The organism is Massilia luteola (assembly GCF_034420155.1).
GTDB lineage: Bacteria > Pseudomonadota > Gammaproteobacteria > Burkholderiales > Burkholderiaceae_D > Telluria > Telluria luteola.
Window position 1 is genome coordinate 1 of the sequence record NZ_JAXOFN010000015.1, and the last position, 57,671, is coordinate 57,671.

46 protein-coding genes and 2 tRNA genes (1 of these 48 running past the window's edge) are annotated in these 57,671 nt (G+C 67.3%); 25 read left to right on the plus strand and 23 right to left on the minus strand.

The features are described 5' to 3' along the window. Nucleotides 1-54 precede the first annotated feature (54 nt). The 7 genes from U9J41_RS15955 to U9J41_RS15985 all read right to left on the minus strand — a co-directional run bounded on the left by U9J41_RS15955 (nt 55) and on the right by U9J41_RS15985 (nt 8,544). Nucleotides 55-144 (minus strand) — tRNA-Ser (locus U9J41_RS15955). A 78-nt stretch (nt 145-222) separates the two neighbouring features. Then, complete coding sequence (locus U9J41_RS15960) at nt 223-1,503, minus strand: glycoside hydrolase family 5 protein (RefSeq protein WP_322403175.1); 1,281 nt, start codon at nt 1,501-1,503, stop codon at nt 223-225. Nucleotides 1,504-1,975: 472 nt separating this feature from the next. After that, nucleotides 1,976-2,065: transfer RNA gene (locus tag U9J41_RS15965), tRNA-Ser, on the minus strand. 81 nt (nt 2,066-2,146) lie between these two features. Further along, nucleotides 2,147-3,442 carry a serine--tRNA ligase gene (gene serS / locus U9J41_RS15970; RefSeq protein WP_322403176.1) on the minus strand — a complete coding sequence of 432 codons (1,296 nt, stop codon included), beginning with the start codon at nt 3,440-3,442 and terminating at the stop codon, nt 2,147-2,149. 241 nt (nt 3,443-3,683) lie between these two features. Beyond that, entirely contained in the window at nt 3,684-5,000 is a 1,317-nt protein-coding gene (locus U9J41_RS15975; RefSeq protein WP_322403177.1) for a replication-associated recombination protein A, read from the minus strand. 80 nt (nt 5,001-5,080) lie between these two features. Beyond that, a complete protein-coding gene (gene lolA / locus U9J41_RS15980) occupies nt 5,081-5,701 on the minus strand; it encodes an outer membrane lipoprotein chaperone LolA (RefSeq protein ID WP_322403178.1) in 621 nt (206 codons plus the stop codon). 185 nt (nt 5,702-5,886) lie between these two features. Beyond that, entirely contained in the window at nt 5,887-8,544 is a 2,658-nt protein-coding gene (locus U9J41_RS15985) for a DNA translocase FtsK (protein WP_322403179.1), read from the minus strand. A 187-nt stretch (nt 8,545-8,731) separates the two neighbouring features. Here U9J41_RS15985 and trxB point away from each other — a divergent pair, with 187 nt between their 5' ends. The 3 genes from trxB to U9J41_RS16000 all read left to right on the plus strand — a co-directional run bounded on the left by trxB (nt 8,732) and on the right by U9J41_RS16000 (nt 12,748). Next, on the plus strand, nt 8,732-9,685 hold the full coding sequence (trxB, locus tag U9J41_RS15990; RefSeq protein WP_322403180.1) for a thioredoxin-disulfide reductase: 954 nt from the start codon (nt 8,732-8,734) through the stop codon (nt 9,683-9,685). A 102-nt stretch (nt 9,686-9,787) separates the two neighbouring features. Next, the gene (locus tag U9J41_RS15995; RefSeq protein WP_322403181.1) at nt 9,788-10,429 is read left to right on the plus strand and encodes a Smr/MutS family protein; all 642 of its coding nucleotides are present in this window, start codon (nt 9,788-9,790) and stop codon (nt 10,427-10,429) included. 147 nt (nt 10,430-10,576) lie between these two features. Then, nucleotides 10,577-12,748, plus strand: a complete 2,172-nt coding sequence (locus U9J41_RS16000; RefSeq protein WP_322403182.1) for an ATP-binding protein — start codon at nt 10,577-10,579, stop codon at nt 12,746-12,748. 60 nt (nt 12,749-12,808) lie between these two features. Here the strand turns inward: U9J41_RS16000 and U9J41_RS16005 are convergent, their stop codons facing one another. Further along, complete coding sequence (locus tag U9J41_RS16005; RefSeq protein WP_322403183.1) at nt 12,809-13,933, minus strand: IS481 family transposase; 1,125 nt, start codon at nt 13,931-13,933, stop codon at nt 12,809-12,811. A gap of 220 nt (nt 13,934-14,153) precedes the next feature. On the opposite strand from U9J41_RS16005, the gene U9J41_RS16010 reads away from it, so the two are divergent. Beyond that, the gene (locus U9J41_RS16010; RefSeq protein ID WP_200958299.1) at nt 14,154-14,780 is read left to right on the plus strand and encodes a trimeric intracellular cation channel family protein; all 627 of its coding nucleotides are present in this window, start codon (nt 14,154-14,156) and stop codon (nt 14,778-14,780) included. A gap of 410 nt (nt 14,781-15,190) precedes the next feature. On the opposite strand, the gene U9J41_RS16015 is transcribed toward U9J41_RS16010, so the two are convergent. Together U9J41_RS16015 and U9J41_RS16020 are read right to left on the minus strand one after the other, a co-directional pair. Next, complete coding sequence (locus tag U9J41_RS16015; RefSeq protein WP_036236923.1) at nt 15,191-15,529, minus strand: P-II family nitrogen regulator; 339 nt, start codon at nt 15,527-15,529, stop codon at nt 15,191-15,193. Between the two features lie 47 nt (nt 15,530-15,576). Beyond that, complete coding sequence (locus tag U9J41_RS16020) at nt 15,577-17,631, minus strand: NAD(+) synthase (protein WP_322403184.1); 2,055 nt, start codon at nt 17,629-17,631, stop codon at nt 15,577-15,579. 27 nt (nt 17,632-17,658) lie between these two features. Between U9J41_RS16020 and U9J41_RS16025 the strand changes: the two genes are divergently transcribed. Then, nucleotides 17,659-18,795, plus strand: a complete 1,137-nt coding sequence (locus U9J41_RS16025; protein ID WP_322403185.1) for a GNAT family N-acetyltransferase — start codon at nt 17,659-17,661, stop codon at nt 18,793-18,795. A 36-nt stretch (nt 18,796-18,831) separates the two neighbouring features. On the opposite strand, the gene U9J41_RS16030 is transcribed toward U9J41_RS16025, so the two are convergent. Together U9J41_RS16030 and U9J41_RS16035 are read right to left on the minus strand one after the other, a co-directional pair. Next, nucleotides 18,832-19,311, minus strand: coding sequence for a GNAT family N-acetyltransferase (locus U9J41_RS16030; RefSeq protein WP_322403186.1), 480 nt, complete (start codon nt 19,309-19,311; stop codon nt 18,832-18,834). Next, nucleotides 19,308-20,228: a LysR family transcriptional regulator gene (locus U9J41_RS16035; RefSeq protein ID WP_322403187.1), complete on the minus strand. Its 921-nt coding sequence runs from the start codon at nt 20,226-20,228 to the stop codon at nt 19,308-19,310. The genes U9J41_RS16030 and U9J41_RS16035 overlap by 4 nt, the downstream gene beginning before the upstream one ends. A gap of 351 nt (nt 20,229-20,579) precedes the next feature. Between U9J41_RS16035 and U9J41_RS16040 the strand changes: the two genes are divergently transcribed. From U9J41_RS16040 to U9J41_RS16085, 10 genes are all read left to right on the plus strand, one after another. Then, nucleotides 20,580-22,940, plus strand: a complete 2,361-nt coding sequence (locus U9J41_RS16040) for a TonB-dependent receptor (protein WP_322403188.1) — start codon at nt 20,580-20,582, stop codon at nt 22,938-22,940. A gap of 99 nt (nt 22,941-23,039) precedes the next feature. After that, nucleotides 23,040-23,912 carry an alpha/beta fold hydrolase gene (locus U9J41_RS16045; protein ID WP_322403189.1) on the plus strand — a complete coding sequence of 291 codons (873 nt, stop codon included), beginning with the start codon at nt 23,040-23,042 and terminating at the stop codon, nt 23,910-23,912. Nucleotides 23,913-23,947: 35 nt separating this feature from the next. After that, the gene (locus tag U9J41_RS16050; protein WP_322403190.1) at nt 23,948-25,144 is read left to right on the plus strand and encodes a substrate-binding domain-containing protein; all 1,197 of its coding nucleotides are present in this window, start codon (nt 23,948-23,950) and stop codon (nt 25,142-25,144) included. Between the two features lies 1 nt (nt 25,145). Continuing rightward, complete coding sequence (locus tag U9J41_RS16055) at nt 25,146-25,925, plus strand: ABC transporter ATP-binding protein (RefSeq protein WP_322403191.1); 780 nt, start codon at nt 25,146-25,148, stop codon at nt 25,923-25,925. 22 nt (nt 25,926-25,947) lie between these two features. Beyond that, a complete protein-coding gene (locus tag U9J41_RS16060; RefSeq protein WP_322403302.1) occupies nt 25,948-26,673 on the plus strand; it encodes an ABC transporter ATP-binding protein in 726 nt (241 codons plus the stop codon). A gap of 13 nt (nt 26,674-26,686) precedes the next feature. Then, nucleotides 26,687-27,706, plus strand: a complete 1,020-nt coding sequence (locus tag U9J41_RS16065) for a branched-chain amino acid ABC transporter permease (protein ID WP_322403192.1) — start codon at nt 26,687-26,689, stop codon at nt 27,704-27,706. After that, nucleotides 27,706-28,776 carry a branched-chain amino acid ABC transporter permease gene (locus tag U9J41_RS16070; RefSeq protein WP_322403193.1) on the plus strand — a complete coding sequence of 357 codons (1,071 nt, stop codon included), beginning with the start codon at nt 27,706-27,708 and terminating at the stop codon, nt 28,774-28,776. The genes U9J41_RS16065 and U9J41_RS16070 overlap by 1 nt, the downstream gene beginning before the upstream one ends. Nucleotides 28,777-29,019: 243 nt before the next feature. Continuing rightward, a complete protein-coding gene (locus U9J41_RS16075; RefSeq protein WP_322403194.1) occupies nt 29,020-29,688 on the plus strand; it encodes a choice-of-anchor J family PEP-CTERM protein in 669 nt (222 codons plus the stop codon). 13 nt (nt 29,689-29,701) lie between these two features. Beyond that, on the plus strand, nt 29,702-30,094 hold the full coding sequence (locus U9J41_RS16080) for a post-PEP-CTERM-1 domain-containing protein (RefSeq protein WP_322403195.1): 393 nt from the start codon (nt 29,702-29,704) through the stop codon (nt 30,092-30,094). Continuing rightward, the gene (locus U9J41_RS16085) at nt 30,081-31,538 is read left to right on the plus strand and encodes a PA domain-containing protein (protein WP_322403196.1); all 1,458 of its coding nucleotides are present in this window, start codon (nt 30,081-30,083) and stop codon (nt 31,536-31,538) included. Before U9J41_RS16080 ends, U9J41_RS16085 begins: the two co-directional genes overlap by 14 nt. 86 nt (nt 31,539-31,624) lie before the next feature. Here the strand turns inward: U9J41_RS16085 and ppa are convergent, their stop codons facing one another. The 5 genes from ppa to hemC form a co-directional block, all read right to left on the minus strand. Then, nucleotides 31,625-32,161, minus strand: a complete 537-nt coding sequence (gene ppa / locus U9J41_RS16090; protein WP_322403197.1) for an inorganic diphosphatase — start codon at nt 32,159-32,161, stop codon at nt 31,625-31,627. Between the two features lie 180 nt (nt 32,162-32,341). Continuing rightward, entirely contained in the window at nt 32,342-33,538 is a 1,197-nt protein-coding gene (locus U9J41_RS16095; protein ID WP_322403198.1) for a heme biosynthesis protein HemY, read from the minus strand. Between the two features lie 17 nt (nt 33,539-33,555). Beyond that, a complete protein-coding gene (locus tag U9J41_RS16100; RefSeq protein WP_322403199.1) occupies nt 33,556-34,740 on the minus strand; it encodes a uroporphyrinogen-III C-methyltransferase in 1,185 nt (394 codons plus the stop codon). Beyond that, nucleotides 34,737-35,507, minus strand: coding sequence for a uroporphyrinogen-III synthase (locus U9J41_RS16105; protein WP_322403200.1), 771 nt, complete (start codon nt 35,505-35,507; stop codon nt 34,737-34,739). The genes U9J41_RS16100 and U9J41_RS16105 overlap by 4 nt, the downstream gene beginning before the upstream one ends. Further along, nucleotides 35,500-36,489, minus strand: a complete 990-nt coding sequence (gene hemC / locus U9J41_RS16110) for a hydroxymethylbilane synthase (protein WP_322403201.1) — start codon at nt 36,487-36,489, stop codon at nt 35,500-35,502. The genes U9J41_RS16105 and hemC overlap by 8 nt, the downstream gene beginning before the upstream one ends. A gap of 180 nt (nt 36,490-36,669) precedes the next feature. Here hemC and ppc point away from each other — a divergent pair, with 180 nt between their 5' ends. After that, nucleotides 36,670-39,477 carry a phosphoenolpyruvate carboxylase gene (ppc, locus tag U9J41_RS16115; protein ID WP_322403202.1) on the plus strand — a complete coding sequence of 936 codons (2,808 nt, stop codon included), beginning with the start codon at nt 36,670-36,672 and terminating at the stop codon, nt 39,475-39,477. 89 nt (nt 39,478-39,566) lie between these two features. Here ppc and U9J41_RS16120 read toward each other — a convergent pair whose 3' ends face one another. Both U9J41_RS16120 and rpoD read right to left on the minus strand, forming a co-directional pair. Then, a complete protein-coding gene (locus tag U9J41_RS16120) occupies nt 39,567-40,370 on the minus strand; it encodes a transporter (protein WP_322403203.1) in 804 nt (267 codons plus the stop codon). A gap of 113 nt (nt 40,371-40,483) precedes the next feature. Then, the gene (rpoD, locus tag U9J41_RS16125) at nt 40,484-43,201 is read right to left on the minus strand and encodes an RNA polymerase sigma factor RpoD (RefSeq protein ID WP_322403204.1); all 2,718 of its coding nucleotides are present in this window, start codon (nt 43,199-43,201) and stop codon (nt 40,484-40,486) included. Between the two features lie 611 nt (nt 43,202-43,812). On the opposite strand from rpoD, the gene U9J41_RS16130 reads away from it, so the two are divergent. The 7 genes from U9J41_RS16130 (at nt 43,813) to U9J41_RS16160 (ending at nt 49,408) form a co-directional block, all read left to right on the plus strand. Beyond that, nucleotides 43,813-44,373, plus strand: a complete 561-nt coding sequence (locus U9J41_RS16130) for a ProQ/FinO family protein (protein WP_322403205.1) — start codon at nt 43,813-43,815, stop codon at nt 44,371-44,373. 12 nt (nt 44,374-44,385) lie between these two features. Continuing rightward, nucleotides 44,386-45,078 carry a 3'-5' exonuclease gene (locus U9J41_RS16135; RefSeq protein WP_322403206.1) on the plus strand — a complete coding sequence of 231 codons (693 nt, stop codon included), beginning with the start codon at nt 44,386-44,388 and terminating at the stop codon, nt 45,076-45,078. A gap of 36 nt (nt 45,079-45,114) precedes the next feature. After that, a complete protein-coding gene (locus U9J41_RS16140; protein WP_322403207.1) occupies nt 45,115-45,477 on the plus strand; it encodes a c-type cytochrome in 363 nt (120 codons plus the stop codon). A gap of 119 nt (nt 45,478-45,596) precedes the next feature. Beyond that, nucleotides 45,597-46,319 (plus strand): c-type cytochrome, encoded by a 723-nt coding sequence (locus U9J41_RS16145; protein ID WP_322403208.1) that lies wholly within the window; start codon nt 45,597-45,599, stop codon nt 46,317-46,319. Further along, nucleotides 46,316-47,593: a c-type cytochrome gene (locus U9J41_RS16150; protein ID WP_322403209.1), complete on the plus strand. Its 1,278-nt coding sequence runs from the start codon at nt 46,316-46,318 to the stop codon at nt 47,591-47,593. Before U9J41_RS16145 ends, U9J41_RS16150 begins: the two co-directional genes overlap by 4 nt. Nucleotides 47,594-48,062: 469 nt before the next feature. After that, entirely contained in the window at nt 48,063-48,722 is a 660-nt protein-coding gene (locus tag U9J41_RS16155; RefSeq protein WP_322403210.1) for a hypothetical protein, read from the plus strand. Between the two features lie 20 nt (nt 48,723-48,742). Beyond that, nucleotides 48,743-49,408 carry a hypothetical protein gene (locus tag U9J41_RS16160; RefSeq protein WP_322403211.1) on the plus strand — a complete coding sequence of 222 codons (666 nt, stop codon included), beginning with the start codon at nt 48,743-48,745 and terminating at the stop codon, nt 49,406-49,408. Nucleotides 49,409-49,427: 19 nt separating this feature from the next. On the opposite strand, the gene U9J41_RS16165 is transcribed toward U9J41_RS16160, so the two are convergent. Then, nucleotides 49,428-50,549 carry a type IV pilus twitching motility protein PilT gene (locus U9J41_RS16165; RefSeq protein WP_322403212.1) on the minus strand — a complete coding sequence of 374 codons (1,122 nt, stop codon included), beginning with the start codon at nt 50,547-50,549 and terminating at the stop codon, nt 49,428-49,430. A 208-nt stretch (nt 50,550-50,757) separates the two neighbouring features. On the opposite strand from U9J41_RS16165, the gene U9J41_RS16170 reads away from it, so the two are divergent. Next, entirely contained in the window at nt 50,758-53,364 is a 2,607-nt protein-coding gene (locus U9J41_RS16170; protein WP_322403213.1) for a glycoside hydrolase family 3 C-terminal domain-containing protein, read from the plus strand. 378 nt (nt 53,365-53,742) lie between these two features. Next, nucleotides 53,743-54,513, plus strand: coding sequence for a head GIN domain-containing protein (locus U9J41_RS16175; protein WP_322403214.1), 771 nt, complete (start codon nt 53,743-53,745; stop codon nt 54,511-54,513). Between the two features lie 156 nt (nt 54,514-54,669). On the opposite strand, the gene U9J41_RS16180 is transcribed toward U9J41_RS16175, so the two are convergent. The 3 genes in view from U9J41_RS16180 to U9J41_RS16190 are tightly spaced (at most 12 nt apart) and all read right to left on the minus strand, a layout consistent with a single transcriptional unit that may run on beyond the window. After that, nucleotides 54,670-56,961: a TonB-dependent receptor gene (locus tag U9J41_RS16180; protein ID WP_322403215.1), complete on the minus strand. Its 2,292-nt coding sequence runs from the start codon at nt 56,959-56,961 to the stop codon at nt 54,670-54,672. Nucleotides 56,962-56,968: 7 nt separating this feature from the next. After that, the gene (locus U9J41_RS16185; RefSeq protein ID WP_322403216.1) at nt 56,969-57,466 is read right to left on the minus strand and encodes a YcnI family copper-binding membrane protein; all 498 of its coding nucleotides are present in this window, start codon (nt 57,464-57,466) and stop codon (nt 56,969-56,971) included. A 12-nt stretch (nt 57,467-57,478) separates the two neighbouring features. After that, on the minus strand, nt 57,479-57,671 hold the 3' end of the coding sequence (locus U9J41_RS16190) for a copper chaperone PCu(A)C (RefSeq protein WP_322403217.1). Its footprint extends 251 nt past the window's final position; the window shows 193 of its 444 coding nt (coding positions 252-444); the start codon falls outside the window, past its right edge; the stop codon is at nt 57,479-57,481.

The following is a 57,671-nucleotide window of genomic DNA, read 5'->3' on the forward strand; positions in this document are numbered from 1 at the left end:
GGCGCCCTGCTCTCTCCGGCAAACAAAAAAGGCCCCGATGGGGCCTTGTTTGTTTGGCGGAGAGGGTGGGATTCGAACCCACGGTACGGTCACCCGTACGCCTGATTTCGAGTCAGGTACATTCGACCACTCTGCCACCTCTCCAGGTCGCGCGATCATCTTGCGGTCGTTTCGCGTGAGGCCGAATTATAGACGGTGGGTAAGATAATCGCAAGCGCCTGCTTATTTCGCCGCCAGGCCCGCCATCAGCGCATCCAGCGTCTGCTGGCCCCGCACCAGGTTCGTCGCGCGGTCGAAGATGCCGCCCGCCTGGTCGTCCGGCGCGCCCGTGTCCCAGAAGAACGGCACCACGCCATTGGCGACGGCCTGCTTGACGACGTAGGTATGGTAGTAGTTGCGCGACTTGAGGTGCAGCGCCAGGGCGTCGCCCGTCAGGTTGGTGCGCCGCATGGCGGCGAATTCGCCGAGCAGGACGGGGATTCCCTTGTCGACGAATCGCGTCTTCAGGCTGGCGAACTGCGCATCGACGTAGGCTTCCTCGCCCCACGTCGGATTGCGGATCGTGTCCGTCGTCGAGTGATTGGGAGCGCCCCAGTAATACGCCTGGTAGCCCCAGGTTTCGTCCTTGTCCATCAGCGCGAAATTGAACGGGTCGTAGAAATGGATCTCGGCCATCAGCCGGCCGGGCACCTTGTCGGCCGGCAGCGTGGGCATCAGCTTGACCGTCAGGTCGATATTGGTCTGCGGGCCCTGCACGACCAGCACCCGGTACGCGTTCCTGCCGCCGGTGGCGCGCACGGCGTCGACGAAGGTCTGGTGATAGCTCATCAGGACGGCCATGCCCGTCGCATCCTTCGTGTCCGGTTCGTTGGCGCTGGCGAACATCACGTGCTCGTCGAAATCGCGCAGCGTCGTCGCGATCTGTTCCCAGTACGCCTTCTGCTTGGCGTTCACGGCATCCTTCTTGTCGGGCGTGACGTTCTTTTCGAGCCAGCCGCCGTCCCAATGGATATTGACGAGGACGTACATATCGTTGTCGACGCAATATTGGACCACCTGCTTCACGCGGGCGAGCCACGCGGCGCTGATCCGGCCCGTCTTCTGGTCCGCGTACTGGTCCCACGACACGGGCAGGCGGATCGCATTGAAACCGGCCTTCTTGACGGCCTGGATCAGCGCGTTCGAGACCTGGGGATTGCCCCATCCCGTTTCGCCGCCCGTTGCTTCCATCGTGTTGCCGACGTTCCAGCCGATGCGGATCGATGCGGCGATTTGCTGCGCATTGTGGGACATGCCGGTCGTGTCGGGCGACACGGGGTTCGTGTTGTAGCTCGGGTAGGGGCTCGCGGTCGCCGGTGCCGGGGTGGCCGGGGCGGCCGGAGTCGCTGGGGTCGTGGCCTGGACAGGTGCCGCGGTCGACGGTGACGAACCTCCGCCGGCGCCGCCGCAACCTGTGAGCAGCACCGCGAGCAACAGCGCGTACGGCATGGACAAGACTCTCATGGATCTCCTCTTTGTATTTTTGGAAAAAAATTACAGAGTAGAAAGGTCAGATGCCTGATGGGTAGTGCTGATGAAAGAAGTGTTATCAGTGTGCGGATTGTTCAAGAGTTGTTGGCGACAGTGTTATGCAGGCGGCTTCGGCTGCGGCGCGTGTCTGGGTGCTTTGGCGCGCGCGCCACGCAGCGCACGGGACTGTCTGCGGTGCGGACGGCAGATGGAGGTTCGAGGCCCGAGCTTCGCCGGGCTTCGAACTGGAACTGCTCGTAAAGGCGATGCTGATTCTGGTGCGTGCCTTTCGGCTTTGCAGCGCGCGCCCGCGGCGCGCGGCGCCGTCCGCCTTGCGGACGGCAGATGGGCGATTCGAAGAGGGCTGGGCTTGCAAGCCCAGCCCTTCGAATCCCACCTCGCAGGGCGCGCGGGCGCCCTGCTCTCTCCGGCAAACAAAAAAGGCCCCGATGGGGCCTTGTTTGTTTGGCGGAGAGGGTGGGATTCGAACCCACGGTACGGTCACCCGTACGCCTGATTTCGAGTCAGGTACATTCGACCACTCTGCCACCTCTCCAGGTCGCGCGATCATCTTGCGGTCGTTTCGCGTGAGGCCGCATTATAGACGGCCTCCGGTAAAAACGGAAGATCTATTTACTCAAGCCGCCGGCACCAGGCGCTCGAGCCCGGCCATGTACGGGCGCAGCACGTCCGGCACGACGACGCTGCCGTCCGCCTGCTGGTAGTTCTCCAGCACGGCCACGAGCGTGCGGCCCACGGCCAGGCCCGAGCCGTTCAAGGTGTGCAGCAGTTCCGGCTTGCCCTTCGCGTTACGGAAGCGGGCCTGCATGCGGCGGGCCTGGAAGTCTTCGCAGTTCGACAGCGACGAGATCTCGCGGTACGTGTTCTGCGCCGGCAGCCACACTTCGAGGTCGTAGGTCTTCGCGGCGGAAAAGCCCATGTCGCCCGTGCACAGCTGCATCACGCGGTACGGCAGGCCCAGGTTCTTCAGGATCGTCTCGGCCTGGCCCACCATCTCTTCCAGCGCGTCGTACGACTGGTCCGGATGGGCGATCTGCACGAGCTCGACCTTGTCGAACTGGTGCTGGCGGATCATGCCGCGGGTGTCGCGGCCATAGCTGCCCGCTTCCGAGCGGAAGCACGGGGTGTGCGCCGTCATCTTGATCGGCAGCGATTCCGCCGCCACGATCTCGTCGCGCACCATGTTCGTCAGCGACACTTCCGACGTCGGGATCAGGTAGAAGTTCTCGCCCTCGCCTTCCGCGCCGCCTTTTTTCACGGCAAACAGGTCTTCCTCGAACTTCGGCAGCTGGCCCGTGCCGCGCAGCGAATCCGCGTTGACCAGGTACGGCGTGTAGCACTCCGTGTAGCCGTGCTCGCCCGTGTGCGTGTCCAGCATGTATTGCGCCAGCGCGCGGTGCAGGCGGGCGATGCCGCCCTTCATCACGGCGAAGCGCGAGCCGGTCAGCTTGGTCGCCGTGTCGAAATCCAGGCCCAGCGCGTTGCCGACGTCGACGTGGTCCTTGACCTCGAAATCGAAGACGCGCGGCGTGCCGACCTTGCGCACTTCGACGTTGCCCGACTCGTCCTGGCCCACCGGCGTGGACGGGTGCGGCAGGTTCGGGATCGCGGCCATGAACTGCGCCAGCCTGTCCTGCACCTGCGCAAGCAGCGTCTCGTTGGCCTTGAGCTCGTCGCCGATGCCGGCCACCTCGGCCATCACGGCGCTCGTGTCTTCGCCCTTGCTTTTCAGCATGCCGATCTGCTTGGACAGCGAGTTGCGCTTGCCCTGCAATTCCTCGGTGCGCGTCTGGATCGCCTTGCGCTCGCCCTCAAGGGCGTTGAATCCGGCGACGTCGAGCACGTACTTGCGGCTCGCGAGGCGTGCGGCGGCGTTGTCGATGTCTTTGCGGAGGAGTTGGATGTCTATCATTGTCGGGATTGTCGCAGGGTGGGATATCGAAAGCGCAATTGTACCAAGTCGCAGGCGGCAAACCAGTGCCGCGTGCCGATCCGGGTGTACTTGGGCTCCCGCCTGCGCGGGAGCGACGTTCATAGTGCGGAAGCCACGTTCATGGTGCGGGAGCCACGTCCATGGTGCGTGCGCCCGTTCATGGTACGTGCGCCACGTTCATGCGTTAATGGTGCGTGCGCGCCGTTCGGGCGGCGGGCGCTCAGTCCTCGCCGCCGGCGCGGGCGTCGTCGTCCAGGCTGCGCAGCCACGCCAGCTTTTCCGCGATCTTCGCCTCGATCCCGCGCGGCACCGGCTGGTACCAGCCCGGTTCGGGCATGCCGTCCGGCAGATAGGTCTCGCCGGCCGCGTACGCGTGCGGCTCGTCGTGGGCGTAGCGGTATTCGTGGCCGTAGCCCAGTTCCTTCATGAGCTTCGTCGGCGCGTTGCGCAGGTGGACCGGCACTTCGCGCGATTTATCCTTGCGTACGAAGGCCATCGCGGCATTGAACGCGTTATAGCCGGCATTGCTCTTGGCGGCGATGGCGAGGTAGACGACGGCCTGGCCCAGCGCCAGTTCGCCCTCCGGCGAACCGAGGCGCTCGAAGGTCGCGGCCGCGTCGTTGGCGAGCTGGATGGCGCGCGGGTCGGCGATGCCGATGTCTTCCCACGCCATCCGGACGATGCGCCGCGACAGGTATTTCGGGTCGGCGCCGCCGTCCAGCATGCGGCAAAGCCAGTACAGGGCGGCGTCCGGATGCGAGCCGCGCACGGACTTGTGCAACGCCGAGATCTGGTCGTAGAAATTGTCGCCGCCCTTATCGAAGCGGCGTGCGTTCAGCGTCAGCGCGTTCTCGACGAAGTCGCGCGTGACGTGCGTCGTCCTGGACGTATCGGCCGACGTCTTCGTCTGCTCCAGCAGGTTCAGGAAGCGCCGGGCGTCGCCGTCCGCGTAGCCGACCAGCGTCTGGATCGCGACGTCGTCGAACTGCAGGTGGGACAGCCCGCCGCTGCGGCGCGCGCGCTCCAGCAACTGGCGCAGCTCGTCGTCGTCCAACGCCTTGAGCACGTACACCTGCGCGCGCGACAGCAGCGCGGAGTTGACTTCGAACGACGGGTTTTCCGTCGTCGCACCGATCAGGGTGACGAGGCCGGACTCCACGAACGGCAGCAGCGCGTCCTGCTGCGATTTGTTGAAGCGGTGGATCTCGTCGATGAACAGGATCGTGTGGCGGCCGGAGGCAAGGTAGTGCTCGGCCTGCTCGATGGAGGCGCGGATGTCCTTCACGCCCGACAGCACCGCGGACAGCGCGATGAATTCGCAGTCGAACGCATGCGCCGTCAGCCGCGCCAGCGTCGTCTTGCCGACGCCCGGCGGCCCCCACAGGATCATCGAGTGCGGGCGGCCCGACTTGAACACGAGGTTCAGCGGCTTGCCCTCGCCCAGCAGGTGGCTCTGGCCGATCACCTCGGCGATGGTCTTCGGGCGCAGGCTTTCCGCCAGCGGGGCCGCGGGTTCGGTCTTGAAAAGGTCATCCACGGGCAGCTCCCATGGCGCGCGGCGCGTTGTTATCGTTCATCTTGCCTATGTATGGCCCATGCGTCGAAAGCGCAAGTGGCTTACTCGTTGACGACCTCGGCACCCTTCGGCACGTCGAACTTGAACGCCTGCGCGGCGAGCGCCGGGTTGCGCTGGAAGCTCGTGAATTTCAGCATCACGGTCTGGCCGAAATTGTCCTTCAGTTCCATCGCCTGCGGCGTACCGTCCTTGAGGCCGATGCCGATCTGCTCGAACGTCGTGTCCTTCGATTTGGGCGTCGCGTTCAGCCATTCCAGGCCGTCGTGCGTGCCCGCTTCGGACAGGGTGAAATTCTTTTCCAGGTCGTTGCTGCCGAACAGGATGGCGGCCGGCGAGCTGCCCAGCGCGCCGCCCAGCTTGCGCGTGGTGACCTGGTTCAGGTCCTTGTCGTACAGGTACAGCGTGTCGCCGTCGGCCTGCAGCAGTTGTTCGTACGGCTTCTGATAGGTCCAGATGAATTTGCCGGGGCGCGCGAACACGAAGGTGCCGCTCGACGTCTTGCCCGGCTTGCCCGAGGTGCGGATCTGGGTCTGCGTGAATTCGCCGCGGGCCGATTTGGTGCCGGCGACGAAGGATTTGAATTGGTCGAGCGCGGTGGCGTGGGCCGCGCCGGCGAACAGCATGGCGGCAGCGATCAGCGTGGTTTTCAGCATCATGGTCATATGGTGGATTTCCTTTTATTGTAAGCCGGCGATGCGGCCGTGCTCGTGCCGGCGGAACGCGTGGGCGGAGGGCCGCCCACCCTACGGACCCGTCGCCGGCGTAGGGTGGGCATTCGAGCCCGGGGGCCTCGAATGAAAGGTGCCCACGCGCACGTTTGCATACCGTCACCGCGTGCAACGCCGGTCTATTCGGCGTTCGTGACCGGCACGAGAATGTCGCGGTTGCCGTTCGACTGCATCGGCGACACGACGCCGCTCTGTTCCATCTGCTCGAGCAGGCGCGCGGCGCGGTTGTAGCCGATGCGCAGGTGGCGCTGCACGAGCGAGATCGACGCGCGGCGGTTCTTCAGCACCACCGCCACCGCCTGGTCGTACATCGCGTCGGATTCGCCGCCGCCTTCGCCGGCCGGGATGCCGTCGGCGCCGCCCTCTTCGGCCACGCCGCCTTCGAGAATGCCTTCAATGTAATTCGGCTCGCCCGTCGACTGGAGATGTTTTACAACTCGATGCACTTCGTCGTCCGAGACGAACGCGCCGTGCACGCGGACCGGCAGGCCCGTCCCCGGCGGCATGTACAGCATGTCGCCCATGCCCAGCAGCGTCTCGGCGCCCATCTGGTCGAGGATGGTGCGCGAGTCGATCTTGGACGACACCTGGAACGCGATACGCGTCGGGATGTTCGCCTTGATCAGGCCCGTGATCACGTCCACGGACGGACGCTGCGTCGCCAGGATCAGGTGGATGCCGGCCGCGCGCGCCTTTTGCGCGATACGGGCGATCAGTTCCTCGACTTTCTTGCCGACCACCATCATCAGGTCGGCCAGCTCGTCGATGATGATGACGATCGTCGGCAGCTTGTCCAGCGGCTCCGGCGCGTCCGGCGTCAGCGAGAACGGGTTCGGGATGTGTTCCTCGCGCTTCGCCGCTTCCGCGATCTTGGCGTTGTAGCCGGCCAGGTTGCGCACGCCCAGCTTCGACATCAGTTTATAGCGCCGCTCCATCTCGTTCACGGCCCAGTTCAGCGCGTGGCCGGCCTGGCGCATGTCGGTGACGACGGGCGCCAGCAGGTGCGGAATGCCTTCGTAGACCGACATCTCCAGCATCTTCGGGTCGATCAGGATCAGGCGCACGTCGGCCGGGTCGGCTTTATACAGCAGCGACAGGATGGTCGCGTTGATGCCGACCGATTTACCGGAACCGGTCGTACCCGCCACCAGCAGGTGCGGCATCTTCGCGAGGTCGGCGACGACCGGCTTGCCGGCGATGTCCTTGCCCAGCGCGACCGTCAGGCTGGACGCGCTGTCGCCATACACTTTCGAGCCGAGGATCTCGGTCAGGCGCACGATCTGGCGCTTCGGGTTCGGCAGTTCCAGCGCCATGTAGTTCTTGCCGGGGATCGTCTCGACGACGCGGATCGACGTCAGCGACAGCGAACGCGCGAGGTCGCGCGCCAGGTTGACGATCTGGCTGCCCTTCACGCCCGTCGCCGGCTCGATCTCGTAGCGCGTGACGACCGGGCCCGGATACGCGGCCACGACCTTCGCCTCGACGCCGAAGTCGGACAGTTTCTTCTCGATCAGGCGGCTGGTGAATTCGAGCGTCTCGATGGCGACGGATTCCTGCGCGGGCGGGGCGTCGTCCAGCAGCGCCAGCGGCGGCAGCGTATTGTCGCCGTGGACCTCGAACAGGTGCGACTGGCGCTCCTTCTCGGCGCGCTCGGAGCGCGGCACGGTGACCATCTGCGGTTCGATCTTGATCGGGGCCGGGTTCGGCGCACCGGCCGGCGGCAGCGGCGCCTTCGCGAGCGTGGGCGCCGGCGCGCGCGGGGCGGGCTCCGGATAGGGCTCGTCGTCGAACGACGGCTCGGCCGCGAACGGCGGCGCGGCCGGCGCGGACGATGCATGCGCGGCATCGTCGATCTGCGGCTCGGCCTTGGCCCGGGCCAGCTTCGCGTCGCCGCGCGCCTTGACCTTGGCCTTCATCTTGGCCAGGAAGCCCGGCGCGGGGCGCTCGTCGTCCCGCGACTCGTCCGCGTCGTCGTCGCGCGGGGTCTCGATCCGCACCGGCGAACCGGCATGTTTTTCCACGTACTTGGCGCGCTCGTGCACGACGACTTCGTCGCGCTTGTGCGCCGCGACCTCGCCGTAGCGGCGGTCTTCGCGGTCTTCGTAGCGCAGGCGGAACCAGTCCCAGCTCGTCTCGACGGATTCGCCGATGCGCTCGGCCACGGCCAGCCACGACACCTGGAAATACCAGGAAAAGCCGAGGCCGAACAGCAGCAGCAGGAGCAGGGTCGCCCCGGTGAAGCCGAACGCGTTGTGCGCGGCGTGGCCGATCAACTGGCCCAGCACGCCGCCGGCGGCGCGCGGCAGCTCGACCTTCAATGACCACATGCGCAGGTATTCGAGGCCGACGCTGCCGGCGAACATCAGCACGAAGCCGATCCAGCGGATCAGCGTCTCGCCCTGGTGCTCGGGTTCCTGCTGCGCTTCCTGGACGATGAACCGCGAATGCAGGCGCCGGTAGCCCTGCCACACGGCGCGCGTGAAGCAGACGCACAACCACCAGGCGGAAAAGCCGAAGATGAACAGCAGCAGGTCGGCCAGCCAGGCGCCGGCGCGGCCGCCCAGGTTGGCGACGTGGGCGACGGCGTTCTCGTGCGACCAGCCCGGATCGGCCTTGTTATAGCTGAGCAAGATGAGGACGAAATACAACAGCGCGACGGACATGGCGAGCCAGCGCGCCTCCGACAACAGGCGCACGAGCCGGTTCGGCAGCGGCTGGCGCGGCGGCCTCGGCTTGTGAGTATAGGTCGTGCTCGTCGATGGACTATTCTTGCTCATTGCGGTTTGAAACGGTACTGCCGGGTAACAATGCCCCAAAGATGACCATTCTAAGCGATATATTGCCGCGCAGGCCCCACGATTCATGCTCATGTGCATCATCGACTATAATCCCGGGTTCAACGCCCTTGATTCCGCACTGCCCGGCCCCACTTTCCGGACATCATCCAATAGAAGAAGTTCACACATGACCACTCGCAAACACGCCAAAGTCCTGATCCTCGGTTCCGGCCCCGCCGGTTACAGCGCCGCCGTCTATGCGGCGCGTGCCAATCTCAGTCCGATGCTGGTGACCGGTGTCGAGCAGGGTGGTCAATTGATGACGACGACGGACGTCGAGAACTGGCCGGGCGATCCGCTGGGCGTCCAGGGTCCGGAACTGATGCAGCGCCTGCTGCAGCACGCCGAGCGCTTCAATACGGAAATCGTGTTCGACCATATCCACACGACGCACCTGAACGAAAAGCCGATCCGCCTGGTGGGCGATTCGCACGAATTCACGTGCGACGCGCTGATCATCGCGACCGGCGCCTCCGCCCAGTACCTCGGCCTGCCCAGCGAGCAGGAATTCATGGGCAAGGGCGTGTCGGCCTGCGCGACCTGCGACGGCTTCTTCTACCGCAACCAGGAAGTCGCCGTGATCGGCGGCGGCAACACGGCCGTCGAGGAAGCGCTGTACCTGTCGAACATCGCGACCAAGGTCACGCTGATCCACCGCCGCGACAAGTTCCGCGCCGAGCCCATCCTCGTCGACCGCCTGATGAGCAGGGTCGCCGAGGGCAAGATCGTGCTGGAGCTGAACCAGACGCTGGACGAGGTCAAGGGCGACCAGAGCGGCGTGACGGGCGTGCAGCTGAAGTCGACGGACGGCGGCGCGACCCGCGAACTCAAGGTGCACGGCCTGTTCGTGGCGATCGGCCACAAGCCGAACACCGGCATCTTCGAAGGCCAGCTGGACATGCACAACGGCTACCTCAAGACCCGCGGCGGCAGCGAAGGCATGGCCACGGCGACCAGCGTGCCGGGCGTGTTCGCGGCCGGCGACGTGCAGGACCATGTGTACCGCCAGGCGATCACGTCGTCGGGCTCGGGCTGCATGGCCGCGCTGGATGCCCAGCGCTACCTGGAAGCCCTGGAATAATTTTTTGCAGGCTGTTCGATGGCGATACGCCTGCGTGCCGGGGGCAAGCGGGTGAAGTAGATTGCGGCAGCAATGATGAAACAATTTTCGGAATTAAAATCCTTGCGCGACAAGCTCAAGGAAGACGAAAGGCAGCGCGCCATCGAACAGGCCGAGCGCGAAAAGCGCGAACGCCTCGCGCGCGAGCACGCCGTCGAATTCGGCGCGGCCGTCAAGGACGTCGTCAAGATGCCCGAATCCGACCGCTACGTGTGGCGCCCGATGCACGATTTCGAGACGCGCGGCACCCCGCTGCCAGCGCGTCCCCGGACGGCCGAGGAAGAAACCGCGGCCGTGCTGCGCGAATCGATGTTGTCCGACCAGTTCGACGTCGACGGCCTGCTCGACGAAGACCCCTCCCTCAGCTGGTCGGCGCCCGGCGTCGGCCCGGACGTCGTCAAAAAGCTGCGCAAGCGCCACTGGCCCGTCGAGGACGAACTGGATCTGCACGGCCTCACGCGCGACCTCGCGCGCCGCCACGTCGACGCCTATCTCCACAAAGCCGGCAAGCGCGGCATCCGCTGCGTGCGCATCATCCACGGCGTGGGCTATGGCTCGGCCGGCGGCGAACCCGTCCTGCGCGGCATGGTCCACAGCTGGCTCGTGCAGACGAGCGACGTGGTCGCCTTCTGCGTGGCGAACCGGGCCGACGGCGGCAACGGCGCCCTGATCGTCCTCCTGCGTCCCGCGCTCGACGACCGGTGAATGTGTCATGGCACGTCCGTACGGGGCGTGTTTAGTTGACAAAAATCCGCGGCGATCTGGCGAACGCTGTAATATGCAGGCTCCGTCGCGCCGTCCTGGCGCCGCCAGCATAAGGATGAATGAGTGGAGTCCACCACGCCAGTACCGATGGCAACGCCGCGGCGGGTCGACCTGCACAATTGCGCGGACGAACCGATCCACATCCCCGGCTCGATCCAGCCGCACGGCGCACTGATCTTCCTGTCGGACACCGGGCTCATCGAAGGCTGGAGCGCCAACATCGCCACGATCGCGGGCACCGCGCCCGCACTGGGCCAGCCGTACGGCGCGCTGGGCCTGCCGCAGGCGGTGACGGAACTCATCCAGGAATGCATCGCCACGACCGACAGCGGTGAAGCGCCGGCCATGGTGGCGGCCGTCGCCATCGGCGGCCGCGACTACGACTGCGTCGTGCATGCGCACGCGCGGCGCGTGCTCGTCGAATTCGAGGCGCGCGACGTCGGCATGGCCGAAGTCGCCCAGTTCGCGATCAAGGCGCATTCGTCGATCGACCGCCTGCGCCGCCAGCGCACCGTCGAGGGCCTGCTGGAGACGGCCGTGCGCCAGGTGCGCGACTTCACCGGCTTCGACCGCGTGATGGCCTACCGGTTCCGCGGCGACGATTCCGGCGACGTGGTGGCCGAGGCGCGCCGCGACGACCTCGTGCCCTACCTCGGCCAGCGCTACCCGGCCGGCGACATCCCGCCGCAGGCGCGCCGCCTGTACGTGCTGAACACCCTGCGCATGATCGCCGACGTCGGCTACCACGCCGTGCCGCTGCTGGGACCGCCCGCCGCGGCGCCGCTCGACCTGAGCTTCGCCGTGCTGCGCAGCGTGTCGCCGATCCACGTCGAGTACCTGCAGAACATGGGTGTGGGCGCGTCGATGAGCGTGTCGATCGTCGTGGGCGGCCGCCTGTGGGGGCTCGTCGCCTGCCACCACATGGCGCCGAAACGCGTGCCCTACTCCGTGCGCATGGCGGCCGACGTGCTGGCCCAGGTGATCGCGTCGACCGTGCAAAGCATCGAATCGCGCGAGGACGCGGCGCTCGTGGAACACGCGGCCCAGGTCCGCACGCGCCTCGTCGAATCGCTGCTGCTGGAAGACGATCCGCTCGACGCCCTCCTCCAGCACGGCGCCGGGCTGCTCGAGTCCACGCACGCGCAGGCGCTGGTCGTGGCCCAGTACGGGCGGGTCGTCTGCCGCGGCGTCGACCAGGCGCTGGGCGAGGCCGTCGTCGCCGCGCTGCCGGCCGAGCCGAACGACGTCGTCACGCGCGGCTGCGTGCAGGACTGGCCGGACGCGATCCGGCCCCGGCTCGGCAAATGGGCCGGCATGCTGGGCCTGCCGTTCGATCCGCCCAGCGGCGGCTGGTGCGTGCTGCTGCGCACGGAACAGGTCGAGGAAGTGGCGTGGGGCGGCAAGCCGGACAAGAGCACGGCCGGCCCGATGGGCGAACGCCTGACGCCGCGCGGGTCGTTCGACGCCTGGATCGAGACGGTGCGCGGCCGCGCCCACCCGTGGGAGGACGGCATCCTCACCCATGCGCGCATGATGCTCGGGGAACTCACACGCGTCTCGAACACGCGCCGCGCGCAGACGGAAGCGACGCGCGCCCAGCTGCTCGCGATGCTGGGCCACGACCTGCGCGACCCGCTCAATTCGATCAATATGGCCGGCATGGTGCTGGAGCGGACGGACGCCGGCAGCAACAAGGGGACACTGGGCACGCGCATCCGGTCGTCCAGCAACCGCATGCAGCGCATGATCGGCCAGGTGCTGGACATGAGCCGCATCGACCGCGGCATGGGCCTGGGCATCGACCGGGAGCCGGTCGACCTCGCGGCCCTGGTCGAGGACATGGTCGAGGAAGCGCGTCTCGCCTACCCCACCATCGTCTACGACGCGCACACGCTCGGCCCGGCGTTCGTGCTGGCGGATGGCGGCCGCCTGGGCCAGGTGATCTCGAACCTGCTGTCGAATGCGCGCCACCACGGCGAACCGAACCAGCCGATCGCGATCCGCCTGGCACCGGCGGACGGCCAGGCCGTGCTGGAAGTGGCGAACGCCGGCAGCCCGATCGCGCCGGAGACGGAAGCCGCGCTGTTCAATCCGTTCAAGCGCAGCGCGCTGAACAATCCGCGCAACCGCACGGGCATGGGGCTGGGGCTGTACATCGCCCAGCAGATCGTGCGCGAGCACGAGGGCGAGATCGCGTACCGCCACGAGGACGGCAAGGTGGTGTTTGCCGTGCGGCTGCCGCTGGCGCCGACCTTGTAGGGTGGGCGCCCTGTTTAGCACAGGGACATAGGTAACACATGTCTAGAGACATGGGTGACACTACCTGGTCGCCATTTTAGCGGCGGTGAGGTCGATTTGACCGACCTTTTTATGACAAAAGACGATTTTAAGCACGCCGTCTTGTTCTGTTGGTCGAATGGCGACCTTTTGTTCATACAGGCCTTCGCCGACGAAGTACACGCCACCCTTGTAGCTGATTTGGCCGTGGCGATGCACAGTGCGCACGGTTTCGCCTTCGTCGTACTCGACGGGCGGTAGTTCGGAAGGGAAGAAACGGGCACTTTGGGCGTAGCGGGTCGAAGGCGTCTGTTGTTCTAACGCCTCGTGCGGCCGAACCAGATTGTATTGATTGCGCCAGCGGTCGAAGGCTTCCTGGCATGCATCGATCGAGGTGAAGCCGAAGCGGTTGATGAGCTCACGTTTGAGCGTTCGGTGAAACCGCTCGGCTTTGCCTTGCGTTTGTGGATGATATGGCGTGCTGTGGCCGACTCGAATGCCCAAGCGGATGAGCCAGACTTCGAGCCGGGACAGCGTGCCGTGGCCTCCCGTTCCCCAAGGCGTGCCGTTGTCACAAGTAATCCGCTCCGGCATGCCGTAGGTGCGAAACGTCTGTGTCAGCACGTCCTTTACCGTCTGCCCATCCTCTCCTTTGCAAGCGGTCAAACAGACCGAGTATCGCGAGTGGTCATCCAGGATCGTCAGCGGATGACAGCGTCCGGCCTTCTCGTCGGTCAGTGCAAAATGTCCCTTGAAGTCCATCTGCCAGAGCTGGTTTGGTGCCTCGTGTTCGAAGCGGCCCTTGGCGGCATTGATCACATCTACATGCGGCACCAACTGCCTGCCGTGGCGACGCAAAATGGCTGAGATCGTGTTGGGATGCGGAGTGCCGAATTTTTCGGGCAGCAGCGCCTTGAGCTTGCGCGCTCCCCAGCATGGATACTCATCGTGGAGCGCTACAACCGCCGCTTCCAGTTCGTCGGTACTGCGCTTGGGCGATAAATGTGGGCGGCGAGACCGGTCCTCCAACCCTTCGGCACCGTGTTGAAGGTACAAATCACGCCACTTGTAGCCAGTCTTACGGCTGACGCCGAAAGACTGGCAAAGGGCCTGCATATTTACGTCAGGTGTTGTCGCTAAGCGAGCAAATTCAAGACGAGAAGACATTCGGGAACTCTCCTTCCAAGGCATTGCACGCTCCGATTGTTAGCTGTGCAATGATCATAAAAGGTGTTACCTATGTCTCTAGACAAGTGTTACCCATGTCTATGTGCTGAACACGCCCTCCGCCCACGCGCGACGCGTGCGTGATGCCTGCTTCCGCGTGGGCACGGGGTGCCCACCTACGGGGCTGACGGCGCCGGGGTCGGCATGTTAGTCTAGCAAGATGGAGACAACGGGCCGCGGCATCCACCTCATCACCGTCATCGAGATCGTCGCGATCCTGGTGGGCGCGTTCTCGGGATTCATCGAGGCCCGGCGCAAGCGGATGGATGTGGTGGGCGTGTTCACGGTCGCCTTCATCGCGGCGTTCGGCGGCGGCACCGTGCGCGACATCCTGCTGGATAAACGGCCGCTGTTCTGGGTGATCCACCAGGAATACGCGATCCTGATCTTCGTGCTGGCCCTCGTCGCGACGCCGCTGATCCGCACGCTGCGCCAGATCGTGTCGGAACGGCTGATCGTCATCGCCGACGCCGTCGGCCTGGGCCTGTTTTCCGTGGCCGGCGTGTCGTCCGCGCTGGACGCGCGCATGCCCCTGTTCATCGCCTCAATGATGGGCGTGATCACGGGAATCTGCGGCGGCGTGATGCGCGACATCGTCTGCAACGAAGTGCCGATGGTGTTCAGGGACGGCAAGCCCTACGCCATCTGCGCTTTCCTCGGCAACTGGATGTTCCTGCTGCTGGGGATGAACGGCTTCCCGCACGATTTCGCGCTGTGGTCCAGCGCGATGTTCATCGTCGTGTTCCGGCTGGTGACGTGGAAGTTCGATCTGAGGCTGGGACGGTAGCAGGCGCTGCACTCGCCTTCAGCAACAAAGCCGTCGTTCGCGTCCCGCCTGCTGACTTCAAACCGTCGTTCCCGCGCAGGCGGGAACCCAAGTTGTTCGCGGCCCGCCGGCTGAAATTGGATCCCCGCCTTCGCGGGGACGACGGGTGTGCGCGGCGGCGAGTGCACGGAGGCGACGCGTCTGGCTTCAAACCGTCGTTCCCGCGCAGGCGGGAACCCAAGTTGTTCGCGGCCCGCCGGCTGAAATTGGATCCCCGCCTTCGCGGGGACGACGGGTGTGCGCGGCGGAGAGTGCACGGAGGCGACGCGTCTGGCTTCAAACCGTCGTTCCCGCGCAGGCGGGAACCCAAGTTGTTCGCGGCCCGCCGGCTGAAATTGGATCCCCGCCTTCGCGGGACGACGCGCGCGGGCTTAAACCGCGTCCGGCCCCGTCTCGCCGGTACGGATGCGGATCACCTGCTCCACTTCCTGCACGAAGATCTTGCCGTCGCCGATCTTGCCCGTGCGCGCGGCCTTGATGATGGCGTCCACCACCTGCTCCGTCAGCGCATCGTCGACCACCACTTCGATCTTCACCTTGGGCAGGAAGTCGACCACGTATTCGGCGCCGCGGTACAGTTCCGTATGGCCCTTCTGGCGGCCGAAGCCCTTCACTTCCGTGACGGTCAGGCCGGTGACGTTCACCTCGGCCAGCGCTTCGCGCACTTCGTCCAGCTTGAACGGCTTGATCACGCAGGTAATCTGTTTCATGGTTATCTCCTATTCCGGTTTTCCCGGGATTATCGCATGGCACCCGGTCAATCTGGAATCCTGGCCAGCTGCGCCATCCACACGGTCGCTTCCGAATCGCTGGGCGCGCGCCAGTCGCCGCGCGGGGACAGCGAGCCGCCGTTGCCGACCTTCGGTCCGTTCGGCACGCAGGAGCGCTTGAACTGGCTCGTCTTGAAGAAGCGCCACAGGAAGATGCCCAGGTTCTTCTTGATCGCCGCGAGGTCGTACTGGTTGCGCGCCGGGTTGCCGCCTTCCGGCCACGGCCCATACGCCGCGTCGCGCCATGCGCTCCAGGACAGGAACGCGACCTTGGCCGGGCCGAAACCGTAGCGGATCGTGTAGTACAGGTTGAAGTCCTGCAGTTCGTACGGGCCGATGAAGTCTTCGGTCACCTGCGCCGGCTTGTTCGCGTCCCCCGCCTTGCCGGGCACCAGTTCCGGCGAGATCTCCGTCTCCAGCACCTTGATCAGCACATCGGAACCCGTCTCGCCGACCTGCTTCGTGTCCGCGACCCAGCGCACGAGGTGCGAGATCAGCGTCTTGGGCACGCTCGCGTTGACGTTGTAGTGCGACATGTGGTCGCCCACGCCGTACGTGCACCAGCCCAGCGCCAGCTCCGACAGGTCGCCGGTGCCGATCACGATCGCGTGGTGATGGTTCGCGAGGCGGAACAGATGGCTCGTGCGCTCGCCCGCCTGCACGTTCTCGAACGTGACGTCGTACTGTTCCGCGCCTTCCGCATACGGGTGGCCGAGGTCCTTGAGCATCTGGATGCAGCTGGGGCGGATGTCGATTTCGTGCGCCGTGCAGCCGACGACGCGCATCAGTTCGCGCGCCTGGCGCAAGGTGCGCTCGCTCGTCGCGAAGCCCGGCATCGTGTACGCGAGGATGTTCGTGCGCGGCAGGTCCAGCTTGTCCATCGCCTTGGCGCAGACGAGCAGCGCGTGCGTGGAATCGAGGCCGCCGGAGATGCCGATCACGACCTTCCGGTGGCCGGACGATTGCAGCCGCTGCACCAGCGCCTGCACCTGGATGTTGTAGACCTCCGTGCAGCGCGCGTCGCGCCGGCGCCCGTCGGCCGGCACGTACGGGAAGCGCTCGACGAGGCGGGCCAGCGGCAGGTCGCGCTCGAGCGGCAGCGGCACGGCGAATTTCTGCACGCGGAATTTATCCACCTCGTGCGAATGGCGGCGCACGGACTGCGCGAACGTCGTCGTGTGCATGCGGTCGACCGAGAGGCGCTCCAGGTCGACGTCGCCGAAGATGAGGTGCGAGTCGCCGAGGAAGCGCCCGGACTCGGCCAGCAGGTCGCCCTTTTCGTAGATCAGCGACTGGCCGTCCCACGCCATGTCCGTCGTCGATTCGCCCTGCCCTGCCGACGTGTACAGGTAGGCGGCCAGGCAGCGCGCCGACTGCTGCGCCACGAGCTGGTGGCGATAGCCGCTCTTGCCCACGACGACGTTCGACGCCGACAAATTCACCAGCACCGTCGCGCCGGCCAGCGCGGCGTACGAGGACGGCGGGATCGGCACCCACACGTCTTCGCAGATCTCGACGTGGAAGCGCAGCAGCGGCTGATTCTCCAGCTCGAACAGCTGCTCGGGGCCGAACGGCACGTCCTGGCCCAGCAGCGACATATGGTCGACTGCCGCGTTGTCCGCCGCGCTGAACTGCCGACTTTCGTAAAATTCGCCATAATTGGGCAGATAGCTTTTCGGAACCACGCCCAGGATGCGACCGCCCGCGACGACGACGGCACAGTTGAACAGCACGTGGCCGACGCGCAGCGGCGCGCCGACGACGAGCGCCAGCGGGAGCGTGCTGGACGCCGCGACCACCTCGGCGAGCGCGTCCAGCACGGCATCGAGCAGCGCGCGCTGGTGGAACAGGTCGTCGCACGTGTAGGCCGACAGGCCCAGTTCGGGGAAGGCGGCCAGCACGGCGCCGTTGTCCGCGGCTGCGCGCGCGAGGCGGATCGTTTCCTGCGCGTTGAAGGCCGGGTCGGCGACACGGCAAGCCGGACTGGCGACGGCCACGCGCGCGAAATCGTGGGAATACAGGTTGAAGAATCGCTTATCCATAGGTCTCAACAGCTCACGGAAGTCATCTTGAATTATCGCACGCATATCGTTTCTTCTCTGTCCGAGATCGGGCAGGCCCGGTGGGACACCCTGGTCGCGTTGCAGGACGCGCCGAACCCGTTCCTGTCCTTCGCCTTCCTGCACGCGCTGCACGAATCCGGCAGCGCGACACCGGAAACGGGCTGGCAGCCGCAATACATCGCGCTGTACGACGCCGCCGACGGCCTGGTCGCCGCCCTGCCCCTGTACGTGAAAGCCCATTCGTACGGCGAATACGTGTTCGACTGGGCCTGGGCCAACGCCTACCAGGAGCATGGCCTCGACTATTATCCGAAGCTGTTGTCCGCGATCCCGTTCACGCCCGTCGCCGGCCCGCGCCTGCTCGCGCGCGACGCGCACGCGCGGGCGGCCCTCGTCGACGTTCTCGTGAAGACGCAGAAGGCGACGGAGGTGTCGTCCACCCACGTGCTGTTCCCGCCGGACGAGGAAGCGAAACAGCTGGCCGACGCCGGCTTCCTGCTGCGCAGCGGCGTGCAGTTCCACTGGATGAACGCGGGCTATGCGACCTTCGACGACTTCCTCGCGACCCTGGAACAAAAGAAGCGCAAGAACATCCGCGCCGAGCGGCGCAAGGTGCGCGAGGCCGGCGTCTCGCTGCGGCGCGTGCGCGGCCCCGACATCACGGACGAGGAATGGCGCTTCTTCACGCGCTGCTACCGCAACACCTATTCGGAACACTTTTCCAAGCCCTACCTGAACCTGGATTTCTTCCGCCGCATCGGCAAGGCGATGCCGGCCAACCTGCTGCTCGTGATCGCGGAGCGCGACGGCCACCCGATCGCGGCCTCGCTCGTCGTGCACGACGCGACCACCCTATACGGCCGCTACTGGGGCGCGCTGGAACACGTGCCCTGCCTGCACTTCGAGGCCGCGTACTACCAGCCGCTCGAATTCTGCATCGAACAGGGCATCCAGGTGTTCGAAGGCGGCGCGCAGGGCGAACACAAGATGGCGCGCGGGTTCCTGCCGACGCGGACCTGGTCGGCGCACTGGCTCGCGCATCCGTCGTTCGCGGATGCCGTCGAGCGCTTCCTGGAGCGCGAAGCGGGCGGGATCGACGATTACATCGACGAGCTCAACGACCGCAATCCGTTCCGGCGATGACCGCCGGCGGTAGGGCGGGCACGCCGTGCCCACGCGTCACGTCAACCGCAACACATAACGCGCATACGGCACGCCGCGAATCGGCGGCAGATCATGCTCGCGCACGAAGCCGAGGGCCAGGTACATGCGCAGCGCCGTCGCCATGATGGGACTCGTGTGCAAGCCCACGGCCGGGGCGTGCGCACGCACCGCCCGTTCGAGCGCCGCCTCCACCAGGGCCCGCCCGATGCCGCCGCCGCGCCGGTCCGGATCGACGACCAGCATGCGCAGCACCGACCAGTCGTCCGGATAGATCGCGCTGCGCGGCCGTCCCGGCCCCACGTGCACGACGGCGCCGGCGACGCGGCCGGCGCGCTCGGCCACCAGCAGGTCGCCATCGCCCGCCAGGTCGGCCATGCGGCCGATGCCGGCACTGAACGCGGGCCAGTCCGCGTAGTCGCCCGCATACTGGGCAAACGCGGCCAGCGCGACGGCGTTGACGGCGGCGCGGTCGGCCGGCACGTAGTCGCGGATCATGCCGCCCGCCCGATGTCGCCCTTGTCCCACCACAGCTTCGGATTGTTGTCGGCCAGGTCGCGCAACAGGTCCCACACGACCTTCACGCGGCGCAGCCGGTACAGGTCCGTCGGCGCCGCCAGCCAGAACGAGCGCTCCGCATAAAAGCCCTGCAGGACGGGCACGAGGCGACCGTCGTCCGGCACCGCGTACGGCGGCGCCATCATGAGGCCCATGCCCAGCGACGCCGCCTCGATCTGCGCCCCCATGCCCGAGCAGCACAGGCGGCGGCGCGGCGTGAATCCGAGTTCGTTCAGGTACGACAGTTCGCGGCTGGCCAGGCGGTCCTGCACGTAGTCGACGAAGTGGTGGTGCTCCAGGTCCGCATGCGTGCGGATGGGCGGGTGCTTGGCCAGATACGCCGGCGACGCGTACAGGTAGAAACGGAACGAGGCGAGGCGCGTCACCATGTAGCGCCCCGTCGACGGCGGATCGAGCATGACGCCGAGATCGGCCTCGCGGTTGGCCAGGTTGGCGAAGCGCGGCAGCGCCAGCAGGTCGATCGACAGGTCCGGGTGCTCGTCGAACAGTGTCACCAGCAGGGGCGCGACGACGCGCACCCCGAACACTTCCGGCACGCCGAGCCGCACGACGCCGTGCGCCGCCACTTCGGCTCCGCCCAGCTGCTCGGTGGCGGCCAGCGCCGCCCCTTCCATCGCCTCGGCGTGCGGCAGCAGGGCCAGGCCCATCTCCGTCAGCTCGTAGCCTTCGCGCGAGCGGTCGAACAGGGTCGTCCCCAGTTGCTGCTCCAGGCGGTCGATGCGCCGGGCGACGGTCGTGTGCTCGACGTCGAGGCGGCGCGACGCCCCCGACAGGGTGCCGGCGCGCGCCAGCTCCAGGAAAAACCGCAAATCCGTCCACTCCGGCAGGCTGTGCAAGTTCGTCTCCCCCGGTCCCCGCCGACCCGTCACGCATGGGGTCACCGCTCAGTGCGGCTTTTTCGAGAACCCGTTGTTTGATATCAAGGTGACATATTGTGCACCAGTGCACATTGCCGCTGCAACGTTTTCGGAATATCTCTTGCGTATGCACAGCAGAGCGGTTTTCCGGGCATTGCAACGTGCCGCGCCCTCTGGCGCCGCCTGCGATGGGCGGTTCCGGCGTGCTGTGCATAAATGCACAACCGGTGGGCGTGGCGTTGTCTATTCAACCAGTTTCATCCGAGGCACACTCCGATCATGCGAAACGTACCTGAACGCATAACACCAAACAAAATCAGGAGACATTCAATGCGTGTTAGCAAGCCGAAACTGCACCACCCCGCCCGCTCCGCCATGTCCATTGCCGTGCTCATGGCAATGTACGGCAGCACGATCGGGGTCGCCCATTCCCAGGAAGACGCGGACACTGCCCCCGCCGCGTCCGCCACGGAAGACATCAGCAAGGTCGTCGTGACCGCTCGCCGCCGCGCCGAATTGATCCAGGACGTGCCGGGCGCGGTGACCGCGCTGTCCGGCGCCGAACTCGAAAAACAGGCCATCCCCGACCTCACCGCGCTCACCGACAAGGTGCCGAACACCACGCTGAAGACGTCGCGCGGCACCAACACCACCTTGACCGCCTTCATCCGCGGCATCGGCCAGCAGGACCCCGTGGCCGGCTACGAGCAGGGCGTCGGCATCTATCTCGACGACGTCTACCTGGCGCGTCCGCAGGGCGCCCTCACCGACATCTACGACCTCGAACGCATCGAAGTGCTGCGCGGTCCCCAGGGCACGCTGTACGGCCGCAACACGATCGGCGGCGCCGTCAAGTACGTGACGCGCAAGCTCGCCCCGAAACCCATGCTGGACGCGAAGGCCACCGTGGGCAACTACGGCGAGGCGGACCTCGTCGTCAAGGCCAGCACGCCCGTGACGGACATCCTGCGCCTCGGCGGCACGCTCGCCACCTTCAACCGCAACGGCTTCGGCCACAACGTCCTCACCGGCCAGCAGAACTACAACAAGGACCTGTGGGCCGGCCGCATCAGCGCGGAACTGCTGCCGACCAGCGACCTGTTCGTGCGCTTCGCCTACGACCGCACGGTCGACGACTCGCAACCGCGCCAGGGTTATCGCGTGACGGCGGGCCCCGCGCCGGCCAATATCCAGCCGCTGCCCGGCCTGTACGACACGCGCGCCGACCTGTACTCGGTGGTCGGCCACAAGCAGCAGGTGATCAACCAGGGCACGTCGCTGCTGATCGACTACACCATCGATCCGACCCTGTCGTTCAAGTCGATCACCGCCAACCGCAAGTCGGAATCGTATGCCCCGATCGATTTCGATTCGCTGGAGACGCCGCTGTTCGAGGCACCCGCGATCTACAGCGACCACCAGACCAGCCAGGAATTCCAGCTGACCTACACCGGTTCGCGCCTGCAGGGCGTGGCCGGCGTGTTCTACATGAAGGCCAACGCCTTCAACAAGTTCGACGTCCTGTACAACGCCGCCGGCGGCCTGTCGCTGCTGACGTACGACGACATCGACACCCGCACGTGGGCCGCCTTCGCCGACGCCAGCTACAGCCTGACCGACACGTTCAACGTCACGGTCGGCGGCCGCTACACGGACGACCAGCGGCGCGCGCGCATCTTCAAGCAGACCTATCTCGGCCTGGGTGGATCGGCGTTGCTGGGCAATCCGGCCGCCTTCGCGTTCGGGCCGCCGAACACCAATCTCGGCAAGGATGACCTCGACCGCACCGACAAGAAGTTCACGCCCAAGGTCGGCATCGGCTGGAAGTTCGCGCCGGACCACAATGTGTACGGCACGTTTTCCAAGGGCTTCAAGGGCGGCATGTTCGATCCGCGCATGGACCTGACGGCATCCGGCGGCCCGAACACGGCGGCCTCGCTGGCCAAGCGCCGCGGCGTCGATCCGGAAGAAGTCAGCACCATCGAGCTGGGCCTGAAGTCGTCGATGCACGGCGGCCGCCTGCAGACGAATGCCGCGGTGTTCTACACCGACTACAAGAACGTCCAGATTCCCGGCTCGATCCCGACCTTCGACGCGAACGGCAACGTGAACGGCTTCGCCGGCACGCTGACGAATGCCGGCAAGGCGAAGATCGACGGCCTCGAACTGGAAATGATCGCCTACCTCACCAACGCGCTCAGCGTCAGCGCGATGTACAGCCACATCGATGCCAAGTACAAGGAATGGTATGTCGCGAACGGCGCCAACCTGGTCAATATCGCGGGCAGCACGGAGTTCCAGAACACGCCCAAGAACGCCGCCAACCTGTCCGTGAACTACGACTGGCCGCTCGCGCTGGCGGGCCGTTCGGGCACGCTGAGCCTGATGAACAGCATTGCCTACAAGAGCAAGGTGTACCAGACCGAGATCGCGCGCCCGACCGGCGTCCCCAGCCTGGATGCCACCATTCCCGGCAACCTGGCGCTGTCCCAGGGTGGCTTCGGCCTGTGGGACGCGGGCCTCGTCTGGACCAGTGCCGACCGCAAGTACCAGGTCGGCCTGCATGGCCGCAACCTGACGGACAAGCGCTACAAGGTGGCCGGCTATAACTTCTCCGGCTTCTTCAATTCCGTCACCGCGTTCTATGGCGACCCGCGCAGCGTCCGCGCGACGCTGGACGTGAAGTTCTGATCGTCCGTCCGGACCGCGAGGAGAGCTCCCGCCGGGGCTCTCCGCCGAGGCGCCCCACGCTCGACGCTCGACGCGCCAGTCAACAAACCAAACGGTCACATGTCCACCTACACCGACATCACCTTCACCAGTGACGATGGCTTGTCGCTGCACGCACGCGACTACGCGGGCGCGGGCGGGCCGGCGCGGCTGCCCGTGATCTGCATCCACGGGCTGACGCGCAACGCGTCCGACTTCGACGAACTCGCCCCGCGCATCGCCGCGCTGGGACGCCGCGTGCTGGCGCTCGACGTGCGCGGCCGCGGCGAGTCGCAGCGCGATCCGAATCACGACAACTACACGCCGGGCGTCTACGCCGGCGACGTCGTCCGCCTGGCGTCCGACCTCGGCATCGCGCGCGCCGTATTCATCGGCACGTCGATGGGCGGGCTGATCACCATGACGCTGGCGGCGCGCCGCATCGACCTGGTGGCCGCCGCCGTGCTGAACGATATCGGCCCCGTCATCTCGGAAAAAGGCCTGGCGCGCATCACCGGCTACGCGGGCCGGACGGGCACCGTGGGCTCGTGGGAAGACGCCGCCGGCTACGTGCGCGACATCAACGCCTGCGCCTTCCCGGACAACGACGCCCCCGAATGGGACAAATGGGCGCGCCGCGCCTTCGCCCCGGACGCCGCCGGCCGGCTGGCGCCCCGCTACGACCCGAACATTGCCATCGCCCTGCAAACCGGTAAACTCAGGCCGACATCGCTGCCGCTGCGGATGGCGTTCCGCAAGCTCACGCACGAGCGCCCGGTCCTGCTCGTGCGCGGGGCGCTGTCCGACCTGTTGGAAGAACGGCAAGCCGCGTGGATGCGGCGCGCGGCACCCGCGATGGCCTACGTCGACGTGCCGAACGTCGGCCACGCGCCGATGCTGACCGAACCCGTAGCGCTGGACGCCATCGTGAAATTCCTGGCCACTGCACCGTAGGGTGGACACCCCGTGCCCACAAACATGGAGACAACATGAAACGCCTGATCAAACCCCTGCCCCTGGCCCTGTTCGCCGCCTTCGCCCTGACGGCAACGGGGTCCGCCCTGGCCGCCCCGGACCTGAAGGTCGCCCTGATCGCCGGCAAGACCGGCCAGCTGGAATCCTATGCAAAGGAAACCGAGACCGGCTTCATGCTGGGCCTCGACTACCTCACCGGCGGCAAGATGGAAATCAACGGCCGCAAGCTGAAAGTGATCGTCAAGGACGACCAGGGCAAGCCCGACCTCTCGCGCACGCTGCTGGCCGAGGCCTATGGCGACGACAAGGTCGACATCGCCGTCGGCACCACGTCGTCCGGCGCCGCGCTCGCGATGCTGCCGGTCGCAAAGGAATACAAGAAGGTGCTGATCGTCGAGCCGGCCGTCGCCGACGAGATCACGGGCGCCCGGTGGAACAAGTACATCTTCCGCACCGCGCGCAATTCGATGCAGGACGCGCTGGCCGCGGCCTCCACGCTGAAGAGCGGCAGCATCGCGTTCCTCGCGCAGGACTATGCGTTCGGCCGCGACGCCATCAAGGCCGGCAAGGAAGCGCTGGCCGCGACCGGCAGCAAGGCCACCGTCGTGCACGAGGAATACGCCCCGGCCGCCGCGACCGATTTCACGGCGCCCACGCAGCGCCTGTTCGACGCGCTGAAGGACAAGCCGCAGCCGCGCGTGCTGGCCATCGTCTGGGCCGGCCCGAACCCGATGAACAAGATCGCGGAGATGAAGCCGGAACGCTACGGCATCTCGCTCGCGCCGGGCGGCAACATCCTGCCCGTGATGAAGACGTGGAAGGCGTACGCCGGCACCGAAGGCACCATCAATTACTACTACGGCTTCCCGAAGAACAAGATGAACGACTGGCTCGTGGCCGAGCACACGAAGCGCTACAAGGTCCCGCCCGACATGTTCACGGCCGGCGGCATGGCGGCGGCGGCGGCCGTCGTCGCGGCGCTGCAGAAGGTCCCGTCCGGGAATGGCGACCAGATGGTGACGGCGATGGAAGGCATGTCGTTCGAGACACCGAAGGGTACGATGACGTTCCGCAAGGAAGACCACCAGGCGCTGCAGCCCATGTACCACTTCCGCATCAAGAAGGACCAGAAGAACGAGTGGGACCTGCTGGAGCTGGTGCGCGAGATCCCGGCCAGCGAGCTGCCGCTGCCCATCCGGAACAAGCGCTGACATGACGGCCACGCACGCCGCGCCCGCGCCCGCACTCGTCACGCGCGACCTCACCATCCGCTTCGGCGGCCACGTGGCCGTCGACGCGGTGACGGCCGAGTTCTATCCGGGCACCCTGACCGTGATCGTGGGCCCGAACGGCGCCGGCAAGACGACCTATTTCAACCTCGTGTCGGGCCAGTTGGCGGCGACGTCCGGCAGCGTGACCGTGCGCGGCCAGGACGTCACCCGCCTCGGCCCCGCGCGCCGCGCCCGCCTGGGCGTCGGGCGCGCGTTCCAGCTGACGAACCTGTTCCCGCACCTGACCGTGCTGGAAAACGTGCGCCTCGCGGTGCAGAGCCGCGCCGGCATCGGCATGCGCATGCTGTCGCTGTGGTCCGGCCACACGGAAGTCATCCAGCGCGCCGAACACTACCTGGAACGCGTGGCATTGACGCCCCGGCGCGGCGCGCTGGTCGGCACGCTGCCGCACGGCGACCAGCGCAAGCTCGAGGTGGCGATCCTGCTCGCGCTCGAGCCGGACATCCTGATGTTCGACGAACCCACGGCCGGCATGAGCGTGGACGAAGTGCCGGTCGTGCTGGAACTGATCCACCAGGTCAAGGCCGGGCGCGACAAGACGGTGCTGCTCGTCGAGCACAAGATGGACGTCGTGCGCGCGCTCGCCGACCGCATCATCGTGCTGCACAACGGCGCGCTGGTGGCGGACGGCGAGCCGGCCGAGGTGATGCGATCGAAAATCGTGCAGGAGGCCTATCTTGGCACCCCTGAACCCGCATGACGTCCCGGACATGAAGCTGCCCATGAGCGAACCCATCCTGACGCTGTCCGGTGTCCACACGCACATCGGCCAGTACCACATCCTGCAGGGCGTCGATCTCGTCGTGCCGCGCGGCGGCCTGGCCGTGCTGCTGGGCCGCAACGGCGCCGGCAAGACGACGACCCTGCGCACCATCATGGGCCTGTGGAAGGCCAGCCGTGGCGCCATCACGTTCGACGGCCGCGACATCACGACGCTGAGCACGCCGGACATCGCCCGCGCCGGCATCGCCTACGTCCCGGAAAGCATGGCGGTGTTTTCCGAACTGACGGTGCGCGAGAATTTATATCTCGCCGCCCGCAACGGCCCGCTGGACGCGGCGCGCGTGGACTGGATCTGCGGCTTCTTCCCCGCGCTGAAGAAATTCTGGAACTACCCGGCCGGGAATTTGTCGGGCGGGCAGAAGCAGATGGTGGCCATCGCGCGCGCCATCGTCGAGCCCAGGAAGCTGCTGCTCGTGGACGAGCCCACCAAGGGCCTCGCCCCCGCCATCGTGCAAAGCCTGATGGCGGCGTTCCGCGACCTCAAGGACACGAGCACGACCATCCTGCTCGTCGAGCAGAATTTCAACTTCGTGCGCACGCTCGGCGACAGCGTGGGCGTGATGGACGACGGCCGCGTCGTCCACGCCGGCCTGATGCACGACCTGTCGCACGACGAAGCCTTGCAGCAACGCCTGCTGGGCCTGTCCCTCGACTCCCACCAATGAACAGGAAAACCACGTGAGCGCAACCTTACCGATCGCCCAGGCGGATGCCCCGTTGCCGGCCGCGCGGCGCGACATCGCCCCGCTGCTGCTCGTGCCGGCCGTCGTGCTGGCGGCGCTGCCCTTCATGAGCGTCCCGACGTGGGTCACCCTGACCGTGGCCGGGCTCGCGATGGGCATGATGATTTTTATTATGGCCAGCGGCCTCACGCTGGTCTTCGGCCTGATGAGCGTGCTGAACTTCGGCCACGGCGCCTTCGTCTCGGTCGGCGCCTTCACCGCGACCTTCGTCCTGCTGCCGATGCGCGGCTGGCTCGAGACGGATTCGCTGCTGGCCAACCTCGGCGTGCTGGGCCTCGCCGTGCTGCTCGCGATGGTCGTGACGGGGCTGCTCGGCTGGGCGTTCGAACGGGTCGTCATCATGCCCGTGTACGGCCAACATCTGAAACAGATCCTGGTGACGATGGGCGGCATGATCGTGTCCGAGCAATTGATCAACGTGATCTGGGGCGCCGACCAGATCGCCCTGCCGCTGCCGGCCGCCCTGCGCGGCGCCATCTTCCTGGGCGACGCCGCGATCGAGAAATACCGGCTGCTCGCCGTCGCCGTCGGCCTCGTCGTATTCGCCGCGATGTTCCTGACCCTGAACCGCACCAAGATCGGCCTGCTGATCCGCGCCGGCGTGGAAAACGGAGAAATGGTCGAGGCCATGGGCTACCGCATCCGCCGCCTGTTCGTGGGCGTGTTCGCAGCCGGGTCGGCGCTGGCGGGCCTGGGCGGCGTGATGTGGGGCCTGTACAAGGAGACGCTGGTGGCGCAGATGGGCAGCGAGATCATGGTGCTGACCTTCATCGTCATCATCATCGGCGGCCTCGGTTCCGTCGGCGGCTGCTTCATCGGCTCGCTGCTGATCGCCCTCGTCGGCAACTACGCCGGGTTCCTCGCGCCCAAGGTGGCGCTCGTCTCGAACATCGTGCTGATGATCGCCGTCCTCCTGTGGCGCCCGGCCGGCCTGTATGCGAAAGGACGCCACTGATGCTGATCCGCGTTCTTTCCGGCGACTTGCCACGCAGCCGACTGCTGTCCGCGATCCTCGTCGCCATCCTGCTCGGCCTGCTGTTCGCGCCCTTCCTCTTTTCCGGCGCGCGCCCGCTGAACACGGCGGCCACGATCTGCGTGTACATCGTCCTCGTCGCCTCGTACGACCTGCTGCTGGGCTATACGGGCATCGTCTCCTTCGCCCACACGATGTTCTACGGCATCGGCGCGTACGGGGTGGGCATCGCCCTGTCCAGCGTGGACGAGCCGACGTGGAGCGCGATCGTCGTCGGCTTGGCTGCCGCGCTGGCACTGACGGTCGTACTCGCCTTCGTCGTCGGCCTGTTCGCGCTGCGCGTGCGCGCCATCTTCTACGCGATGATCACGCTGGCCGTGGCCTCGTCGTTCTCGGTGCTCGCATCGCAGCTGTCGGATTTCACGGGCGGCGAAGACGGCCGCACGTTCAGCGTGCCGGAACTGCTGTCGCCCGGCCACACATTCGTGGACCACGACGTGTTCGGGCGCGCCGTCGACGGCAGGCTGATCACCTATTACATCGTGTTCGCGGGCTGCCTCGTGCTGTTCCTGTTCCTGCTGCGCCTCGTGAATTCGCCGTTCGGCAGGGTCCTGCAGGCGATCCGCGAGAACGAATTCCGCGCGGAGGCCCTCGGCTACCGCACCGTCGTCTACCGCATCTGGGCGAACGTGCTGGCCGCGGTCGCCGCCGCGCTGGCGGGCGCGCTGATGGCCCTGTGGCTGCGCTACGTCGGGCCGAAGACGAGCCTCGGCTTCGAGATCATGACGGACATCCTCCTGATCGTCGTCATCGGCGGCATGGGCACGATGTACGGCGCGGTCGTCGGCGCGACGCTGTTCATCCTCGCCCAGAACTATCTCAAAGTGCTGATGGGGCAGGCGTCCGCGATGGTGTCCGGCGTACCGCTGCTGGCCGCCGCCCTCCAGCCGGACCGCTGGATGCTGTGGCTGGGCGTGCTGTTCATTCTCTCGATCTATTTCTTCCCGATCGGCATCGTCGGCAAGCTGCGCCTGCGCCGGGCCGGGCGTTAATTCGGCAAACATCCTCGTGGGCACCCCGTGCCCACGAAGCATCACCTCATCGTTCCTCCCCGCCAGACCGCGTCAAGCACTCATCGGTCCCACCCGACAGTACCTCCGATTTGTCCAGGCTGTTCGTTAGCTAAATATCAAAATTCATTGTCATCCGACTCATAAGATGAGCCCTGCTATGGCCTCGTCGACCAGCCAGCGCGAGCGGTCCACCATCCTACTGGCTTCCATGAAAGGGCTTCCATGAAACCCGTAAAAACCTTGTACGCGGCGGCGGCATTGGCGCTGTCGCTGGCCGTGCCGGGCGCATCGAGCGCCCGTGCGGCCGGGGTCGAAGTGCTCAACGAAGGATTCGACAATGTCGCGGCCCTTGGCGGATGGGCCCAGGTCAATAACAGCGTCCCGCCCGGCAGCGGCTGGTTCCAGGGCAACGGTGCGCTGTTCCCGGCCCAGTCCGGCGCACCGGATGCCTACGCGGCCGCCAACTTCCTCGGCGCCGCGAACGGCAGCGGCAGCGTCGACAACTGGCTGATCACCCCGGTCCTCGACCTGTCCGGCACCACCACGCTGAGCTTCTACACGCGCCACGACGACCTGCCCGGCTTCAACGACATGCTCGAAGTGCGCTACGCATCCGGCGCGGGCACCGATGTGGCCGACTTCTCGACCCTGCTGGCGACGGTCGGCGGCGCGGCCAATTACCCGACGGACTGGCAGCAGTTCACGGCCACCGTCACGGACAACGGCAGCGGCCGCTTCGCATTCCGCTACCTGGGCCCGGCCGATACCCTGAACTATGTGGGCCTCGATACGGTCTCGGTCGTAACGGCGGTACCGGAACCGGCGCACTGGATGATGCTGGCGCTGGGCCTGGGCATGTTCCCCCTGCTGCGCCGCGAGTCGCGCCTTTGATCGGAGAAACGCCATGTCCAAGCAAAAACTGCTCACCATCGGTACGCTGGCCGCCCTTTGCCTGATGGCCGTTTTCTCGCTGCATGCCAAGGCCGCCGGCCAGGAAGGCATGGTCGTCGTGCGCGATCCGCAAACGGGCAAGATGCGCGCCCCGACAGCCGACGAACTCAGGGAATTGCGCGCCAGGGCACCGGCGTCCGCCGGCCTGGCGGCGCCACGCGCGCCGAGTCCCGTGAGCCGCAGCGACGGCTCGCGCGGCGTGCGCCTGGGCGACAAGACCATGGTCTACGACGTCGTCACGCGCGGCCCCGACGGCAAGCTGACGAGCGAATGCGTGCACGGCGAGGCCGCGGTCGGCCATGCCCTCGACCACAACCACGGGGAGAAAGCCCATGAAAGCCGCTGAACCTTCGCCGCTGCGGCGGGCCCTTGGCGCCGCCGCCTGCGTGGCCGCCGCCTGCGCCCTCGCCCTGGGCGGCGCCGCGCCGGCCCGGGCCGCGGCCACCATCGTGATCGTCAACCAGAACGATGCCGGGATCGGATTCAACGACCCGACCCCGGCCGCGCCCGTCGGCGGCAATCCCGGCACGACGCTCGGCCAGCAGCGCCTGAACGCGTTCCAGCGCGCGGCCGAACTCTGGGGCGCGACGCTCACGAGCAGCGTGCCGATCCGCATCGGCGCCTCGTTCGTGCCGCTCGCCTGCACGGCCACGAGCGCCGTGCTCGGGTCGGCCGGCGCCTACGAGATCTGGTCCGATTTCCCGCAGGCGCCGCGCGCCGCGACCTGGTATCCGAGCGCGCTGGCCAGCAAGCTGGCCGGCGAGGACATCTCGACGCCGGGCGCGCCGCACATCGTCGCCCGCTTCAATGCGCGCCTCGGCCTGTTCCCGGACTGCCTGCCCGGCTCCGGCTTCTACCTCGGCCTGGACGACAACTTCGGCGACCAGATCGACCTCGTCACGGTCCTGCTGCACGAGTTCGCGCACGGTCTCGGCTTCCAGACGTTCACGGACGACGAGACGGGCGCCGAAATCCAGAGCATCCCATCGATCTGGGATTACTACCTGCTGAACAATCGCACTGGCAAGCTGTGGGTGGAAATGACGGACGCCGAACGCGCCGCCTCGGCCGTGACATGGCGCGGCCTGTCCTGGAACGGCCCCATCGTGACGGCCGCCGTGCCCCAGGTACTGGCGCCCTCGTCCAACCTGGCCGTCGGCGGCAGCGCGGCCGGGCAGGCCGCAGGCAACTATGCGGTCGGCGATGCGTCGTTCGGCCCGCCGCTGTCCAATCCGCCCGTCGCCGGCCAGCTGATGCCCGTCGTCGACCAGGCCGACGGCACGGGCCTCGCCTGCGATCCGCTGAACGCCCTGAACGCCCTCGCCGTGCACGGCAACGTGGCCCTCGTCGACCGCGGCTCGTGCGACTTCGTCACCAAGGCCCGCAACGTGCAGGCCGCCGGGGCGCTGGGCATGATCGTCGCCGACAACCAGCCGGGCGACGTGGCCGGCATGAGCGGCACGGATCCCGCCATCACGATCCCGTCCGTGCGCATCACGCAGGCCGACGGCGTCGCGCTGAAGGCCGTCCTGCAGCGCCGCTCGCGCACGCAGTCGGGCGTCGTCGCCAGCCTCGGCCTCGACACGACCCGCCTCGCCGGCACCGACAACGCCGGACGCATCCTGCTGTACACGCCGACGACCTACTCACCGGGCTCGACCGTGTCGCACTACACGACGGAGGCCAAGCCGAACCAGCTGATGGAACCGGCGATCAACGACGACCTCACCCATGCGGTGGCGCCGCCGCGCGACCTGACCTTCCCGCTGCTGCGCGACATCGGGTGGTGAGCGGGCGGCGAGGCCGCCAATGACAAAGGGCCGCTCACCCGACGGTGGCGGCCCTTGCCGAGGACGGTGCGGGCACCGTCGGCGTCTTACTTGGCGCCCGATTCGTGGTTCTTCACGCCGGTGAGGATCTCTTCCTTGGCCGCATCCGGACCTGCCCAGCCTTCGACCTTGACCCACTTGCCCTTTTCCAGGTCCTTGTAGTGCTCGAAGAAGTGCTGGATCTGGCGCAGGGTCAGTTCCTGCACGTCCTCGACCTTCTGCAGGTTCGCGTACACCGGCAGGATCTTTTCGACCGGCACGGCCAGGATCTTCGAGTCGCCGCCGGCTTCGTCGGTCATCTTCAGCACGCCCAGCGCGCGGCAACGCACGACGACGCCCGGGATCAGCGGGAACGGCGTGATCACCAGCACGTCGCACGGGTCGCCATCGTCGGCGATCGTGTTCGGGATGTAGCCGTAGTTGCACGGATAGTGCATGGCGGTACCCATGAAGCGGTCGACGAAGATTGCGCCCGATTCCTTGTCCACTTCGTACTTGATCGGGTCGGCATTCATCGGGATTTCGATGACGACGTTGAAGTCGTTCGGCACATCGCGGCCGGCGTTGACGTTATTCAGGCTCATGGATAGTCCTTGGTTGCAGGGGAAACAATAAAACAACGATTATAACGAATCGCCTTGGGCTTGTGCGCCGCACAAGGTCCCAAAGGAATGGGATAAGCCGTCGTCATCGTGCGCGGCCACGAGTGGCGGCAGGGTGCATGAGCGTCCGCGGGCACGAGCGCCGGCGCGGACACCCGTCCGTCACAGCACCGTCGCCAGCGCGCACTGCCGGTAATGGTTGTCGGCGTCTTCCCGCTGGCCCAGGGCTTCGTGCAGCTGGGCCAGCTTCAGGTGGGCGTCGCGCACCATGTGCGGCTCGGTGGCGTCGGACAGCGCCTGCTCCAGGTAGCGCTGGGCCTTGCCCCACAGTTTCTGGCGCAGGCACAGCGAGCCGAGCGTCAGTTCCAGCTCGGGGTCGTTCGGATGGGCGCGCAACCAGCTCTCGCAATTCTCGATCTGCGCGAGCAAGGTGCTCGACCCTTCCGGACCGGCCGCTTCGCGGTAGGCGCGCACGACGCGCTCGTCCCAACCGGCCTTGAGCGCGTCCTCGACGATGCCGCGGGCCTCGTCGTGCAGGCCGCGCGCATTGAACGCGGCGGCCGCGCGGGCCGCGATGTACGGCTTGACGCGGTCGCTGCCCGGCACCGAGCCCCACACGCGGCGGATCGACTCGGCGTCGTGGCCGCCCTCGGACAGCAAGGCGTCGTAGGCGAGCTCGCGCAGCCTGCTCGACAGGGCCGGATGCAGCGCATTGCGCTTGTCCAGCGTGCGCACGAGGCGCAGCACCTCCGGCCAGTTGCGCGCCTGCTGGTTGGCCTTCATGGCCCACTGCAGCGCGTGGATGTGGCGCTGGCCGCTGGCGTTCAGTTCCGCCACGGCTTCCAGCGCGCCTTCCGGCTTGTGGTCGTCGACGAGCAGTTCCGTGACCGTCATCAGGCGCGCCGTCTTGAGCGAGGGGTCGGGCGCGATGCCGGCCAGCCACACGTCGCGCCGGGCCGGTTCGCGCATGCGGTGGGCGGCGCGCGCCGCGATCAGCGCGGCGAGACCGGCATTCTCGGGCAGGTCGGCGGCGCGCCTGGCGGCCTTTTCGGCGTGGCCGAAGCGGCCCTCGAACAAGGCTTTCAGGGCCTCGCGCAGGCCGCGGTTGGCGTCGCGCTCGCGCTTGCGGAAGCGGTACTCGGCCACGCGCCCGGGCATGTCGAGCGTGGCGCGCACGGCCCGCGCCAGCAGGTACAGCACGAGGAACAGCAGGGCCGTCAGGACGACGAACAGGTTCAGCGACAGGTCGATCCGGTGGGGCGGATAGAAAAAGACGACGTTGCCGGGATTGAAGCGCGCAGTCACGGCGATGCCGATCGCCGCGGCCATCAGGGCGACTAACCAGAGAAGTAAACGCATCGTTCAGGTCCCGCCGCTCAAGACTTCGATTTGTAATTGCGCACGGCGTTCAGGCTCTCCGACAGATCGGGCACGTCGATGGTGACGTTATTGGCCTGCACCTGGCGCAGCAATGCCTGCGCGGCCTGGGTCGAGCGCGCCTTCGTGTCGAAGTATTTCACCAGCATCTGCTGTGCGCTGTTCAGGTCGTCGCGGAACGTGCCCTCATTGCGCGACAGCAGCGCCAGGCGCGCGTTCAGCAGGCGCAGTTTGAGGTTCTCGCGCACGAAATACGATTCGCTCGGCGACAGCATCAGCGCGTCCGGATTGTCGACCGTGCGCACCCGGATCAGCTGGCGGATGTCGTCCCACATCTCGTGGCTCCAGTTGCGCCAGGTATCGGCGACACGCCGTCCCAGGCCCGGATTCGCCGGCGCCGGCGGCTGGCCCGCCGCCCGGGCGCCCGACGTGGCGACGCCCGGCGGACTCACCCGCGTGGGCGCGATCGGCTCGGCCGGCTTTTCGTCGGACAGCAGCGGCAGGCTGTCGATCTGCGCAATGACGTTGTCCAGGCGCAGGGCGATGCCGGGCTGGTCGACGGACGGCAGCGCCTTCAGCTTTTCGATGTCGCGCGCGATGGCGCGGCGGATCGTGATGAATTGCGGCTTGTCCGAACGCGACAGCGAGCGGTCGGCGTTCTGCAGCGCGATCAGGGCGCCCTGCACGTTGCCGGCCAGCTGCAGCTGCTGGCTCGCGGTGGACAGGACCTGCTCGATCTCGGACAGCGCCCACTCGTCGCGGTTCTTCGAAATGTCCTGGTACATCTGCTCGAGGGCGGCCTGCTGGCTCTGCGACTCGGTCTGGCGGTTCTCCAGCACGCCGACCTTGACCTGCAGTTCCTTGGCGGCCTCCTGCGTGTCGCGCACGGCCTGCGCCGTCTCGGCGTTCGAGGCATTGTCTTTTTGCAGCGTGCGCGCGACGTCCTCGCGCAGCCGGTTGAAGCGGGTGTGCGTGGACCAGGTCTGCATGGCCAGCAGGACGGCCAGCGCCAGAATGGCCAGGTTCTGCGGCTTTTGCAGCAGTGCGCCGAGACCCGAACCTTCGGGGACGCGGGGCTCGCCGGGTCCGCCAGTCGGCGCCGACGCCGGGGTGACGTAGCTCTCCGGCGGCACGACCGCACCGCCCACATTTGGTTTTTCTGGATTGTTGGGCAATTCGTTCATGCTCGTGATTGTAACGCGGCAAGCAGCCGCTCGTCGCCGGACCCCGTGAGCGTCACGGCCTTGAAACCGAGTGCGCCCGCCGTTTCCGCGATGCGCGCATGCGGAACGATCAGGTGTTGCTGTTGCAATTTTGCCACACTTGCGCCGCCGTCAAGCTGTTCGACGAGGCCGGCCAGGCCGCGCAGGGCTTCCGAGCTCGTGATGATCCAGTCGTTAGTGCCGGCCAGCAAGGCGCGCAGGGACGCCGCCAGGTCCGGGCTCAAGGACGGCACGGCGCGGCGATAGGCGGCTACCGCCTCGACCTGGATACCGGCCGCGCGCAGGGCCTCCGGCAGCAGTTCGCGGCCCGTCTCGCCGCGCACGACGAGCACCTTGCGGCCGGCCAGCGCGGCCGTGTCGAGCGCCTGGAGCAGGTGTTCGGAATCGCTGCGGCTCGGGTCGAGCGGCGTGTGGATGCGGTAGCGCGCGCCGTCGATGCCGTGGCGCGCCAGCGCCGCCCGGCTGCCCTCGCCCACGACGGCCAGCGCCACCTCGGCCGGCCAGGCGTCGATGTGGGCAAAGGCGGCGTCGACGGCGTTGGGCGACACGAAGGCGACGAGCGCATACCCGCGCAGGCCGGCGAGCGCGGCGCGCAGCGGGGCGTCGTCGGCCAGAGGGGAAATCTCGAGCAGCGGCAGGATCAGCGGCGTGCGGCCGAGCGCCGCCACCGCGCGGGCCAGCGGCTCGGCTTGCTGGCGCGGACGGGTGATGACGACCGCGTCAGGCATCGCCGGCGGCGGCCGCCTTGCATTCGGCCAGGATGCCGGCGGCGTCCTGAGCGGCCAGCTTCTGCGCCACCTGCTCGCCCACCGCTTCCGGCAGCGCGGCCGGGCCGCTGGCGGCGGCGTAGGCGCTGCGGCGGCCGTCCGGCGTCGCGACCATCGCGCGCAGGTGCAGCGTGTCGCCGTCGACCGTCGCGTGCGCCGCGAGCGGGACCTGGCAGCTGCCGCCGAACACCTGCGACACCTTGCGTTCCGCCAGCACGGCCTGCGCCGTCGGCGTATGGTTCAGCGGGGCCAGCAACGCACGCACAGTTGCAGAAAAATGCGAACCGGCTGTGTTATCCGACAGGATTTCGATCGCCATCGCGCCCTGGCCCGCGGCCGGCAGGCTCTCGTCCGGCTCCAGGTAGGCGCGGATGCGGCGCGTGAGGCCCAGGCGCTTGAGGCCGGCGGCGGCGAGGATGATGCCCGCGTAGTCGCCGCGGTCGAGCTTGCCGAGACGGGTGTCGAGGTTGCCGCGCAGCGGCTTGATCACGAGCTGCGGATAGCGCGCGGCGATCAGGGCCTGGCGGCGCAGGCTGCTCGTGCCGACGATGCTGCCGGCCGGCAGCGCGGTCAGGCTGTCGAAATCGTTGGACACGAAGGCGTCGCGCGGGTCCTCGCGCTCGAGGATGGCAGCCAATTCAAAGCCTTCCGGCAATTCCATCGGCACATCCTTGAGGGAGTGAACGGCGAGGTGGGCGCGGCCGTCGGCCATCGCCACTTCGAGTTCCTTGACGAACAAGCCCTTGCCGCCCACCTTCGACAAGGTCTTGTCCAGGATCTGGTCGCCACGCGTCGTCATGCCGAGAATGTCGATTTGGCACTGCGGATATAATGCTGCGAGCCGGTCGCGCACGTGCGTGGCCTGCCACATGGCCAGCCGGCTTTCGCGCGATGCGATGATCAGTTGCGCGGGAACGTGCTGCGTCGTGTCGTTAGAGTTCAAAACGGATTCTTTCACTGTCGTTGCGCCCGGATCGGGCAGCGCCGGTTAAGCCCATACCAGAGACATAAATTCTAGCATGGGCCCACCCACACGCCACGGCCGACCGCCAGCGTGCCCCAGGAATGATTGGTAGTAACGATTCGTTGTCATGCAGTTCTCAACAATTCAACCATGGTCGATATGGACAATCCTGCTGCACTCACTCCCCCGCCCGGCGGCGTCGACAAGGACGCACCGCTGAAAGAAGACATTCGCCTGCTCGGCCGCCTCCTCGGCGACGTGCTGCGCGACCAGGAAGGCGAAGCCGTGTTCGACGTCGTCGAGACGATCCGCCAGACTGCCGTGCGGTTCCGCCGCGAAGACGACCAGGACGCCGCCGCCGAGCTCACCGGCCTGCTCTCCAGGCTGTCGCGCGAAGAGACGAATTCCGTCGTGCGCGCCTTCTCGTATTTCTCGCACCTGGCCAACATCGCCGAAGACCAGCACCACATCCGCCGCCGCCGCGCCCACCTGCTGGCCGGATCGACGCCGCAGCCGTCCAGCGTCGCCTACGCCCTCACCCGCCTCAAGGATGCCGGCGTCGCGCAGGACACGGTCGAGGCTTTTCTCCGCGAGGCGCTGATCGCGCCCGTGCTGACGGCGCACCCGACCGAAGTCCAGCGCAAAAGCACGCTCGACGCCGAGCACGACATCGCCCGCCTGCTGGCCGAGCGCGACCTGCCGCTGACGCCGAAGGAGCGTGCGCGCAACCTGCAACTGCTGCAGGCCCGCATCGCGACCTTGTGGCAGACGCGCATGCTGCGCTACGAAAAACTGACCGTGGCCGACGAGATCGAAAACGCCCTCTCGTACTACCGCACGACCTTCCTGCGCGAGCTCCCGGCCGTGTACGACGACATCGAGGACGAACTCGCGGCGCAGTACGGCGCCGCGGCCTCCGGCCTCGACGACGCGACCTATATGCAGATGGGCAGCTGGATCGGCGGCGACCGCGACGGCAACCCGAACGTCGACGCCACGACGATGCAGCGCGCCCTCGTGCGCCATTCGACGACCATCTTCGATTTCTATCTCGACGAAGTGCACGCGCTGGGCGCCGAGCTGTCGCCGTCCACCCTGCTCGTGCCGGCCAGTCCGGCGCTGCTGGCGCTGGCGGACGCCTCGCCCGACCACTCGCCGCACCGCAGCGACGAACCCTACCGGCGCGCCCTGATCGGCATCTACGCGCGGCTGGCGTCGACGGCGCGCGAACTGGGCGCCACCAACATCCTGCGCAAGGAAGTGGGCCATGCGGACGCCTACCGCGACTCCTGCGACTTCCGCGCCGACCTGCAGGTGCTCGTCGATTCGCTCGACGAAAACCACGGCGCGATCCTGGCCGTGCCGCGCCTGAACGGCCTGCTGCGCGCCGCGCGCATCTTCGGCTTCCACCTCGCGTCGCTCGACATGCGCCAGAGCTCGGACGTGCACGAGCGGGTGCTGGCCGAGCTGTTCGCGCGCGCCGGCGTGCAGGCCGATTACGCCGCGCTCGACGAAGACGCGAAGGTCAAGCTGCTGCTGGACGAACTGGCCCAGCCGCGCCTGCTGTACACGCCGTACGAAAGCTATTCGGAGACCACGAACTCGGAACTGCAGATCCTGCGCACGGCGCGCGAGATCCGCCAGCGCTACGGCGCGCGCGCGATCCGCAACTACATCATTTCGCACACCGAGACGGTGTCCGACCTGCTGGAAGTCCTGCTGCTGCAAAAGGAAACAGGCCTGTACCGGCCGAGCGAGAAGACGAGCGACGTGATGGTGATCCCGCTGTTCGAGACCATCCCCGACCTGCAACAGGCCGCCGCCATCATGGGCGAGTGGATGGCGCTGCCGGTCGTGGCCGACGTCATCGGGCACCAGGGCCGCCTGCAGGAGGTCATGCTGGGCTATTCGGACTCGAACAAGGACGGCGGCTTCCTGACGTCGAACTGGGAGCTGTACCAGGCCGAGTTGAAGCTCGTGCAGGTGTTCGCGGATGCGAACGTCAAGCTGCGGCTGTTCCACGGCCGCGGCGGCACCGTCGGCCGCGGCGGCGGTCCGAGCTACGAGGCGATCCTCGCGCAGCCGCCGGGCACCGTGAACGGCCAGATCCGCCTGACGGAACAGGGCGAGATCATCTCGTCGAAGTTCAGCAATCCGGAAATCGGCCGCCGCAACCTGGAGCTGCTCGTCGCCGCCACCCTGGAAGCGGGCCTGATGCCGCATGGCGCCGACCGCGAACAGATCGAGCGCCTGTCCCGCTTCGAGCCCGTGATGGCCGAGCTGTCGCAGCGCGCGTACAAGGCCTACCGCAACCTCGTGTACGAGACGCCGGGCTTCACGGATTACTTCTTCGCCGCCACGCCGATCGCCGAGATCGCGGAACTGAACCTCGGCTCGCGCCCGGCGTCGCGCAAGTCGACGCGCCGCATCGAAGACCTGCGCGCGATTCCCTGGGGCTTTTCGTGGGGCCAGTGCCGCCTGCTGCTGCCGGGCTGGTTCGGGTTCGGCGCCGCGGTGTCCGGCTGGATCGCCGACGGCGACCACGACGAACGCCTGGCGCTGCTGCGCGAAATGGCGCAGCACTGGCCGTTCTTCGCGGCGCTGCTGTCGAACATGGACATGGTGCTGGCCAAGAGCGACCTGGCCATCGCCTCGCGCTACGCCGAGCTGGTGCCCGACGCGATCCTGCGCGAGCGCATCTTCAAGCGCATCTCGGCCGAGTACGCGGAAACGCTGCGCTGCCTGGAAATCGTCACGGGCGCCGACGAACGCCTCGTGAACAACCCGCTGCTGGCCCGTTCGATCCAGAACCGCTTCGCCTACCTCGACCCGTTGAACCACTTGCAGGTCGAGCTGATCCAGCGCCATCGCGCGCTGTCGGCCGAGCAGAAGGTCGATGAGCGCGTGCATCGCGGGATCCACCTGTCGATCAACGGCGTGGCGGCGGGGTTGCGCAACACCGGCTGATCCGTCGTCCCCGCGGAGGCGGGGACCCAAGCTTTATGCATGTCGAAACGCATGCAAAATTGGGCCCCCGCCTGCGCGGGGCGACGCTGCTAGCGTCTTACCGACATCCCGAACGCCAGGCTGAGTCCCGGCACATTCCGGTTCAACCCATGCACGACCATCGCGTCGAGCTGGCAATCCCGGTTCACGAGCCACGACGCGCCCGCGTCGAGCACGGACTGCGTCCCGCCATGGGCCGCGCGCGCGATCTGCGGCGCGGCCACTTCCGCGAAGCCGTGCAGGCGCTCGCTGAACGCCTTCCCGAGCGACGCCGCAAGCACGCCGTACGTGTAATGCGACCCGGCGTCGTCGCCGTCGCGGCCGACGCCCGGCATCACGCCCAGCGACCAGTCGCTCCCGAGATCCCACTCGGCCGGCACGTCCAGCGACGGCCGGAAGCCCGTGCCGCGCAGCGCCGCGCTGCCCGTCGGCAGGGCCGCTTCCGCGATCAGGCCGACCGCCGGCCGCATGCCGTCCTGGTCGCCGAGATGCCATTTGACGCCGGCCGCGCCGTCGGCCCAGCCCGCGCTCACCGTGTGCGCGCCCGTGGCCGGGTCGCTCGCGTGCGCGATCGTGCGGCCGGTTGTTTCCACGCGCAGCTCCAGCGCGTCGGACAGGCCGATGCGCAGCAGCGTGGGCGTCGTGAGCGTGCGCACGTGGGCGTCGTCGTCGCGCTCGCGGTCCCACTGCACGCCCGTCTCGAGCTGCACGCGGCGTGCGCCGACCACCTGGCTGGAATTGGCTACGTTGGGACGGTCGGGGTTGATGGCGTCGTCGTCCGCATGAGCGGCGGGGAACGACAGGAGGCCCGCCAGCAGGCAGGCGCAGGAGGATGGGCGTAATGGCATCGGCATAGGGGTTCGGTAACGCGAATGCCGCCATTATGCCAACAAGGCCCGGCGGCAAGGACAAAAAAAAGCCGCGCGGCCCTGGCGGGCGGCGCGGCTTCCGGCGGCGGGCCGGCGAATTACTGGTTCTGCAGGAACGTCTTGAGCTTGTCCGAGCGCGACGGCTGGCGCAGCTTGCTCATCGCCTTCGCTTCGATCTGGCGGATGCGTTCGCGGGTCACGTCGAACTGCTTGCCCACTTCTTCCAGCGTGTGGTCGTTCGACATCTCGACGCCGTAGCGCATGCGCAGGACCTTCGCTTCGCGCGGGGTCAGCGAATCCAGCACTTCCTTGATCACGTTGCGCATCGAGGCGTGCAGCGCGGCGTCCAGCGGGGCCAGCGTCGCGTTGTCTTCGATGAAGTCGCCCAGCTGCGAATCGCCGTCCTCGCCCATCGGGGTTTCCATCGAGATCGGCTCCTTCGCGATCTTCATGATCTCGCGGACCTTCGATTCCGGCATCTCCATCTTCGTCGCCAGCGTCGCCATGTCCGGCTCGCTGCCGGTTTCCTGCATGATCTGGCGCGAGATGCGGTTCATCTTGTTGATCGTCTCGATCATGTGCACCGGCACGCGGATCGTGCGTGCCATGTCGGCGATCGAACGCGTGATCGCCTGGCGGATCCACCACGTCGCGTACGTCGAGAATTTATAGCCGCGGCGGTATTCGAACTTGTCGACGGCCTTCAGCAGGCCGATATTGCCTTCCTGGATCAGGTCGAGGAATTGCAAGCCGCGGTTGATGTACTTCTTCGCGATCGAGATCACGAGACGCAGGTTGGCCACGGTCATTTCGCGCTTCGCCGTGCGGGCGCGCTTTTCGCCGGCCGCCATCTGGCGGTTGATGGTGCGCAGGTCGGCCAGCGGCAGCGCCACGCGCGCCTGCAGGTCGATCATGCGCTGCTGCAGTTCCAGGATCGCCGGGGCGTTGCGCTTCAGGACGGCGCTGTACGGATACGCGCAGTCGACTTCGCGCTGCACCCACTCGAGGTCCGTCTCGTTGCCCGGGAAGACCTTGATGAAGTGGGCGCGCGGCATGCCGCAGCGGTTCACGCAGATGTCCAGCACGGCGCGCTCGATCGAACGGACCTCGTCCATCTGGTGGCGCAGCGTGTCGCACAGCTTTTCCACGACCTTCGCGGTGAAGCGGATGCCCAGCAGTTCGGTCGAGATCACTTCCTGCGCCGCCGTGTAGGCCGCCGAGCCGTAGCCCTGCGTCTTGAACGCGTGGCCCATCTTGTCGAACTGCTTTTCGATCGTGCCGAACTTGTCCAGCGCGCCCTTCCTCAGGGCGGCCAGCTGCTCGGCCGAATAGCCGGCCGCGGCGCTGCCGCCCGCACCGCCGTCGTCCTCTTCTTCGCCGACGTCGTCCTCGTCCTCGTCGTCCTCGTCGCTGGCGCTGCTCACGGGCGCGCTCGCAGCGGTGCCTTCGTTCGGATCGATCAGGCCGTCCACGACGTCATCGATCTTGAGCTCGTCCCTGGCGATCTTGTGCGACAGCGCGATGATCTCGGAAATCGTCACCGGGCACGCGGAGATCGCCTGCACCATGTCCTTCAGGCCGTCCTCGATGCGCTTGGCGATGGCGATCTCGCCCTCGCGCGTCAGCAGCGACACGGCGCCCATCTCGCGCATGTACATGCGGACCGGGTCGGTCGTGCGGCCGAAGTCGGAATCGACCGTCGACAGCGCCGTCGCGGCGGCGGCTTCCACCTCGTCCTCGCTCGTCGGCGTGACAACGGCGTCGGACAGCAGCATCATTTCCGCTTCCGGGGCGCGCTCGTAGACGGCGATGCCCATGTCGTTGAACGTCGCGATGATGCCTTCGATCGCTTCCGGATCGATGATGTTTTCCGGCAGGTGGTCGTTGATCTCCGCATGGGTCAGGTAGCCGCGCTCCTTGCCCATATTGATCAGGTTCTTCAACTGCTGGCGGCGCTTTTCCAGTTCTTCGCTGGAAAAGCCTTCCGCGGCGCCGAACAGGTTGGCGCCGCCCTTGGCCTTGCGCTCGCGCAGCTTCGACACGGCCTTCAGTTCGGCGCGCTCGACGGCGTTCAGCGCCGCGATCTCGTCGTTCTCCGGCACGAATTCGCTCGGCTTGCGGCCGCGGCGGCCCGGCACTTTGACTTGCGGCAGCAGATACCCGGACGTGTCGATCGCGGCCAGCGCGGCGGCGTCGGTCGTCGTGCTGACGGTGCCGGTCGGCTGGGTGGACGTCGTCGCCGCGGCCGACGGCTCGATGCGGCGCGCGGTGCGGGCGCGCACGATGCGCGCGGCCGGCGCCGGATCGGACGCCGCGGCGGCCTGCATGGCCGGCGCCTCGGGCGCGGCGGCCGGTTCCGCCACGGCGGCGTCGGCCGACGTCAAGGCGGCGAGGCGCGACATGCGCTTCTTGACGATGACCGGCGGCGCGGCCGGCGCGGTCGGCATCGCGCCGTCCGCCTCGTCCACGGCCACGGCGGCGACGCCCGGCACGATCACGGGTTCGGCGGCGGCGGCGGACACCTCGGCCGGTTCGGCCGCGGCCGGCATGGCGCTGTCCGCGGTCTGCACGTCGGCCGCGACGGCGTCCGCCTCGGCGGCGGCGTCGAACTGTTCCGGCTGCGACTGCGGCGCGGCGTCGGTCTGGACCGCCTTCAGCGACGCCAGGCGCGAACGGGTCTTCACCACCGTCACCTTGGCGGCCGCTTCCGTTTCCAGGAAATACGAGGTCGCGGTCTTCGGCACCGACAGCTGTGCGGTGCTCGTGGCGGGCGCTTTCTTCGCTGTCAGTGTCAGGGTCTTGGCGGTGTTTTTCATATAATTTCTCCAGTCGAGGCGTGGCGCGCGCCTGCGAGGTCAATAACCCACCTGGCCCGCAGTGCGGACCCGGTTGGGGGATGATGGGGATGGCCCTAGAAGGATGGCCTTAGCTTAGGGCGGAAGCCTGGATATCAAGCACTCCTGGCGCTGCGCCCGCTCGGCGGGCGTCGTACCGGGCAGCCGGGATGGGCTGCGGCACGCGCGCACAAGGGGATCGGGCGGAACGGAAAGTGGTCGAAATAGCGGCTTAACATGGCGGAACGAAAAAAAGCCCGTCAGACAACGGGCTTGAATCTATTTTCCAGGAGAGAAATAGAGGAGACATGCGCATTATGCGCCAAGGAAATGTTTAGCGATAATTGAAATATCCGATAAGGGATATCACTCAGCCGTATATTTCCTTTTCCTCTTCCGGGCCCTGGCTGCGTCGGCGCAAACCGTGCGCAAGGAAAGGGGCGGATCATACACGATTTCTCGGCCGCGCGCCGCTGCATATACATGAAATCACGGTCAATTCGTCAACAAAACGATCCGTTACACGGCTGAGCGCCACACGCGCGTGGCGCGGCCATGCTATCCTTCCGCTTCCCGTTCTTACCATGAAGTCAATGAATACGATGAGTCCTGTCGCCGAGCTCCCCGAGGCCACCGAAAACGCCACCCACGCCGCTCCCGACGCGTTGCCTGCCAACGACGCGCCGCAGGCGCCGGCCCCGGAAGCCGACGCGCACGATGCCGACACGGCCTCCGCGCCGGCCGCCGCCGGTGCCGAAGTCCAGTCGCCGCGCGCCCTGCTGAAGCACCTGCAACAGCAGTTCAAGGCCTTCCGCGACTGCCTGCCGCTGGCGATCGGCATCGACAAGCAGGTGCTGGCCCGCCTGCCCGGCCTGAACCGCAAGACCATGCGCGCCGCGCTGGGCATCCACACGGGCTCGATGCGCTACCTGCGCGCGATGGAAAAAGCCACCCTGCGCTACGACCTGGACGGCAATCCGGGCGCCGAAGTGACGGACACCCACCGCCAGCACGCCAAGGAACTCCTGCAGGAACGCTTCAAGAAGGAAGCCGAGCGCAAGAAGGCCGAACGCGACGCGGCCGCGCAGGCGGAATCCGACCGCAAGCGCCAGGAAAAGCTGCAGCAGCTGGCATCCAAGTTCGCCAAGCGCTGATCGGCCGGCCGGATGAGCGAGGCCGAGGACGACCTTCCCCCTTACCAGGGTATCGCGCTGGCCGATGTGCGCCTCGTCCGTAGCCGCCAGGACGCGGACGGCGCGCTGGCCGCGCTGCTGGCGTCCGACGCGATCGGCTTCGACACCGAATCCAAGCCCACGTTCCAGAAGGGCGAGCAATCGACCGGGCCGCACCTCGTGCAGCTCGCAACCGACGCCCACGCCTACCTGTTCCAGATCGGCAAGCCCGCGCCCCGCGCGCCGGAGGATGCGGACGCCGCCGCGCCGGCGACCGTCCCCGGCATCGACGTCCTGCGGACCGTGCTGGAATCGCCCGCGATCCTGAAGGTCGGCTTCGGCCTCGGCGACGACCTGCGCCGCCTGCGCGCCAAACTGGGCATCGAGACGCGCAACGTGCTCGACCTCTCCACCGCCCTGCGCCGCGGCGAACGCAACGCGCTGGGCGCCAAGACGGCCGTCGCGCGCTTCTTCGGCCAGCGCCTGCAAAAGTCGCGCAAGATCACGACGACCAACTGGGCGCTGCCGCGCCTGTCCGACAAGCAGATCCTGTACGCGGCGGACGACGCCCACGTCGCCCTGCGCATCTACCGCCACTGGCGCGCGAATCCGCCGCCCCCACCGCCACCGAAACCGGTCGCCGGCGGCCCGATGCGGGCGGCGCAGCCGAAGCCGCGGACGTCCTGATGCGGGCGGCGCAGCCAAAGACGTGGACTTCCTGACGTGCGCGGCCCTGTCGCATGCACGGCCATGCTGCTCGCGCTGGCGGGCTGCTCGCGCCACGACGGCCCCGTCGACGGCGCCGTCGTCTTCAAACCCTGCGCGTCCTGCCACCAGATCGGCCCGAACGCGCGCGGCGGCTTCGGCCCGCAACTGAACGGCCTGTTCGGCCGGCGCGCGGGCACGACGGCCGACTTCGCGTATTCCGACGCCATGAAGGCCTCCGGCATCGTCTGGGACGAGCGCACCCTGTCCGCGTTCCTGCGCGATCCGGACAAGACGGTGCCGGGCACGAAGATGCGCTTCTGGGGCATCCACGACGACCGCGACCTCGCCGCCCTGCTGGCCTACCTCCGCCGTTGGTAGGGTGTGCACCCCGTGCCCACGCGTGACGTATGCGCCAAGTTAGCGTTTTCGAAAGATTGCGTATCCTTCAAGACGACGCGGTATCATGCGCCTTGTAAAGTCGTCACCACAGGAATGCCATGCCCGTCCCGGTTCTCCGCTCCGCCGTGCTCCTCGCCGCCGTCCTGCATGCGGCGCCGGCGCCGGCCCAGCCGGAGCGCGGCGTGCCGGACACGCTGGCCCAGCGCGTGGCCGCATGCACGTCGTGCCACGGCAGCCCGTCCGCGCCGCCGCCGACGACCGGACCGCACTACTACCCGCGCATCGCCGGCAAGCCGGCCGGCTACCTCTACAACCAGTTGCAGAACTTCCGCGCCGGCCGCCGCCAGTTTCCGCTGATGACGTATATGGTCGCACCGTTGTCCGACGACTACCTGCGCGAGATCGCCGCGTATTTTTCGACCCAGCACCTGCCCGCGCCCGTGCTGGCGCGCGCGAGCCTGCCGGCGGACCAGCTGGCGCGCGGACGCGAACTCGTCACGCGCGGCGACACGGCCTTGAAGGTGCCGGCCTGCGTCGCCTGCCACGGCCAGCGCCTGACGGGTGCCCTGCCCGCGATCCCGGGCCTGCTTGGCCTGCCGCGCGACTACATCAATGCCCAGTTCGGCGCCTGGCGCAACGGCACGCGGCATGCCAACGCGCCCGACTGCATGGCGACGATCGCCGGCCGGCTGTCGCTGGCGGACGTGGCCGCCATTTCGGGCTGGCTCGCGAGCGAACCGCTGCCGGACGACGACGACCCGGCGCCCGACGTCGCCCACCCAATGCCGCTCGCCTGCGGCAGCGAGCCGGAGCGGCCGTGAAACGCATCGTCCTCCGGGTCGTCGGCCTGTCGCTCGTGCTGGGGCTGGGCCTCGTCGTGCTCGCGTGGCCGCGCGCCGAATTCATCCCGGCGCGGTCGCAAGAAGCGTGGGCGGCGACGCCGGCCAACATCGCCCGGGGCGCCTATCTCGCCCGCGCCGGCGACTGCCTCGCCTGCCACACGGCGCGCGACGGCATGCCGTACGCGGGCGGGCGCGCGCTCGCGACGCCGTTCGGCACGCTCTACGCACCGAACATCACGCCGGACGCGACGACGGGCATCGGCGCCTGGACGGCGGACGACTTCTGGCACGCCCTGCACAACGGCACCGCGCCGGACGGCCGCCTGCTGTATCCCGCGTTCCCGTACACGAACACGACGAAGGTCACGCGCGACGACGCCGACGCGCTGTACGCCTACCTGCGCAGCCTCGCGCCGGTCCGCCTGGCGAATCGCCCGCATGCGTTGCGCTTCCCTTACGACCGGCAGATCGTGCTGGCCGGCTGGCGCCTGCTGTACTTCAAGCCCGGCGTGTACGCGCCGCAGCCGGCGCAAAGTGCCGCGTGGAACCGCGGCGCCTATCTCGTCGAAGGCCTGGGCCATTGCGCCGCCTGCCACAGCCCGCGCAACGGCCTGGGTGCGACGGGCACGCGGCTGTCCGGCGGCCAGATCGCGACCAGCGGCTGGTACGCGCCCGCGCTGGACGCCGACAACGAAGCCGGCCTCGGCAACTGGGAACAATCGCATATCGTGCAACTGCTGCGCACGGGCGTCGCGCCGCGCGGCGCCGTGTTCGGACCGATGGCGGAAGTCGTGAATCGAAGCCTGCAATACCTGACGGATGCGGATGCGGGCGCGCTGGCGGTCTACCTGAAATCGCTGCCGGCCGAACCGACGCCGCGCCATGCGATCCCCGCGCCGGACGACGTGATGAAGGCGGGCCGCCAGCTGTACGCGCATCACTGCGCCGATTGTCACGGCGCCGACGGGCGCGGCACCAGCGTGGCCGGCCACCCCGCGTATCCGCCGCTGGCGGGCAATGGCGCGCTGACGATGCGCGACCCCGTCAACGCCATCCGCATCGTGCTGAACGGCGGCTTTCCGCCGGCCACGCGCGGCAATCCGCGGCCGTTCGGCATGCCGCCGTACAGTCAGCAGCTGGACGATGCCGAGGTGGCGGCCGTCGTGACGTATGTGAGGAACAGCTGGGGCAATGCGGCGCCGGCAGTGACGGCGCCCGAGGTCAACCGGTGGCGGGAGGTGCCGCTTGACTGACCAGCGAGTATTCTTGCCGCCGGGTGCGGCGACGCCTGCGCCCTCCTGACGGCATCGACATGTGAGCCGGGCGTTTTTGCGTAAATAATGTCCCGTCTGTGCCGGTCTCGTTAAAAACTCACGCAATCACCGCCGCCACTCTATTTTTCATGGCGCCCCTCACAAAACCGACGCGTCCGGAGAACCGATCCGGTTTCTTCATGCGGAGAATGCAGATCCCGTTGCGATCAATGTCGATGCCGATAAAAACACGGTAGATGCACTCGAATCGCCCGACCTGGCCTGACTTCTGGCAGCGCATGGCCACTGGAAACCGGGCCGCGGCGGTAGCTAATCGGAGAAACTGGAACGGCCCCGACCCGACCGACTCACGGCAACAAGATCTTGCGAACATCCTGGAGAACGCAATGACTGCGAATCAACTTCCTTCAAATGCAGGCTCGACCACTGCAACCAGGAAAGAACAACGATGATCAGTTCGGAAAATCTTAAAAAAGCCTTCGCGGCCGGATTGGTTTCATTGGTCATGTCCGCATCGGCTCAGACATCCCCTCCCACGCAAACCCCATCGGCCTCCGCGGCGTCACTCGACTGGACGACCGATGGCACCCGTGACAGGCTGGCCTCCGTTGCCCAGATTCTTTTTGGAAGCGAAGAAGGATTTTACATATCGATTCCACGCGAGGAGAACAACCGCAACCTGATCGACGCCCAATTCGAGTTTGCGTTCAAGGGGCGTCCGGAACCGGAAGTCGCCCTGCCGAGTGGCAAACGATTATTCGCCGGCGCCGACCCGGTGTCAATTTCCGAAAAGGCGCTGGTCGTTACCGATGCGGACCGCTCTACGGTTCGGGCCGTCGCAATGTTTCACGCCGGTTGCGGTGCCGCAAAACGGTTTGACAAGAAGGAAAAAAAATGGACCACGTGCCCGCCGCGTCCCGTTTTGACGTTTTTTGTCCGTGACGGAGACAAGCTTGACGACAACGTCCGCAAGGAGGTCGCGAACTGGATTATCGGCCTCGCCAAAGAAAACAACGCGGAAGTCAGCAAGTTGACCGTAAAGGCGGATTCAATGTTTATCCGTTCTTTTGGGATCAACGTCGAGAAAATCTCTCGCAAATTCTATTAATCGAACGTGCCGGAGAACTTATGCATGGCCTGTCGTCCATCATGGGCCGGCCGGACCCGATTCAGGACATTAATGCGGAATGGTTCCGTTTGTCGCGCTACCGGCACCTCGATTGGACGTGCAAAACCTCGGGCTCACCTCGACCAGCGTTCGTCGACCGACCGCCCCTATCTATGTCGGATCTCGACATATCGGATCTCGATAAAATGAACGAGGAATTCGTCGGGCGTCATGCCATCAGCTCTTCGAATGGACTGATTCTATTGAGTGGAAATCCGGGAAGGCTCGCACATTGCGACGAAATTCATTTTTCTGGAATCGACGGCCAGACCGGGCGTCCGATCACGATCCCGGTACCGGTCAACCCGGACTGGCTGATCGCATGGTCCCGACGCACCGACAGGCGTCGCGTGGCGCCGGCGTGCCGGGCCGATCTGTCATACTGCGGGCCTCACCACAAGGAGACTGGCATGCCGATTTATCGAGTCTGGTACCGCAATAACGAGGAACCGCTGGAATTCGCGACGCCCGGCCGTTGCAGCGAGGCGGAGATCCTCGACCACGTCCTGGAACACGAACGCATCGAACGGGGCGCCCCGGCGACCGTGCCGGAACTCATCGCCAGGCACAACCTGGCGCCCGTGCGCTACACGGAAGATGAAAGCGAGATGAACACGATCCGATAGCCGCCCTGCCCGGTCGCGGTCAGACCATCTCGGCGAAGCCGATCCGGTCCGTCGTCGCGGCGCGCGCGTCGTCGAGGCCGACCTTGTGCGCCGCCAGCAGCGCTTCGAGCACGCTGTTCATCGTGTGGCAGCCGGGCCCGCGCCCCGCGTTCATGTGCGCGCGGATGGCGCCCAGGTCGCCCTCCTCGATCATCGCGCCGACCGCCGGGTTGATGGTCAGGCACTCCGTCGCGAGGTGGTAACGGTTGCCCTGCTTGGACGGCAGCAGCGCCTGGCACAGCACGCCGCGCAGCGCGTGCGCGAGGGCCTGGCCCTGCGCTTCCGAATTGCCCAGCAGGCGCAGCATCTTTTGCAGGCCCAGTTCCGTCGAGCGCGCGTGCAGGGTCGCCAGCACGAGCGGCCCGGACTCGGCCAGCGCCAGCGCTTCCTGCGCCGTCTGGGCATCGCGGATCTCGCCGATGACGATCACGTCCGGCCGCTCGCGCAGCGCGTCCAGCGCGCCCAGGTAATAACTTTCGACGTCGCCGTCGACGCCCACCTCGCGCTGCGTGATGATGCACTTGCGCTGCGGGATCAGGGTCTCGACCGGATCTTCGATGGTGATGATGTGGCCCGAGCGCTGCCGGTTGATCTCGTCGAGGATGGACGCGATCGTGGTCGACTTGCCCTGGCACGTGTCGCCGATGATCAGGACCAGGCCGCTCGTCAGGCGCGCGAACTCGCGCTCGTCCGCGTGCAGGCCGAGGGTGTCCAGCGCCAGCGGCTCCTTCGGGAAGCGGCGGATCACGCAGCCGAGGCGCTTCTTGCCCTGGAAGCTGAAGCAGTTGGCGCGGATGCGCGCCGTGTGCAGGTCGATCGAGCGGTCGAACGCGCGGTCGACGATGCGCTCGGCCCAGTTCGGCTCGATGACGTCGAAGAATTCTTCCAGCTCTTCCTTCGTGATGGGCGAATCCGTCACGGCCACGAGGCCCTTCGGCTGGCGCAGCATCAGCGGACTGTTCTGGTGAATGATGATGTCGGAAAACACCAGCTTCGAATTCAGCAGGTGCAGGATCTGCTCGACCAGGGTCCCGAACACCGGGTGGTCTTCGTTTTCGATATACGACAGGGTGGGGATCTGCGACGACTGGTGGTGTTCCATCATTCTTCGATGTACCAAACGGGCTCGGATGAGCGATGCGTTGATTATAAAACCAGCATGCTGTCAAAATTCCAACTGGAAAGATATTTTTTCCAAGACCAAGCCCCGGACGTGCCGTGGCCGCCACATCCCGTTGTGTTTTCGCTCATTGTTAGCGCATGACATTTTCGTGTTAGCATCGTCAGAAAACCAATAACAGGAGACTACGATGAACGACGATCCACGCCGCCTTCCCTTCACCCTCGCCCCGCTCGCGCTGGCCGCCCTGTGCGCGGCGGCGCCGGCGCTGGCCCAGCAGACACCCGAAGCCCGCGCCGCCGACCTCGTCGGGCACATGACGCTGGAGGAAAAAGCCGCCCAGCTCGGCAACGACGCGCCGGCGATCCCGCGCCTGAAGATCCCGAAGTACAACTGGTGGAACGAGGGCCTGCACGGCGTCGCGCGCGCCGGCTACGCGACCGTGTTCCCGCAGGCCGTCGGCATGGCGGCCACGTGGGACGAGGCGCTGATGCACGACGTGGGCGACGTCATCGCCACGGAATTCCGCGCCAAGTACATGGCGACGCGCGCGCCTGACGGCGGCACGGACTGGTACCGCGGCCTCACCGTGTGGTCGCCCAACATCAACATCTTCCGCGATCCGCGCTGGGGCCGCGGCCAGGAAACGTATGGCGAGGATCCCTACCTCACGTCGCGCATCGCGGTGAACTTCATCCGCGGCCTGCAGGGTGACGATCCGACCGCGTTCAAGACGATCGCCACCGCCAAGCACTTCGCCGTGCACAGCGGACCGGAATCGAACCGCCACCGCGAAGACGTCCACCCGTCCCCGCACGACCTCGAGGACACCTACCTGCCCGCATTCCGCGCCACCGTCACGGAAGGCAAGGTGGCGTCCGTCATGTGCGCGTACAACGCCGTCGACGGCGTCCCCGCCTGCGCCAGCGACGACCTGCTGCAGCAGCACCTGCGCCGCGCCTGGGGTTTCAAGGGCTTCGTCGTGTCGGACTGCGGCGCCGCCGCCAACATCTACCGCGCCGACAGCCTGCACTACACGAAGACGCCGGAACAAGCCGTGGCCGCCGCGTTCACGGCCGGCATGGACCTGATCTGCGGCGACTACCGCAACAAGATGACGACCGAGGCCGGCCCCATCGCGAACGCCGTGCGCCACGGCGAGCTGAAAGAGGCCGTCATCGACCGCGCCCTCGTGCGCCTGTTCGCGGGCCGCATCCGCCTCGGCCTGCTCGATCCGACGCCACCCAAGGCCTACGCGGACATCCGGCCCGACGACAACGACACGCCGGCCCACCGCGCCGTCGCCCTCAAGACGGCGCAGGAGGCGATGGTGCTGCTGAAGAACGACGGCCTGCTGCCGCTCACGAAGGCGCCGCGGACCATCGCCGTCATCGGCCCGAACGCGGACAGCGAGGATGCGCTGGTCGGCAATTACAACGGCCAGCCGTCCCATCCCGTGACCGTGCTCGCGGGCATCCGCGCCCGCTTCCCGGATGCGCAGATCCTGTACGCGCCGGGCACGGGCCTCGTCGGCCCGGCCGAGCCGCCGGTGCCGGACGCCAGCCTGTGCGTCGACGCCGCATGCCGCACGCCCGGCCTCACTGCCGAACACTTCGCCGGTCCGGACCTGGCGGGCGCCGCGCACGACGCCACGGAAACCAATGCCCGCGCCGCGTGGCAGGACGGCGGCCACAATGCGTCCACGCGCTGGACCGGCTACCTGAAGGCGCCGCGCACCGGCGACTACGGCCTGCGCTTCCTGAGCAATGCCGGCTACCGCATCTGGGTCGACGGCAAGCTCGTCGTGGATGCGTGGGACGTCACGGACTCGCCGTCGATCGCGGCCGGCAAGGCGACGCTGCAGGCGGGACGGACGTATCCGGTCAGGATCGAGGCCGTGCAGCGCGGCGCGCGCGGCGACCAGAAGCTCGTGTGGAGCACGCGGGTCGATGGCGGCAAGGAGGCCGTCGCCCTGGCCCGCCGCGCGGACCTGGTCGTGTACGTCGCGGGCCTGTCGGCCAACCTGGAGGGGGAGGAACTCAAGCTGCAGGTGCCCGGCTTCATGGGCGGCGACCGCACCAGCCTGGACCTGCCCGCGCCGCAGGAACGCCTGCTGGAACAGGTCGTCGCGGCCGGCAAGCCGACCGTGCTCGTGCTGATGAGCGGCAGCGCGCTGGCCGTCAACTGGGCCGACAAGCACGTGCCCGCGATTATCCAGGCCTGGTATCCGGGCGGCGAAGGCGGGCACGCCGTGGCCGGCCTGATCGCCGGCGACTACAGCCCGGCCGGCCGCCTGCCCGTCACGTTCTACCGCGGCGTGGACGACCTGCCCGCGTTCGGCGACTACCGCATGATTGGGCGCACCTACCGCTATTTCAAGGGCAAGGTGCTGTACCCGTTCGGCCACGGCCTGTCGTACACGACGTTCCGCTACGGTACGCCGGCGCTGTCGGCGCCGTCCATCGCGGCCGGCGCGCCCGTCGACGTCGACGTCGAAGTGGCCAACACCGGCAAGCGTGACGGCGACGAGGTCGTCCAGCTGTACGTGGCCAAGCCGGGGGACGCCGCCAATCCGACGCTCGCGGCGTTCCGCCGCGTGCACCTGAAGGCGGGCGCACGCACCCGCGTCACGCTGGCGCTCGATGCGCGCGCGCTGTCGCAGGTCGACGCGGCCGGCGCGCGCAAGGTGATGCCGGGCACGTACACGATCTACCTGGGCGGCGGCCAGCCGGGCCACGCGCAGACCGTCAAGACGGCGCTCGCGGTGACGGGGGCGCCGGACGCATTGCCAAAATAAGTCCTGGCCCGCTGCGTCATATCCGGTTAAGCGGCCCGCTCCGTCCTATCCCGTCAAGCGTCCTGCTGCGCCCTATCCCGTCAAGCGGCCGCTGCGCCCTATCCCGTCGTCCCCGCGCAGGCGGGGACCCAAGTTTTGCGGCTGCAGCCAGCAAAATTAGGTTCCCGCCTGCGCGGGAACGACGTGCTAAGGACGCGCCGACGACCTGCTAACGACCTGCTGACGACGTGACGAATGCTGCCGGAACGTAAGCAGCGCACCCCACCAGCATGCATTCCGGCCCGGTTTTCGTGCAGCCTGTCGCAAACCGGTATCGTGACTCCGGCCCCGCGCTTACGATGTCCCCATCGAGAACATCCGCGTACCCAGGAGAACATCATGATCGACCATAAAACCCGCCGCCTCGCCGTCGCCGCCTGCGCCCTCGCCTGCATCGCCATCACGCCGCAGGCCATTGCTGCCGACTGGAGCTGGGGCAAGAGCGAACAGGTGCAGGGCAGCGGCAAGATCCAGCACCAGGCGCGCGACGTCGCCCATTTCGACGGCGTCGCGATGTCCCTGCCCGGCAATGTCGAGATCAAGAGCGGCGGCAGCCGCGAAGGTCTCACCATCGACGCCGACGACAACCTGCTGCCGCTGATCGAGACCGTCGTCGAGGACGGCACGCTGAAGATCCGCGCCAAGCACAACGCGAACCTGCGCACGCGTAACCTGAAGGTCGTCGTGCAGGCGCGCAGTGTCGACCGCCTCGTGCTGGGCGGCTCGGGCAATATCGATGCCGACGTCGTGCACGGCGGCCGCGTCAAGTTCGACGTGGGCGGCTCGGGCGCCATCAAGGTCGGCCGCGTCGAAGGCGACACCGTCAACGTCGCCCTCGGCGGCAGCGGCGACCTCAAGGTGGCGGGCGGCACCGCGCGCACCACGTCGATCTCGATCGGCGGCTCCGGCACCGTCGACCTGGCCCATGTGCGCGCCGACAACGCCAGCGTCACCGTGGCGGGCTCCGGCAACGTGACCTTGTGGGTGAAGGAGAGCCTGGGCCTGACGGTGGCCGGGTCCGGGGACGTCAGTTACTACGGCGATCCGCACGTGACCCGGTCCGTGGTCGGATCGGGCAACGTGCGCCGGCTGGGCGCGGCGCCGCGCTGATCGCAGGGTGGGCACCCGTGCCGACGTGAACGTCGACGTCAACGTCACGCGTGGGCACGGGGTGCCCACCCTACCGCGCTAAAGGCCGCACGGGCCGCGCCGTCCACGCGGTGAGTCACGCGGGGCACGGGGTGCGCACCGTACCGCGACTCCTGATCACAAGTCCCAACGCACCTCGCCCACCACGGTCCGCTGCGTGTACGGGTGAAACGCCCAGTACTTGCGGTCGTTGAGGTTGTCCACCCCGACCGCCGCGCTCCACCGGCGGTCGAAACGGTAGCGCAGCCGCGTATCGACCACGAGATAATCCGACGTCCCCATGTACGCATCGCCGTTCGGATCGCTGTTGTCCAGCGTCGAGTACTGGCGGCCGCTGTAGCGGGCGCCCAGCGTGGCCGTCCACTTGTCGTTCGCCTTCCACGTCGCCAGCATCGTCGCGCGCCAGCGCGGCACGCGCGGCTGCCACTTGCCCACGCTGGCCGGAAACCCTGCGTTCTCCGTGATGATGGAGTCGGCAAACGTCAGGCTGGACGACAGGCCGAGTCCCCGCACCCCGACGTCGTCCGCCTGCGCCGCCACTTCGAGGCCGTTGGTGCGGATGCGGCCCACGTTCTGCACCGTGTTCACGGTCGTCCCGCCGCTCACCAGCAGCGGCTGCGAGTACAGCGCGTCGCGCGTCGTTTCGCGGAACAGCGTCACGCGCAGCGAGCCGGTGTCGCCCAGCGTCTCGGCCGACAGCTCGCTCGTCCACGACTTCTCCGCCTTCAGGCGCGGATTGCCGTTGATGATCGCGTTGTCGACGACGGATCCCTGAAACAGCTCGGCCGCCGTCGGATCGCGCACCGCGCGGCCCGTCGATGCCTTGAGCAGCCAGTCCGGGCTCGCGCGCCACGCCAGCGCGGCCTTGGGCGACCACGCCGTCTCGCTGCGCCCGGGGAACGGCAGCGGCGCCGCCAGCACGGCGTTCGACAGTTCGCCGCCATACGCGCGCCAGCGCTCGAACCGGACGCCCAGCGTGGCGCGCCAGGCGGCGGCGATGCGCCAGCTGTCCTGCGCGTACAGGCTTTCGAGCCAGGTATTCCCGTTGAAGAGGGAGACCTGCCGGCCGTCGCCCGCATGCAGCCAGTCCGCGGCGCTGCCGAACACGCGGGTGCGCAGCCGGGCGTGGTCGGACTGCAGCCCGAATTCGACCGTGTGACCGGACAGCGCGCCGGCATCCGGCCGCCAGATGCCTTTCAATGCCAGCGTGTTCCAGCCGCTGCCGTGCATGTCGGTGACCTGGCCGGCGCCGTTCGTGTCCGCGTCGGGCACGAGCACCGTCGGCGTGCGCACGAGATCGCGCGCGTAGTCGTAGACGCTGGCGGCGATCTCCCAGTCGAACGTGGCGCGGCTGTGCGTCTTGAGCGACAACCCGTGCATCGCGTGCTCCAGCGTGCCGCGGCTGGGCGCGAAGTCGGACGCCTTGATGTCGTACGCGCGGCCGTCGATGTTCACGCGGGGCGCCGTGCTGACGGGATTGCCGGCCGCGTGGCGCAAATACGATTCGGCCGTGCGCGCGGCGTCGTTGCGCCACCAGCCGAACGTGTAGCTGGCGCGCAGCCGCGGCGTGATGTCCCACGCGAGCTTGACTTTCGCGTGGTCCTGGACCGTGCGCGTCCGGCTCGTCGCGCCGAGCAGCCACCAATCCTTGTCCGACGGATTGCGGCCCGCGACGGCGCCCGTCACCGGGATGCCGCCGCCGTTCGGGATACCGCTGGACAGCAGCTTGTTGGCGAACGCGATCGGTTGCGCATCGCTGTCCATGCGTGACACGTCGATCCACCACGACCACGCGCCGCTGCGGTCGCCCAGTGCCGCGCTGCCCTGCCAGCCGTCGTAGCGGTCGTCCGTCCGGTACAGCTTGAACCCTTGCGAAAAGCCGGACAGCTTGACGTGGGCTTCGCGCCTGGTCGGCATGCGGGTCTGGAAGTCGACGACGGCGCCGACCGAGTTGCCCGGATACGCGGCCGCGAACGGGCCGTAGAGCACGTCGACGCGTTCGATCTCGTCGGGCGTGACGAGGCCCCAGCGCGGCGTGTACGAGGCGCCGTTGCCGAGCAGGTTCGAGAGCAGGATGCCGTCCGCGTACACGAGCGAGCGCGCGCTGTTGCCCGTGCCGGACGCGCGGCTCGCGAGCACGGCGTGGTCGTAGTCGCCCGTGTAGCGCTTGCGCACGTTGAGGCTGGGCAGGTATTTCAGCGCGTCCTCGCTGTCGAACGCATTGATCCGCTCTTCGACCTGGGCACCGGTGATGCCTTCGATCGTCGTCGGGATCTGCGCGGGCAGCGACGTCGGGCGGCCGCCCGACACGATCACGGTGTTCAGGTGCGTGTCGTCGGCGCGGGCATGCGCGGACGCGCCGAGGCACGCCCATGCGGCGAGCGCAAGGCGATGATGTCGATGTCGCATGCCCGCCTCAATGGTGGTGCATCGGCATCGCCATATCGGCGGGCACCACGTCCAGCACGGGCGCGGGCGTCTTCGATGCGGCATCGCCGGCCCAGTCCACGCGGACGTTCCCACACTGCTGGCCGACCTTGAACACGTAGCGGCCCGGCGCATCCGGCAGCCTGGCCTGCAGCGTGAATTCGTCGTAGTACGCGTCCGGCAGCGGGCCGCCGCGCCAGCTGATCTCGCGCACGGCGCTCGTGATCGTCTTGCCGTGCATGCGCAGCGGCGCCGCGAGCTTGCCGTCGACGAGGTTGATGGTCCAGCCGGGCTTCGGCATGGGCTTCGCCGTCACGCCGTCGGGCAACGACACCGTGATGCCGGTGGTGGCGCTGCCGTCGCAGCCGTGGCCGACCTTGAAGACGAGCGTCTGGTAGGCGCCCGCCGGCGCGCTTGCCGGGGCGACGGTGATATGGGCGTGCGCCAGCGGCGCCGCGAACAAGGCGGCGATCCAATATGCTTTCATCGTGTGCTCCCGTTAGTGCGCTGCGGTGTAGGTGAGCGGTTTGACGGGCACCTGCACGGTGACGTTCTCGCGCTTTTTATCGGCCCCGACGAAGGTCAGGGTCAGCGGCACCTGCTCGCCGTCCTTGAGCTGGCGCTTCAGGTCGAACAGCATGACGTGGTAGCCGCCGGACGCCAGGTTGACGGTCTGGCCGGCCGGCAGGTCG

Coding starts and splice junctions, on each gene's coding strand:
- U9J41_RS16185 (WP_322403216.1), bottom strand. CDS start 57,466: ATGAAAGCATATTGGATCGCCGCCTTGTTCGCGGCGCCGCTGGCGCAC.
- U9J41_RS16070 (WP_322403193.1), top strand. CDS start 27,706: ATGCTGATCCGCGTTCTTTCCGGCGACTTGCCACGCAGCCGACTGCTG.
- U9J41_RS16165 (WP_322403212.1), bottom strand. CDS start 50,549: ATGGAACACCACCAGTCGTCGCAGATCCCCACCCTGTCGTATATCGAA.
- U9J41_RS16175 (WP_322403214.1), top strand. CDS start 53,743: ATGATCGACCATAAAACCCGCCGCCTCGCCGTCGCCGCCTGCGCCCTC.
- U9J41_RS15960 (WP_322403175.1), bottom strand. CDS start 1,503: ATGAGAGTCTTGTCCATGCCGTACGCGCTGTTGCTCGCGGTGCTGCTC.
- ppa (WP_322403197.1), bottom strand. CDS start 32,161: ATGAGCCTGAATAACGTCAACGCCGGCCGCGATGTGCCGAACGACTTC.
- U9J41_RS16050 (WP_322403190.1), top strand. CDS start 23,948: ATGAAACGCCTGATCAAACCCCTGCCCCTGGCCCTGTTCGCCGCCTTC.
- U9J41_RS16020 (WP_322403184.1), bottom strand. CDS start 17,631: ATGGATAAGCGATTCTTCAACCTGTATTCCCACGATTTCGCGCGCGTG.
- U9J41_RS16010 (WP_200958299.1), top strand. CDS start 14,154: ATGGAGACAACGGGCCGCGGCATCCACCTCATCACCGTCATCGAGATC.
- U9J41_RS16130 (WP_322403205.1), top strand. CDS start 43,813: ATGAATACGATGAGTCCTGTCGCCGAGCTCCCCGAGGCCACCGAAAAC.
- U9J41_RS16145 (WP_322403208.1), top strand. CDS start 45,597: ATGCCCGTCCCGGTTCTCCGCTCCGCCGTGCTCCTCGCCGCCGTCCTG.
- U9J41_RS16015 (WP_036236923.1), bottom strand. CDS start 15,529: ATGAAACAGATTACCTGCGTGATCAAGCCGTTCAAGCTGGACGAAGTG.
- U9J41_RS16095 (WP_322403198.1), bottom strand. CDS start 33,538: ATGCGTTTACTTCTCTGGTTAGTCGCCCTGATGGCCGCGGCGATCGGC.
- U9J41_RS16085 (WP_322403196.1), top strand. CDS start 30,081: ATGAAAGCCGCTGAACCTTCGCCGCTGCGGCGGGCCCTTGGCGCCGCC.
- U9J41_RS15985 (WP_322403179.1), bottom strand. CDS start 8,544: ATGAGCAAGAATAGTCCATCGACGAGCACGACCTATACTCACAAGCCG.
- U9J41_RS16060 (WP_322403302.1), top strand. CDS start 25,948: ATGAGCGAACCCATCCTGACGCTGTCCGGTGTCCACACGCACATCGGC.
- U9J41_RS16155 (WP_322403210.1), top strand. CDS start 48,063: ATGATCAGTTCGGAAAATCTTAAAAAAGCCTTCGCGGCCGGATTGGTT.
- U9J41_RS16000 (WP_322403182.1), top strand. CDS start 10,577: ATGGCAACGCCGCGGCGGGTCGACCTGCACAATTGCGCGGACGAACCG.
- ppc (WP_322403202.1), top strand. CDS start 36,670: ATGGACAATCCTGCTGCACTCACTCCCCCGCCCGGCGGCGTCGACAAG.
- U9J41_RS16180 (WP_322403215.1), bottom strand. CDS start 56,961: ATGCGACATCGACATCATCGCCTTGCGCTCGCCGCATGGGCGTGCCTC.
- serS (WP_322403176.1), bottom strand. CDS start 3,442: ATGATAGACATCCAACTCCTCCGCAAAGACATCGACAACGCCGCCGCA.
- U9J41_RS16100 (WP_322403199.1), bottom strand. CDS start 34,740: ATGAACGAATTGCCCAACAATCCAGAAAAACCAAATGTGGGCGGTGCG.
- lolA (WP_322403178.1), bottom strand. CDS start 5,701: ATGACCATGATGCTGAAAACCACGCTGATCGCTGCCGCCATGCTGTTC.
- U9J41_RS16170 (WP_322403213.1), top strand. CDS start 50,758: ATGAACGACGATCCACGCCGCCTTCCCTTCACCCTCGCCCCGCTCGCG.
- U9J41_RS16105 (WP_322403200.1), bottom strand. CDS start 35,507: ATGCCTGACGCGGTCGTCATCACCCGTCCGCGCCAGCAAGCCGAGCCG.
- U9J41_RS16080 (WP_322403195.1), top strand. CDS start 29,702: ATGTCCAAGCAAAAACTGCTCACCATCGGTACGCTGGCCGCCCTTTGC.
- U9J41_RS16055 (WP_322403191.1), top strand. CDS start 25,146: ATGACGGCCACGCACGCCGCGCCCGCGCCCGCACTCGTCACGCGCGAC.
- U9J41_RS16045 (WP_322403189.1), top strand. CDS start 23,040: ATGTCCACCTACACCGACATCACCTTCACCAGTGACGATGGCTTGTCG.
- U9J41_RS16030 (WP_322403186.1), bottom strand. CDS start 19,311: ATGATCCGCGACTACGTGCCGGCCGACCGCGCCGCCGTCAACGCCGTC.
- U9J41_RS16005 (WP_322403183.1), bottom strand. CDS start 13,933: ATGTCTTCTCGTCTTGAATTTGCTCGCTTAGCGACAACACCTGACGTA.
- U9J41_RS16040 (WP_322403188.1), top strand. CDS start 20,580: ATGCGTGTTAGCAAGCCGAAACTGCACCACCCCGCCCGCTCCGCCATG.
- rpoD (WP_322403204.1), bottom strand. CDS start 43,201: ATGAAAAACACCGCCAAGACCCTGACACTGACAGCGAAGAAAGCGCCC.
- trxB (WP_322403180.1), top strand. CDS start 8,732: ATGACCACTCGCAAACACGCCAAAGTCCTGATCCTCGGTTCCGGCCCC.
- U9J41_RS16160 (WP_322403211.1), top strand. CDS start 48,743: ATGCATGGCCTGTCGTCCATCATGGGCCGGCCGGACCCGATTCAGGAC.
- U9J41_RS16120 (WP_322403203.1), bottom strand. CDS start 40,370: ATGCCGATGCCATTACGCCCATCCTCCTGCGCCTGCCTGCTGGCGGGC.
- U9J41_RS16075 (WP_322403194.1), top strand. CDS start 29,020: ATGAAACCCGTAAAAACCTTGTACGCGGCGGCGGCATTGGCGCTGTCG.
- U9J41_RS16135 (WP_322403206.1), top strand. CDS start 44,386: ATGAGCGAGGCCGAGGACGACCTTCCCCCTTACCAGGGTATCGCGCTG.